This is a genomic window from Thioclava sp. DLFJ5-1 (genome assembly GCF_002020115.1).
Classification (GTDB): Bacteria; Pseudomonadota; Alphaproteobacteria; order Rhodobacterales; family Rhodobacteraceae; genus Thioclava; species Thioclava sediminum.
In genome coordinates, this window is the sequence record NZ_MPZU01000003.1 from 55,996 (window position 1) to 110,914 (window position 54,919).

A 54,919-nucleotide genomic window follows, 5' to 3' on the forward strand; every position below is an offset into this window, starting at 1 on the left:
GCCGCCGATGCCGGAAATGCCCGCATCGACGCGGAAGCGTTCGCCGCCGCCGAAGAGGTTGCGGTGCAGCCAGTAGCCGTTGAGGCCGAGCCCGTCGCTGGTGCTGAGTTCCGCGCCGAGGCCGATCTTGCGTTTCTTCTGCTCGACCACGGCAAGGTTCACATCGAGGCTGTCATCGGGGTTGAGTGTCTTCGCCTCGGTGATCGCGACCGAGGAGAAAATCCCGGTGCGCTGCAGCCGCGACTGAACCTGATCCAGCTTCTTCGGGTCGTAGACCTCGCCCGTCGGGAAGCCCGCGATCTCGCGCAGGCGCTTCGTGCGCAAGCGCTTGTTGCCGGAGGTCTCGAGCCGCCCGAAGGTCACCAGCGGCCCCGGTGCCAGGCGCACGTCGGAGGCCAGCTGATTGGCGCGGTGATCCGCGACGATGTTCTGATAGGAGACTTCGGCCTTGGCGTGTCCCGCATCGCGCCAGCCGGTCGTCGCCGCGCTCGCCGCATCGACGATCACGCCCGATTTCGCGACCGCCCCGACCTTGTAGCCCTCGGGCAGATCGGTTTTCGGCGCGACCGGCGCGATATCGGCGCGCGAGAAGGTAAATTCGGGGCCCGGCGTCACGGTCACGGTGACGTTGTTCACCGTGGAAGGCGCATCGAGCGGCGGGATCGTGGCGGCCTCGCGCCCGTCGAGCTTGATCGACACGGTGCCGGAATACCGCCCCTCGGCGAACAGCGCCGAAACGATCCGGTTATAGTCGGCGCGCGCCTCGGAGAGCACGTCCTGCGCGTCCTTGCTGTCGTCTTCTGCAGATTGCACCAGAAGCGATGCGCCCTTGATCGTATTGCGCAGATCGTCCGACGCGCCGGGGGTATTGAACTTCAACGAATATGCGAGTGCCGGGGTCGCGAGGATCGCAAGCGCCGCCACGCTCAAATGAAAAACTCGGATGGTCTTCAGTCCCATTACTCATGCCCCCGCCCAATCGAGAGCAGAGTTACAGGTAAGCGGTACGAAAGCTAGGGCAAGCGCGGAATTCCGCGTAGCAATTTAAGGCAATCGGCAGAAATCCCCGCCGCTCAGCAGATCAGGGCGGGCAGGATGCGGGAGATATGCTCCTGCATGTAAAACCGCAGCCAGCGCGAGAACCGATCGGGATAGCGCCGCACCTCGGCCCCGAGGTCGTAAAGTCCGATCCAGCGGGTCTCCGAGACCAGCTCGGGATCGGGATTCACGGTGAGGCCGCGCTGCGCATAGGCGATGTAGATGTCGGTTACTTCGTGCTCGACGAGCCCGTCGCCGATATCCATCCGGTATTCGATACGGTCGGCATGGGCAGGATAGAGCCCCTCGATGCCCAGCTCCTCGCGCAGCCGCCGCCGCGCGCAGGTCTCGGGACGCTCCCCCCAATCGGGGTGACTGCAGCAGGTATTCGACCAGAGACCGGGAGATTGCAGGCAGTTTTCCGAGCGCTTCTGCAAAAGAAGCTTTTCGCCATCCATGACGAAAATAGAAACCGCCCGGTGGCGGATCCCTTCGCGATGCGCATCCATCACATCGACAGGGGCGAGCGTGCCCTCGATCCATGCCTGTATCTGGCCCATGATACCTCTTTTGAATCCGGTGATCCTGTCCGGGTCGCGGACGGGATCACCGTTACAAAATGGGTCCGTGACAGGCCAGAGTCACGGTGTCAGCTTGTCCCTGAGGCACGATGCCGCGCCTCAGGCCAGCTTGACGAATCAGACCGTCGTGGGCGCCTCGGTCTGCTGACGACGCGCCAGTTCGTTGCGATACAGCGCGACGAAATCGACGATCTCGAGGTTGAAGGGCGGGAAGCCACCGTCGCGGGTCACATCCGAGACGATGCGGCGCACGAAGGGGAACAGCTGACGCGGGCATTCGATCAGCAGGAACGGATGAAGCTGATCTTCCGGCACGCCCTCGACGTGGAAGATGCCGCCGTAATCGAGCTCGAGCAGGTAGAGCGTCGCGCCGTCCGACTTGTTGTTCGCGGTGATCTTGAACTTGGTGATCACCTCGTATTGATGCTCGGCGTTGCGCTTCTTGGCGTCGAGCGACACCTGCACCTGCATCTCGGGCTGGATGTCGCTGGTCTGCACGCCTTTCGTGGCGACGTTGTTCTCGAAGGACATGTCGCGCGTGAATTGCGCGAGGATGTTCATGCGCAGCCCTTGTTGCTCTTGCTGCGGATCCGCGGCGCCGTTGGTCCCGCCATTTGCTTCGTCAGTCATCGACCTCTCCCAAAATTATTTGTGCGAGGTTTAGCACCGGCAGAAAGAAGCCTCAATTCTCAATGACGCGTCCAGCCGGACGGCCCGTCGGAGGGCTTGCCGTTGGGATCGTCGCGATGGGTCATCTCCTCGACCTCTTCGGCATCGAGGATCTCCGGATCGCGCGGGCGGTGCGGAGGCTCGCGGCGCGGATCGTATTGGGTCGTCGTCCGGTATGCGCCGCCCATCTCGAATCGCTGCACCTTCACCCGGCTCGCTGCGGCTTTCATCACCCAGTCACGAATTCCGGGGATCAGCAGCAGGATCCCGACCGTATCGGTAAAGAAGCCCGGCGTCAGCAGCAGCACCCCGGCCACGAGGATCATCGCGCCATGCGCCAGCGGGCGCGACGGGTCGCTCAATTCATTGAGCGAGCTGCGCAGATCGTTGAGCGCACGCGCCCCTTCCCGGCGGACCAGCGACGTGCCGACGATCGCGGTCAGCAACACGATCCCCAGCGTCGGCCACAGGCCGATGAGCCCGCCCACTTGAATGAACAGACCGATCTCGATCAGCGGCACGGCCAGAAAGGCCAGAAAGATCCACATGGCATCCTCTTTTATCGCGTCTCCGGGCAAGCTGCGCCGGTGGACTTGAACTAGTTGACGCCTTACATAAGTAGCCATTGACCTAGAAACAAACATGAAGCCAAACACAGGGGTCTCGATGTCCGGTGCCGTCATTCAGCTTATCGTCCTCGCGGCGATTGCGATCTTCCTGATTTTCAAGCTGAAAAGCGTGCTCGGGACCCGTGAGGGCTATGAAAAGCCGATCGCGCCCGAAACGCCGGACACGCCGACGCCGAAGCGCGATTTCGACGTGATCGAAGGCGGTCCCGATCACGATATCATCGACAATGTGCCCGAAGGCTCGACCGCCGCCGTGGCGCTGGCCGCGATGAAACGGGTCGAGCCGAGCTTCTCGGTCTCGGAATTCCTGCAAGGCGCGCGCGGCGCTTACGAGATGATTCTGATGGCTTTCGAGACCGGCGATCTGGAAAAGGTCCGCCCCTTCCTGTCCGCCGAGGTCTACGAGGCCTTCGAGGGCGCCGTGGAAGCGCGCAAGGAGAAAGGTCTCGACGTTCAGGCGGAATTCCTCGGCCTGCGCGAGTTGGTGCTGAGCAATGCCGATTTCGACCACTCCACGAAAGAGGCCGAAGTGACCGTGCGCTTCGGGGCCGAGATCATCTCGGTTGCGCGCGATGCCGCCGGAGAGGTGGTCGAGGGCGATCCCAAATCGCCGCGCAAGCAGCGTGACATCTGGACCTTCGCCCGCACAATGGGTGCGAATGACCCGAACTGGCAGCTCGTCGCCACGGGCGGCTGAAGCCGGTGGCGCTGTCCTTCGCCGATATTCCCGGATGGACCCGGGACGATCACGCCGCCGCTTGGGCGGCGTTTTGCGTTACGGCCGATCTCTATGGGATGGACACCGCCGGGCTGGACGATGCCAGAACCGCCTTCGAGACCTATTTCGCCCCCTATGAAATCGCCCCCGAGGGGGCCGCGCATTTCACCGGATATTACGAACCCGAACTGCCCGGCGCGCGGGAGAAATCCGACCGCTTCGCCTGGCCGCTTTACGCGAAACCGGGTGAAATAGGGTCTAATTCGCCGTGGTATACCCGCGCCGAGATCGCGGCGGGCGATCTACTGGCGGGGCACGAACTGATTTGGCTGGAGAGCCCGATCGAGGCCTATCTCGCGCAGGTGCAAGGCTCGCTGCGGGTGCGGTTTGAAGATGGCGGCAGCCTGCGGCTGGGGTTCGACGGCAAGAACGGGCATCCCTACCGCTCGATCGGCAAGGAGCTGATCGCGCGCGGCGCAGCCCCGCCCGAGGAGATGACGCCCGAGTTCATCCGACGCTGGGCCGCCGAGAACCCCGATCAGCTGCAAGGACTGCTCGATCACAACCCCTCTTTCGTATTCTTCCGGGTGCTGGATATCCCGGGCGACACCGGCCCCCTGGGCGCGATGGGGCGTCCGGTGAGCGCAGGACGCAGTCTCGCCGTAGACCCCGAGGTCGTGCCGCTGGGCAGCCCGGTCTGGATCGACTGCCCCGGCTTTGGGCAGCGGTTGATGGTGGCGCAGGACGTGGGCTCTGCGATCAAGGGCGCGGGGCGCGGCGATATCTTCATTGGCACCGGCCTAGATGCCGGGCGCATCGCGGGCGCGATCAACGCCAAGGGCCGGATGATCGGCTTGCGGAGGCGCGCATGAGCCGCAAACGCAAACTCAGCCCCGAAGAACGCGCGCTGTGGGATCGCGTGGCGTCGACCACGGAGAATTACCGCCCGAAAAAGGCCGATCCCGCCGAATTAGAGTCTTTTCTGACGCCCAAACCCAAGCCGAAACCGAAGGCCGAGGGGCTGCGCAGTTTCGAGATGGGTCAGCACGCCAAGCCCTCGTCCAGCCGTCACGATCTGGCCCCGGAGCCGGGCGAGCATCTCGCACGTCAGCCCGTCACGATGGACCGCAAGGCGCATAAGGCGATGACGCGCGGCAAGCTGAAGCCCGAAGGCGTGCTCGATCTGCACGGGCTGACTCTGGCCGAGGCGCATCCCGAACTGATCCGCTTCATCCTGAATTCGCAAAGCCACGGCAAGCGGCTGGTGCTTGTGATCACAGGCAAGGGCAAGCGCGGCGACGATGACGGCCCGATCCCGCGGCGGGTGGGCGTGCTACGCCATCAGGTGCCGCAATGGCTGCGGATGATGCCGCTCGCGCCCGCCGTCATGCAGATCAACGAGGCGCATCTGAAACATGGCGGCGCGGGCGCCTATTACGTCTATCTGCGCCGGATCCGCTAACCGCCCGAGATCGGCGCGAGGATGATCTGCGTCGTATTCTCGACCGTCAGCACCACAGCATCGCCCAGCCCCGTGCGCCCGAACTGTTCGACCTCGAGCACCTCGGCCACTTTCTGCGCGCTGTCGAGCAACCGGATCAGCGCAGGCGAGGTGACGACGTTGAAATGCCCGTCGCCGGTGTTGAAGGCCGAGACATTGATCAGCGTCACCTTGTAGTGCGCGATGCTGGAGACGTCTTCCAGATTGCCCAGCCGGTCGCGCTTGCCCGACAGCCGCGCCGAGAGTTGCAGCGCGCGATCCTTCGCGGAGGTGAAGATGATGAACGGCTGCGGCAGCGCGCCGATCGCGTCGGCCTGCGTCTTGAACACATCCACCGCGATGTCCGGCGAGATCAGGACCACCCCGGAAATCGTCGAAAATCGACCCTGTTTCCGCGTAATCGCCTCCTGACGCAGCACCTCCATCACCAGTTCCGCGCCCAGCGAATGGCCCACGATCAGGATGCGTTTCGCCCCCGCCGCGTTCAGATCGTCGATCAATTTCTCCAGCCCGTCGCGCGCGAAGAGCACCGAATCCCGGTCGTAGGCATAGCCCAGCACATTCGCCCGCGACGGCCAGGAATAATGCACCAGCACGCCGGGCAGATCGAAATCCGCGCCCATCTGCGCCATCCGGTACAGCCCCTCGGCGAAGGAGTTGTTGAAGCCGTGGACGAACAGCACCGCCTGCCCGTCATGTTTGCGCAGCGCCGTGCGCAGCTCCGACTGGAACGCGGGGCGCTTCATGTCGATCTCGGATTGCGAGACGAGGAACTGCTTGTCCGGGTCGACCGGCGACGTGTCAGTCATCGGATAGGCGATCTCGGCCACCTCGCGATCCGGCGGCGTGGCGACATCGAAGCGCGCGAGCCGCAGTTGCTGGCTGCGCGCGGCGCCGAAGGGTTGCCCGGTCTGCGGATCGGGCGCCCGGGTCGAGCCCACGAAAATCGAGCGCGCATCGGCGACCGGGTGATCGAGATAGGCAAGCCGCCCACGCGGTGCGCAGGCGGCCAAGCTCAGCATCAAGATTACGATCAGAAACCGCACCATCGCCCGCGCCTCGCATCCCTCCCGCAGGAGGATAACAGAGCGCGCGCGAGGTGCCAGTGCCCTAGAGGACGTAGCGGCTCAAATCGGTGTCGCGGGTCAGATCGCCCAGCTCGTTCTCGACGAATTCCGCATCCACCGTCACCTGCTGACCCGAGCGGTCGGGCGCGGTGAAGGACAGCTCCTCGAACACCCGTTCCATGACGGTATAGAGCCGTCGTGCGCCGATATTCTCGACCGATTGATTGACCTCCGCCGCGATCCGGGCGAGCGCCGCGATGCCGTCTTCGGTGAAGGCGACCTCGACCTCTTCGGTCTTCATCAGCGCCTGATACTGGCGGGTCAGCGCGTTGTCGGTCTCCGACAGGATGCGGGTGAAGTCCTGCTCGGTCAGCGCCTGCAGCTCCACGCGGATCGGCAGACGGCCCTGCAGTTCGGGCAGCAGGTCCGAGGGTTTCGCGATGTGGAACGCGCCCGAGGCGATGAAGAGGATATGATCGGTCTTCACCGGGCCGAGCTTGGTCGAAACGGTCGTGCCCTCGATCAGCGGCAGCAGGTCGCGCTGCACGCCCTCGCGCGAGACATCGGCCCCGCGCGCATCCGAGCGCGCCGTGACCTTGTCGATCTCGTCGATGAAGACCATGCCGGAATGCTGCACGGCCTCGAGGGCTGCGGTTTTCACCGTCTCGTCGTCGAGAAGCTTGTCGGCCTCTTCCGAGATCAGCGTCTCGTAGCTCTCCGAGACGGTCATCTTGCGCCGCGTGGTGCGGTTGCCGCCGAAGGCTTTGAACAGGTCCTGAAGCCCCTGCATCTGCTGTTCCATGCCCGGCTGACCGCCCATCATCCCGAGCGGCATGCCGCCGGACTGATCTGCCACATCGAGCTCGATGATCTTGTCGTCGAGCTCGCCATCGCGGAGCTTCTTGCGGAACATCTCGCGGGTGCTTTCGCGCGCATCGGTGCCGGCGAGCGCGGCGATCACACGATCCTCGGCGGCCTGATGCGCCTTCGCCTTCACCTCTTCGCGCATGTAGTCGCGGGTCTGCACCATCGCGACATCGGCCAGATCGCGGATGATCTGCTCCACGTCACGACCGACATAGCCGACCTCGGTGAACTTCGTGGCCTCGACCTTCAGGAAAGGCGCGCGGGCCAGTTTCGCCAGACGGCGCGAGATCTCGGTCTTGCCGACGCCAGTCGGGCCGATCATCAGGATGTTCTTCGGATAAACCTCTTCGCGCAGATCGTCGGGCAGTTGCTGACGGCGCCAACGGTTGCGCAGCGCAACGGCGACGGCGCGCTTGGCGTCCTTCTGGCCGATGATGAAACGGTCGAGTTCCGAGACGATTTCGCGGGGGGTCAGATCGGTCATGGATTACTCCGTGGCATAGGGCGGCAGGCGGTGCTTGCCGGGAAAATTGGGAAGCGCGCGCATCAGGCGCGTGCGCAGCTCGGTCCAGAACGAGCCGAGCGCGGTGAGAAAGAGGCCGATCAGGATCAGCGTGATCCACCAGCTGCGCGGATCGGCGGCGTCGCCGAAAGCGTAGAAGCTGAGAAAGATCATGTAGCCGATCCCGGCCGTGAAGAAGGAGCGCCGATCGATGATCAGCGCCAGCGCGGCAAAGACGGCCAACGTGGCGAGCAGCAGCACATAGCCCGTGCCCGGCCCCATCTTGTAGAAGGTCAGCGCGAGCGTGTTGACCAGCGCGGGGGCTGCCAGAACGTGCAGCCAGAAGCCCGAGGCCGATTGCCGACCCAGCCGATGCGGGTCGCGCATGTCGAACCAGATGCCGCCCGCTAGCGCCAAGAGCCCGAAGACCAGCATCGCCAGCGACAGCGCCGAGCCGTTGGACAGATCAAACAGGTCGACCGTCTGCGAAATCGGCGCTTCGGGGTCGAAGCCTTTTGCGAAGGACAGAAGCAGGCCCAGCCCGCAAAGCCCCACGAGGAACATCGAGAACGGCACCCGGTAGCGCAGGAACCACGCAATCAGCGCGACGGCCGTCGCGACCAGCGCGAGATCGAAGTTCGGGGCTTCGGCGATGAAGCGCATCCCGAGGATCGGAATGCCGAGGAAGCTCGCCAGCACCGCCCCGCCCAGCGTGAGCGTCAGCAGGATCGAGGGCAGCACCATGCGGCGCTTGCGGGTGAAATATTCGCCCAGCAGCGCGATCAGCGGGATCAGCATCGCGTAACCCAGCTTGCCGCCCGCAAAGAGGAGGAAGCCGAACGACCCGGTGATCAGGATGCCGAGGCCGACGGTCACGAAGATCTCGGCGAAACCTTTGAACAGCTCGAACGGTTCGTCCTCGGCCGGAAGGGCCGCGCGACCGGCGAGGCGGTTACTGGCCAGCGCCATCACGGACGCGGCCTGCGCCTCGTTGATATGGCCAGCCGCGACCGCCGCGCGCAGATCGTCGCGCGTCAGCTCAGCCACCGATGCTCTCCACCGTCAGATTGCCGTTGGTGTAGACGCAGATGTCCGATGCGATCGCCATCGCCTTGCGCGCGACCGCCTCGGCGTCGAGATCGGTTTCCATCAGCCCGCGCGCCGCGGCGAGGGCGAAATTGCCGCCCGAGCCGATCGCGGCGATGCCGTGTTCCGGCTCCAGCACGTCGCCCGCGCCGGTCAGAACGTAGAGATCCTTGCCATCGGTCACGATCAGCATCGCTTCGAGATTGCGCAGGTATTTGTCCATGCGCCAATCCTTCGCCAGCTCCACGCAACCGCGCATCAGCTGACCGGGCGAAGCCTCGAGCTTCTTCTCCAGCCGCTCCAGCAGGGTGAACGCATCCGCGGTCGAGCCTGCAAAGCCCGCCACGATGTCGTGACCGCCGGGGCTCAGGCGGCGCACCTTGCGCGCCGAACCCTTGATGACGGTCTGGCCAAGGCTGACCTGCCCGTCGCCCGCGACCACCACTTTTCCACCCTTGCGGATGCCGATGATCGTCGTGCCGTGCCAGCCCGGGAATTTCTCTTCGGCCATGTTAGTCCTCCGTTTGCGCCAAAGATATGTAACCCGCAGGCCGGGGCTGCAACCCCGCTTGCCGGTGCGTGAGCCTGCCGCTAGCGTCACCGCATGAGCGCGCAGCACCTTTCGATCTATCTCGATGACTGGATTCTGGAGCAGGTCCGGGCCGGTGAACACAATTTCTTCAAGCGGCTGATCGGAGCGGTGGAGACGGCGGATTGGACCGTCAGCCTGCATCAGACTGGCCCCGAGGCGCGCGCAGCGGCCCCCGCGCGCGAGGGCTATGCGCTCTACCGGATGGAGCCGCCGACCCATGCGCGGGCGCTGACCTGCCGGCGGACCTATGTCGGGGCGTTCTGGCATGTCGAGGCGGAGGCGGAGCGATGGGATTGGCCGGTCGCTCAGGCGGCGTTCGATGCCGAGGAGGTGGACGGCGAGGCCGCGGCGCAGTTCTTCTTTTCGACACGAAATAGGCTCTATCCCGGCGTAAAACCGTCCGATGAGGAGGATCTGGCCTTCATTCCGCTGCAGGGGCGGCTGCTGGATCACCGCTCGTTCCAGTCGGTGAGCCCGGTGCAGATGATCGAAGAGGTGCTGGCCCGACATTCCGGCCCGGTCGTGGCCACGCTGCACCCCAATGAGGATTACACAGCATGCGAAATCGAGGCGCTGGAGGCGATCGCGGCCAGCAACCCGCGCTTTCGCTTCCAATCCGGTGGCTCGCCCGAGCTGCTGCGCCGCTGTCGCTTCGTCGCCACGCAAAACAGCGCGCTCGCCCTCGAAGGGTTCTTCTTGCGCAAACCGGCGATCCTGTTCGGCCTGTCGGATTTCCACCACATCGCGGGATCGGTGCCGCGCGAAGGGATCGAGGCCGCTTTCGCCAAACTGCACGAGACGCCGCCGGTCGCCCGTTACCTCTACTGGTTCCTGCAGCTGCAATCGCTCAACGCGGGCCGCCCGGAGTTCGAAGACCGGTTGCGCGCAAGGCTGCGCCATTTCGGCTGGCCGACATGAAAAAAGGCGCCCGAAGGCGCCCTTTTCCTCCGTCAAATCTGATCCGCAGATCAGATCGATTCGTTGATCCAGCTTTGCAGCGCCGCTTTCGGGGCTGCGCCGATCTTGTTCGAGACGACCTCGCCATCCTTGAACAGGAAAAGGGCGGGGATGCCGCGCACGCCCAGCGTCGCCGGGCTGTCTGGGTTCTCGTCGACGTTCACTTTCACGACCTTGATCTTGCCGGACATTTCCTCGGCAATCTCTTCGAGCGACGGGCCGATCATGCGGCAGGGGCCGCACCATTCAGCCCAGAAATCCACCACGACGGGAACGTCGGACTTGCGCACTTCTTCGTCGAAAGTGGCGTCGGTAACAGCAACGGTAGCCATGTCAGCCTCCTGAATATTGGGTCGGCAAGGAAGGTAAGTTCCGCCCCCGTCGGCGTCAAGATACAGTGGGCGTGCGCAAGCTCCCGTCTAGCTGTGCATCTGCGAGCGGCATGATCGTTCCGTCCTGTGTCCACAGGATCGCGCAGGTGATGCTGCGTCCGGGGTGAATCTGCCGCAATGCAGCGCGATAGGCGGCCATCTGTCGCACGATGCCTTCGGGCACCTGATCGGGCGACGAGGGGACGATGCGGTTGGATTTGTAATCGAGAATGTGAACGCCTTCGGCATCGATCCGCAGACGGTCGATGAAGCCGTGAATCCGCTGGCCGCCGAATTCCTCCAGCGCGGCGGTGATCTCGACTTCCGCCAGACAGTCCGGACCCAGCCAGGCCGCCATGCCCGGCGCTTCGAGAACGCGGGTAGCTTCGGCCAAAACAGGCTCTATTTCACCCGGAAGCAGCGCATCCTCGCCCTCGGACAGCAAGAGTTCGGCAAGGTCTTCCCACTGATCTCGCGGCCGTTCCGGCAGATGTTCGAGAAGCCGGTGCAGGTTGCGCCCGTGACGCAGCGCCTCGTCTTCGTCCATCATCTCGCCATCGCCGAACAGAGCCTTCGCCCCGCCCAGATCGGAGGGCGAAAGCGGACGCGGCGGCGGCTCGACGGCAGCTGCGGGCGTGAGGCTCCATGCGGGTAGATCCAGTCGCGTGACTTCCTCTGCGGCCGCTGGGGCGCGCGCGTTCACCGGCCATGCGCCGGTCGCGTGGCGTGGATATTCGCCAAGCTCCTGCAACGGCTTGGAAAGGCCCGTGACGTCCTCGGTTCCCGCGGCTTCGAGGCCCGATTTCATCCGGCTGTACCAGGTCTCGTCGCCCTCGCCGACCTCACCGGCTGCGGCCACGATCAGCCATTTCTCCGCCCGCGTCATCGCGACGTAGAGAAGCCGCTGTGCCTCTTCCGTGCGGGCAGTCGTCTCCTTCCCTGCGGCGGAAAGCTGGGCCTCCGGCGCGTCCGGCGCGGGCTGCCGCAGCCCCGCGACACCATTGTCCAAACGCAGGATTTTAGGCGGATTAGGCTCTTTTTTCTTCGCCGTATCGGGTAGGATGACGATCGGCGCTTCCAACCCTTTCGAGCCGTGAACCGTCATCACCCGGATCGCGCGCCCTGCCCCGTCCAACTGCCGCTTCACCTGCACATCATCCGCATCGAGCCAGCCGAGGAACCCGGTCAGGCTGGGCACTTCATTGCGCTCGAACGCCAGCGCCTGCGAGATCAACTCGTCGATCCCGTCCTCCGCCTCGGGGCCAAGCCGCGCCAGAAGCCGCTCGCGCCCGCCATGCCGGGTCAGCAGGCGTTCGATCAGCTCGAATGGCCGCAGGAAATCGGAATTGTCGCGCAGATCTTTCAGCATCTCCTGCGTATCGGACCGCATCTCGCCACGCCGGAGCGCCTCCCAGAGATAGCCCTTCCGGGGCTGCGCCAGCTGATAGAGCTCCTGCTCGGACCAGTTCAGAAGCGGCGAGCGCAACGCCTCCGCCAGCGACAGATCGTCCTCGGGCGTCGCGAGGAAGCTGAGAAGCGAGCGAATATCACGCACCGCAAGCTCCGCCCCGAGCTTCAGGCGATCCGCCCCCGCGACCGCCAGCCCGATCGATTTGCAGGCGCGGATGATCTCGGAAAACAGCTCCGAGCGACGCCGCACGAGGATCAGGAAATCGCCCTCATGCACCGGGCGCGCGCCGCCGGGCGCCTCGTGATCGGGGATCTGCACCCCCTGTGCGATCATCGCGGAAATCTCGGCGGCGATCATGCGCGATAGCTGAGAAATCGCAGATTCCGCGCTGGTCAGATCGACCGGGCTCTCCCAATCGTCCTCGTCATCCGTCTTCACCGACTCGATCGCGGGCCACAGATCGACGCGGCCCGGAAGCGCCTCGTGGAAGGCGATATGCGAGGGCGCGCCGCCCAGGCCCTGCTCGGCTCCGCGCGCAAAAGCGAGGTCCACGGAACGCAGCACGGCCGCGGACGACCGGAAGGAATGCTCCAGTTCCAGCGGAGAGAGCGCGCGACCGATATCCGCGAATTTTCGGGCGAAATGGGCGCGCATTTCCTCGAATTGCTGAAGATCGGCCCCTTGGAAGGAATAGATCGACTGCTTGCGGTCGCCGACTACAAACAGCGTGCGCTCGCCCTTATGCGCGCCTTCGCCGGAGGTGAATTCCTCGGCGATCCGCTCGATCACCCGCCATTGCCGGGGGCTCGTGTCCTGCGCCTCGTCGACGAGGATATGGTCGATCCCGCCATCGAGGCGGAACAGCACCCATTGCGCCACCGAAGGCTCATCCAGGAGCGCCGCCGCACGGTCGATCAGGTCGTCGAAATCGAGCCAGCCGCGCGCGGTCTTATAGGCGTCGAGCCGCGGCAGGAAGACCTGCGCGAACCGGTGCAACGCATGGGCGCGTTTCGCCGCGACAAAGGCGAGGCGGCGGGGACGGTTCTCGGAGACGCGCTCGGACAAATCGGACAGCGCGGCCATCGTGCCGTCGCCCAGCGCCTTGGCGAGCGCCTTGGTGGCGACCTTGTCGAGCTTGGGCTGATAGGGCGGGCCGTCCTTCGGTTTCTTGACGCAAAGCACGTCTTCCAGAGCCTGCACAGCGTCCAGATCGCGGGTCCGCGCCGCCGCCAACCCTGCGCCGACGCGCTGATCGTTCTTGGAGCTTGCAAGGAACGCAGGCGCGACGTCGCGGATCATCGTCAGATCGCCGTCGTCGAAGACCTCGGACAGCAGCGCCTCTTCGGTCATGTCCCGCGGCAGATCGTAGGCTTCCAGCAGATCGGGCAAGCCAAGATCGCCTGCAAAACCGACCCTATTCCGGCTTATATCGGCTGCGAGGGCCGTCAGGTCCTCACCGGAATAGACGCCGAGCAACGCATCGAGCCGCTCGCAATCCGGGCCCGTCGCGATCTCCTCGAGGATATCCTCACGCATCAATTCGCCGGCGCGGTCGTCCATCTCGGAAAACCCCGGCGAGACTTTCGCCTCGAGCGGGAAGCGGCGCAGCAATCCCGCGCAGAAGGCGTGAATGGTCTGGATCTTCAGCCCGCCCGGCGTCTCGATCGCCTTGGCGAACAGCCGCCGCGCTTTCGCCAGATCCTCGGCGGAAAGCGCCTCATCGGCACCCAGCGCCCGCAGCTTCTCGCGCAGCTTTGACTCGTCCATCATCGCCCAACCGCCCAGCAGACCGAGCAGACGGTTCTGCATCTCCGCCGCGGCGGCCTTCGTGTAGGTCAGGCACAGAATGCGTTGAGGCTCTGTTCCGGCCAAAAGCATGCGCGCGACGCGGTCGGTCAGCACCTTGGTCTTGCCCGACCCCGCATTCGCGGCGAGCCAGACCGAGCTGTCCGGTTGCGAGGCCTGATGCTGTCTGAGGCTGGCTGGATGGGTCATGACACGTCCTCCCCCTCGGCCTCATCGGTGACATCCCATTCCCCGAAGCGCGAGACCTGATCATAGTCCGTCCGCGCGCGCGCTTTTTGCGGAGCGCGCCGCGCGGTGAAGCCTTGCGACGGTTCGAAATAGCGCGCGATCAGTTTGCGGAATTTCTCCCAGCTCTCCTCGGGCGTCTCGCTGCGATCCCCGGATTTGCCCTTGATCTGCGTGGTGGCGCCGTCGCCGCCGAGCCGCACATAGGACATGCCCGCGACCTCGCGCGGCCCGATCGCCTCGAAGGCCCCACGCCCGACCATCGCGGCCTCCAGAAGCATCTGCTTGTTGAAGGCCATCACCTCGCGCTCCGACGGCGGCGTGCCGGTCTTGTAGTCGTAGATCCACGCGCGCCCGTCTTCGAGAATGTCGATCCGGTCGGGCTTTGCGGTGAGCGTAAAAATCGGGTTTTTCAGTGAAACAGAGCCTTTTTTCTCCACCACCATGGGCGCGCCCTGCGCGCGACGCTCGGCCTCGGCCCGGCAGAAAGTCTCGGCGATCCCCCGGACCCTTGCGAGCCAGATGCGCTGCGCACTGGGCCACGGAATTTCACGGAGCATCACCTCCTCGGCGATCTCCATCAGACGCGACTGCGCCGCTTCGATCGTGGCGGTCTCGTCATAGGTCTTCACGAAGGTTTCGACGATCTGGTGCAACACCTGACCACGCAGCAAGGCGTCGGGTTCGGGGCGCAGCGGATCGAGGGCGCGCAGCTTCAGGATGCGCTTCGCGTAGATGTCATAGGGGTCGCGGATCAGGGTCTCGATCGCGGTGACCGGCAATTCGCGCGGGCGCACATCGACCGGCGGGCGGGGCGACGGGCGTTTGGCGGGCTCAAGCGTGATCCGCGGCGTCTCGACCGCATCCGCCAGATCGAGCCAGCGTTTACCGCGGCCGCGCATCTCGGCCAGCGCCTCGGTGCCGCCTTGATCGGGCAGGCCGTCCACGAGGTTCAAGAGCCGGTTGAGCCAGCGCGACGGGATCGTCTGCGCCTCCGCATCCCGCGCACAGCGCGACAGGATCACCTGCGGCCCGGCAACCGCCTGCTGGAAATCATGCGCCGAAAGGCCGACCTGCCGTTCGGGCAATAATAGACCCGATTCCAGCCGCATTTGACGGCTGAACCACGGGTCGGGCGCGGGCGCTTCGGGCCAGCTTCCCTCGTTCAACCCGCCACAAATCACCAGTTCGGCGCCCTGCGCGCGCGCTTCCAGCGTCCCCCAGATCGCGATCAGCGGATGCGCGGCGAGCGTCTGCCGCACGAGCCCGCTCTGAAGGTGTCGATTAACCAGATCGGCGTAATCGAGCGCGCCGAGATGCCCGCCGAAACCGGACTGACTGCGCAGGTCCTCCATCAAGCGACGCGCCTCGCGCCCCGCCGCCTCGCGCCACAGCTCACTGGTCTCGGTCGCGGCACTAGGTCCGGCGGCGACTCGTTCGGCGAGCCGGAAGTGCTGTTCCACGTGATCTGTCAGCGCGACCGCGGGAGGTGCCGTGAAATCCTCGAGAATATCGCAGAGCCACTGCGCCCAGGATTCCAGCGATTCAGGGTCTTTTTCAGCCCATTTCGTAAGACTCTCGCGGTCCGGGAACGCGGGCCCATAGCGGCGCAGGCGCAGCTCCAGTTCCCGCGTATTGCGCAGATGCGGCCCACGCTCTTCCTCGCCGGTCGCGGTCAGCGGATGTTTCAGCAGCGCAATCAGATCGGCGATCCCGACCGGACGCGCCCGCATCGCCGCGATCTGCCGCAGGAACCGGCCCGGCGCAGTCTGCTGCAGCGGCTGTCCCGCACTGTCGTCCGGCACGATCCCCCACCGGTCGAGCGCCGCCGACACGCGGCGCGCCAGAAGACGATCAGGCGTGATCAGAGCCGAACTGACGCCCCGCTCGACCGCGTCGCGCAGCGCGAGCGCAATCGACAGCGCCTCATGGCGCGGATCGCGCGCTTCGATCAGCGACAGCCCCTGACAGGCCGGAACGAGCGGCCCCAGCCCAGCGCCTTCGCGCCGCCATTGGTCGGTAACTGGCGCCGGTCGCAGCGCGAGCGACACGAGACGGTTGCGGCCCGGATCCGGCGCGGAGATCTGGTCCCAATCGACGACGTCTTCCGCCGAAAGCCCGAGCTTGTCGAGCAAGCTGCGATAGCGGAACTGCGGGTGGTCTTCGAGCGGAAACGGGCCGGAATAGAGACTATCCCACGCCGCCTGCGTCATGTCGCGGTCGAAGCCGGGAAGAACGATCGACCCGTTTTCCAACCGCGCGACCGCCTGCATGAAGAGCGAGGTCGCCCCGTGCGAACCGGTCGAGCCTGCGACGATCACCGGATCCGCGGGCGGGCTTTCGCGCCAACGCTCGATCACCGCCTCCACGACCATCCGCTGGCGGCTCTCGCGGTCCAGCTCGGCGTCGTTGTCGAAATAACGCGCGATAATGCGGATGAAACGCAGGCTCTCCTGCCAGTGGCGGGCGTGGGTCTCGGTCAGTTCCAACTGGTCGAGATCGTCGATATGGACACCCTCGCTCTGCATCTCGGCGAGGAGGGAATACAGGCTCTCGGCCAGCGCGAATTGGCTCGCGCCCGCCTCGAATTCGGGCATGGCGCGGGTGAGTTGCTCGACGAACTGGGCCAGTTCGAGCTTACGGCGCAGCGGGGGCACGGGCAGCGGCAGACCCGCGAGCGGATCGGCACCGAGATCGCTGACCAGCAGGAGCCGCGGCAGATAGAGCGCGCCGCTTTCGAGGAAGACCTCCCGCACGCGGCGGCGCATCCGCCCGGAGTTGAGATAGAGCGTGACCCGGGCCAGCGCCTCGGGCGGCTGATCGGCAAAGCGCGCACGCAGCCCAGCAACCAAGGCGCGGGGAAAATCGACGCCCGGCGGGAGGGCGTAGACGGAGGCGATGTCCTCACTCATCGAGCATCGCCTCGGCCAAAGGAATGGATTCGGGACGCCCGACATCGCACCACCCCCCGTCATGCACGAGGCCGAAGACACGCCCCGCCGCGATCATCTCGTCCCATAGGATGTTCAGCGAGAAGCTCCGCTCAGAAATAGACCCTATTCCAGCGGGATTTAGCATCTGCGCTCCCGTATAGACATAACCCGGCCCGCGCGTCAGGCGGCCGGTCTCGTCCATCGTGAAATCGCCCGCGCCCGCATGTCCGCGCGCATTTTCGGGCCTCACCAGCATCAGAAGCGCCGACATCTCGTCGGGCCGCCACGCCTCGCGCAGCCGGGCCACGGGGTTCTCGCCACTCCAGACCGCATCGGTGTTGAGCGTCATCACCGGGCCGTCGCCAAGCAGCGGCAGCGCCTTACGCAGCCCGCCGCCGGTTTCCAGAATCTCGTCGCGCTCGTCCGAGATCGCGACGTCCTGCCCGGCCAGATGCGCGACCACCTGATCGGCGAGGTAATGCACATTGGCCACGAGCCGCCGCGCCCCGCCCGCCCGGGCAAGATCGAGCGCGTGATCGATCAGCGGACGCCCGGCGACCTCGATCATCGGCTTGGGCCGGGTTTGCGTCAGCGCGCCCATGCGCGTGCCGAAACCGGCGGCGAAGAGCATCAAGGCGTCGGGCTGGTCGGGCATTTTCGTCTCAAATCAGCAATCAAATTCGGGTCGGGCGCAGGATAGGCGGCGTGGAACAGCTCCGCCAGATCGGCAAGCGCGGGATCGGCGAGGTTACGCGAAATATAGCCGTAAACGCGCGGCATATACTCAAGATATTGGGGCTTTCCGTCGCGAATGGTCAACCGCGCGAAGATCCCGAGGATCCGCAGCGCGCGTTGCAGGCCAAGCAGACCGTAGGCGAGGCGAAACGTGGTCGGATCGGTCTTGGTCAGCGCGCAATAATGGGAGATCTCGGCGTCCTCGACCTGCGGGCTCACATCGCGGCGCGCATCTTGCAACGCTGAGACCAGATCATAGGCGGGATGGGCCCGCAGCGCGTCCTGATAGTCGAGAAGCCCCAGGCGGCGCAGGCCCGGACGATCCAGCAGAATGATGTTCTCCGCGTGGAAATCGCGCAGGCATAGAACCGGCTTCCACGCCGGAAGAGTGTCGAATTTATCGGCGATCGCCTGTTGGAGCGCATCCGCGGCAGCCCGGTCCGTGCAGGGGTAGAACTCCGGCACCAAATCCAGCAGGTCGGCGAGCGCGGGACCATCCAGCAGCGGCAGATCTTCGGGCGGCGCATGGCGGGGCAGATCGGCGAGGAATTCGGTGATCAGAGCATAGAGCGCAGGCTCGTCGTCGGGCGTCGCGTCGAGGTGACGGGCCGCGAGGGCATCGCCAAAATCTTCGAGCAACAGCAGCGCCGCCGCATCGTCGCGCGCGAGCACGTTCGGCGTGGAAAAACCGGCCTCGGCGAGCCAATCGCCGATGCGCGTGAAACGGGCGATCTCGGTCCCGTCGGGCGCTTTCATCAACACGGCGCGATCCGCGCCGCGGGTCAGGCGTTCGTAACTGCGGGCCGAGGCATCTCCGGCGAGCGGGCGGCGGCTGGCGTCGTGCCACCCGGCGGCGGTGAGGAAGCTTTGAATCTCGGCTTCGTCAGCCATTCCACGCCTCCAGAACCTGCCGCGAAAGAGGCGTAGTCGTCTCGAAACAGACCCTTCGCGCCGCGCCTTCTTCGGTTTGCTCGAAACGCAGCCGCAGCGCCCCTTTCGGCGCGGCGGACCCGAGCCGGTCGGGCCATTCGATCAGGCAAATCGCAGAGTCGAAGGCCGCATCCAGTCCGAGCTCGAGAACCTCGTCGGGGTCGGTGAGCCGATAGAGGTCGGCATGCCAGATTTCGCAATCGGCCTCGTAGGTCTGGACCAACGTGAAGGTCGGTGAGGGCACATGTTCTGCCACGCCGAGCCGCGTCTGGATCAGGGCGCGCGCGAAATGGGTTTTCCCGGCGCCGATCTGACCGTCGAGCAGGAGCACATCGCCCGGCCCGGCGAATTCGGCAAAGAGCGCGCCAAGCCGCTCCGTCGCCTCGGGATCGGGGAGATCGAGGCAGGGCATTTCGCTGGAAACGGGGGCGTGCGTCGGCGCGGGCATGGCTCGGTTCTAGCGCGCCGATCGCCCCTTTGCCAAGCGGCTAGCCTTGCTGCGCGACGGTGGTGCCCGTCTGACGTGGCGGCGGCTTGCCGGAAGCTGCGTCGACACGGAAACGCAGGAGAAACGCCCCGCCCGAAAGCGTCTCGAGCTGGCAGGTCACATGCCGCCCGTCGAGCAGGGTGATCTCTTCGGTCAGGTTCTCGCGCGCGCCGATTTCCCGGGCGAGATTTTGCAGCCACGACCAGAAGGCGCTGGGTTCGGCGCGCGCCTGCCATTGCTTCACCGCGTCGAGCAGGGTCACCCGGCCCAGCGTCGCCTCCGGCTCGACCCCCCAGAGCGCGCCATAGGCGGCATTCGCCATCGCCAATTCGCCCGAGGGGCGGAACACCGCGATCGCGTCGCCGACCCGGTCGAACACCTCCTGAGACATCTCGATTTCACCACGAAACTGCCGGGTTAGAGACGTTTCCAACGAAATATCCTCGAACAGGAACGCCACTGCGCCATCGGGATGCGGGCGCCCGGTGACGCGATAGGTCTGCCCGCCGGGCAGGTTCCAGGTCTCGGCGTGGTACCCGGAGGCGGCGGCCTGCTCCAGCTCGGTCATTTCCTGCCGCCAGCTTCGGTAATCCTTCGGCTCGGGCATCATCTTGGTTTCGCGCAGCCTGTCGAGAAAGGCGTAGAGCGTCGGGCGCGTGGCGAGGAATTCCGGCCCGAGCTGCAGAAGGTCGCTCAGCGCGGGATTGAACAGCCGCAGCTGCCGGTCCCGGTCGAAAATCGCGAGCCCGATCGGCAGGTCGGCGAAGGTCTTGGTCAGGGTCTGGACAAAATCGCGCAACGCCTTCTCGGCCCGCACGGCGGCGTCGGCGGGGAGGGCGAAATGCAGCGTGCCGCGTTCGAGAACGACGGAGTGACAGTCGAACCATGTCGCGGCATCGGTGTCGCTCCGCGCGGCGGGGCCAATCTCCAGACGATGCGGCCCGCCCCCGTCGAATGCGTCGGGCGGCAGCGTGAACAGGCTCGGCAGCGGCCATCCAAACCCTTCTTCGCCTGCATCGAAGGCCCCTGCGCGCACAAGATAGGCTCTGTTTGCCCAGCTCAACTCACCCCCCTTCTCGGTCCGCCAGATCAGAACCGGCGAGCGGTCGAGTGTCGTGCGCATCATCTCCAATTCGTCTTCCATCGCCCGGAAAGAGAGACTGTCGATGCGCTGGCCCTGCCCCTCCCCTTCGGGATCGACGAGGGTGATCCGCGCCAGACCGTTGAAATTCTCGACGGTGAGGCGGAGCCGGGGCTTGTCGGTGGCACTCGCGACCTCGGTCATCTCAAGCCGCCCGAGATCGGCGAGCTGGCCGATGCGGGACTGAAATTCGGGAAAGCGCGGCGCGGCGAACGCGGTGAAGCGCGTCCAATCGCTCGCCCCGATGGGCATCGATTCCAGCAGGCGCCGCGCCGGGGGCGTTGCATCCACAAGCGCCTCGTCGTCGAACAGAAAGGCCACCTCCTCGATGTCCTCTCGCGCAGCGGGGGTCAGCCTGCGCCCCGGCGCGCGGCCCACGGCGAGCCATGTCAGCAACAACGCGACCAAGGCCGCGCCCACCGAGGTAAGCGCGATCATCGCCGCCTCGAGCCATGCAGTCGTCATGTCTTTCGGCCTCTCAAACCTGTCCCCAGGTCGAGGGTGCGAAAGAATCGTTAACTCAGCGTTAACTTCGCTCGGGGAGCGGTAAGAGAAGGGAAGGCGATCAGACCGCGATCGGCTGGTTCAAACCAAGCCCCGCGTCGTCCCGCGCCAGAAGGCGCGACGCAGGCCATACGACTTCCACAACCGCACCGGAGCGCGCGGGCACCGCGGCACCGGGCGCGAAGGGCGCGTCGCCATTCGAGAAGGTGAGCCGCCCGCCCGTGCGCTCGATCAGGGTCTTCGCAATGAAGACGCCCAGCCCCATCCCCTCATAGCCTTTGCGCTCCGCCGCATTCGCACGCGGCTGCAGGAAGGGATCGCCGATCCGGTTGAGCACGCTAGTAGGATAGCCCTTGCCGTCGTCGCTGATCCGCACGGTGATCTCTTCATCGTCCCATTCCGCCTCGACCCAGACCGTGGAGTGCGCGAAATCGACGGCGTTCTGGATGAAATTGCGCAGGGCGTGGATCAGTTCGGGATAGCGGTAGATCGTCGGCTGGCGTTCGAGGCCCTCGACGATGGGATGGGCATCGAAGTGAATTTCGATCCCGCGCTCCATATGCGGGTCCGCCGCTTCGCGCAGAACGGCGACGATGGGCGCGGTCCGCATATGCAGGTCGTCTTTCCCGACCCGGCCCATCGAATGGAGGATGTCGCGGCACCGATTGGCCTGCTCGCGGATCAAGAGCGCATCGTCGCGCAGATCGGGGCTGTCTTCGAGCTCGTCGGCCAGCTCCGAACTCACCAGCTTGATCGTCGCAAGCGGCGTGCCCAGCTCATGCGCCGCCGCCGCGACGACCCCGCCCAGATCGGTCAGCTTCTGCTCGCGCGTCAGGGCGAGCTGCGTCGCGCGCAACGCATCGCCCATCGAGCGCACTTCGCTCGCCACCTTATGCGCATAGGCGCCAAGGAAGGCCACGCCGATGATGATCGACAGCCAATAGCCGAATTCGAAGACGTCGGGCACCGCGATCACCTCGCCGGTCTTGCTAACCAGCGGCAGATAGACCACCGCGACGATCGAGATCATCACCATCGTCGCAAGACCCAGCAGGATCGTCGCAGATCGCTCCAGCGCGGTGGCCGCTATGGTCACCGGCACGAGAATGAGCAGCGCGAAGGGGTTGTTCATCCCACCCGTGATCGACAGCAACAGCGCAAGCTGCGCCATGTCGAACATCAGCGTCGCCGCCGCCTCGGGCTGGGTCAGGCGCTTGGTGTCGGGAAAGAGGAAAATCGCCACGAGATTGGCCGCGATTGCCGCCGCGACCGTGGCGAGGCACAGCGCCAGATCCAGCGCGATATCATAGACGAAATAGGCGACGAAGATCGCGCCGAGCTGACCGACAATCGCGGTCCAGCGCAGGAAGATCAGCGTCCGGAGGCGCACCCAGTCGTGGTGAATCTCGGCCGGGCCGGGTTGGGCCTCGAGGCGTTGAGCCATGTCGTCTCCCGCGTCCAAAGCGCACATCGCCGGAATTGGCGGCATGAAAGCATTGATAATCGGCGCCCGCCGCGCGATCAATGCAGCCGTGAGAGGAGTGACAATATGAACCGTATTGCGAAAATTTCCGCTGCCGCCGCGACCGCGATCGTGGTCATCGGCTTGGGCGTCACCTGGTTCGCCGCGACCCGCAGCAATGACGACGATATTTTCGCGCAGTGCCGGCAAAGCGTCGTCGCAGGCGGCGCAGGCGAAATCGGCGGTCCTTTCACCCTCACCGACGAGAACGGCAAGGAAGTGACGAATACGGATGTCATCACCGAGCCGAGCATTCTCTATTTCGGCTATACCTATTGCCCGGACGTCTGTCCGCTCGACAGTGCGCGCAATGCCGAAGCCGTAAGCCTTCTCGAAAAGCGCGGCTATTCGGTGACGCCGGTCTTCATTTCGGTTGATTCCGCACGCGACACCCCCGAGCTGCTGAAGGAATTCACCGATCTCATGCATCCGAAAATGATCGGGCTGACCGGCACGCCGGAGCAGATCAAGAAGGTCTCGCAGGAATACCGCACCTATTTCAAAGTGCAGGACCCGGGCGACCCCTACACCCTGATCGATCACTCGACCCAAAGCTATCTGGTCTTCCCGGACACAGGCTTCGCGGAATACTACAACCGCGACACCACGCCCGAGCAGATGGCCGACAGCGTCTCCTGTTTCGTCGATGCGTGGAAAAAGGCCAATCCCGACGGCGCAGCCGGAAATTGACCGAACAAGCGCAACAGCTTAAAACAAATCCAAGCGTCAAACTCGGCGAGAGGGAGTTACGATAATGGCTGAAGACATCAGCGCCGATATCGGGTCGGACAAATCGCTTCTGATCGTCGATGATGATCTGCCGTTTCTCACGCGGCTCGCCCGCGCGATGGAGAAACGCGGCTTCGAGACCCAGACCGCCGAAACCGTCGCCGCAGGCCGCGCGATCGTGCAATCGAACCCGCCCGCTTATGCGGTGATCGATCTGCGGCTCGAGGATGGCAACGGGCTCGACGTGGTCGAGGCGCTGCGCGAAAAGCGTGCGGACGCGCGGATCGTCGTGCTGACCGGATATGGGGCCATCGCGACCGCCGTGGCCGCCGTAAAAATGGGCGCGACCGATTATATCGCGAAACCCGCCGATGCCACCGACGTCACAAATGCGCTATTGGCGAAAGGCGAGGTTGCCCCGCCGCCGCCGGAAAACCCGATGAGCGCGGATCGCGTGCGCTGGGAACATATTCAACGGGTGTACGAACTTTGCGACCGGAATGTTTCGGAAACGGCGCGCCGCCTGAATATGCACCGCCGGACCCTTCAGCGGATTTTGGCTAAGAGAAGCCCTCGCTGACGTTTTGGTTAGGTTGTTAAATATTTAAGGTTTCTATTTAATGCTCCGGATATCCAATTCGGAGCTTTAAAATGAATCTAGATGATATGTCCCTCGACGAGCTGAAAGCTCTTCGTAAGCAAGTCGACAAGGCGATCTCCGGCTACGAGGATCGCAAGAAGAAAGAAGCGATCGATCAGCTTGAGCGCGCGGCCCGTGATATGGGTTATTCGCTGGCGGAACTGACCGGATCGGGTTCGGCCAAGCCGCGCCGCACCGTGCCGCCGAAATATGCCAATCCGGACGATGCCAGCGAAACCTGGACCGGTCGTGGCCGCAAACCGCGTTGGGTGCAAGCCGCTCTCGACAATGGTAAATCGCTCGACGATCTGAAGATCTGAGAAACAAATAAGTATTTTTGAATACGAGTGCCTGCCGGAATTGCAGACACTCGTATTACAGCTCTGACAAAAGCGCTTCGTGGCGTGCGGTATAATCCGTGCGCACCTCCGACGGCGGTCGCAGATGGATTTTAAAGGTTTCGGCATATTCGGGCGCGAGCTTTCCGAAAACCTTGTCGGCCTCAACTTTGGAAAACCCGGCAATCTGTTCCGCTTCGAGGCGGGCCGAGACGATATCCGCCTTTTTGATCGCACGCTTGATTCGCACCGGAAGCGCAGCGGGTAGACCAAAGCGTATATGCACCGCCGCGATCAGCCGATCATCGAGCGTGCCATAGCCTTCGCCAATCGCCGCCTTCACCGGGCTGATCATATCGCCCAGCACATATTCCGGCGCATCGTGCAAAAGCGCCGCCAATTTCCATTTCGCGGCGATTTTCGGATTCTGATGGCAGAAGATCTGCTCAACTAGAAGCGAATGCTCAGCCACGGAATAGGGCCAGTCGCCGAAAGTCTGACCGTTCCAGCGCGCCACGAAAGCCAGACCATGCGCGATATCCTCGATCTCGATATCGACGGGCGTCGGGTCCAGCAGGTCGAGCCTGCGCCCCGAAAGCATCCTTTGCCAAGCGCGTTTCATGTGATCACCGTATAGTCGTCGGGAAAGCGCGCGAGATAGCGCGCCATTTTGTTTCTGTTGATGAGTTGCCGGACGAGCATTTTCGTCATCAGCTTACTGCCCGGCCCGGGGCCGTCGGGAATATCGAAGCGCCGTTCCGGGAAATGCGCGGCGCAGAAATGGCGCAAACCCCGCCCAAAGCGCGGCGGCAGGGTTTCCGGCCGCGCTTTCCACGGTTTCGACGGGCCGATGAAATGCACGATATGGGCGCTGACCATCGCCTCATGCAGCCGCGAGGCCGGGGTATATTGCCAGTTCCACATCGGGCTGAGCTCCGCCCAGTTGCGATACAGAACGCAATTGAGAAGCGTCTGATCGTTGCGGCGCAGGCGGGCGCCGTTCTTTTCTCCAAAGCTCAGCGCCGCGTCGAGAATGCCTTGAGCGTTCCAGTTCGCCACGTCGATCAGCAGCACGCCGGAATTGAAATAGGCGGCATTGGCGAGATCGAAATCCTTGAAATCCTCCGGCATCCGCGACGGCGTCCGCCATTGCGGATTATCTCGCACTGCTCCGACCGGTTTCCCTCCGAGTTCAACCGTCAGCAGCCGCGAGAGATCGCCGCTATCCACGTGAATATCGGCATCGAGATAGAGAATGCGATCATAATCATCCGCGAAAATCTTCGGCAGCATGAGGCGCATATACATGGCCGAACTGCGTCCCCGATCGGTCGAGAAACCCGAAAATATCAGCTCGGGATCGAAACTGCACAGCCGCAGATTCAATCCTTCGAGCGACGCCGGAAGCGTCACCGGTTCGGCGCTGACGATGCAGATATCGAAATCCCGATCCGGGTGGAGCTGCGCGATCTGTCCCGCCGCATGTGCGGCATAAGGCAGGTAAGCGTCATCGCAGCAAAACGCGATCGCCTTGCGGTGCTGCGCAGGTTTCGAACAGGCCAGATTGATCTCCATTCGCCCCTCTCATGCAGCGCGTATCTGTGACTAGCCAAAGCCATTGCAGCTGTAAACGCCACAGATTGAGGAACATTTTCGCGCGGAGTGTGTTCTTGGCTTGACACGGAGAGAAAAAGGGGACGCCAAAATGCAGACCTCGAAAACTACGTTCTTTGCCGCCGGGATCGCGATTATCTCGATCCCCGCTACCATTGCCCTCGCCGCCGTACGCAGCGACGAGGCTGTGACGCCCGCCCCGCAAGCTGAATCGGCGCGGCAGGTCATGCTGGATGGCTATGAGGGCGACGGTCGCCCGATGGAAGATATTCCGTCCGAAATTCCTTATGGCGATCTGTCGGCCTTCGACAACGTCACGGCGATCGGCGAGGCACAAAGCCCCGATCAGCCCTATTGCGACAACCGCGCGAAGCTCGTGGATTCGCTCAATCACGACTTCGCGGAGAAGCCCGCGATGACGAAACAGCTTGGCGATCACCGGAAGGTCGAGTTGTACGCCTCGAGCATCATGGGCACCTGGACTGCGGTCTATACCCGTGCCGACAACGTCTCCTGCATCGTGTCCTCGGGCACCGATTGGAAGCGTGGCAACAACCCGGTGGCGCTCCTGCATCGTGAGGGGATTCTTCCCGCAACCTGAACGTGATCGGCCTTCATTGCCGCTTTACGGTCCCAGTGCTACATAGCTTCCAAATTCAGATTGGGAGCCACGCATGGCCGATTACGTCATCAAGGATATCGCTCTGGCCGACTACGGCCGGAAGGAGCTCGACATCGCCGAAACCGAAATGCCGGGCCTGATGGCCTGCCGCGCGGAATTCGGCGAGAGCAAACCGCTGAAAGGGGCACGCATCGCGGGGTCGCTGCACATGACCGTGCAGACCGCGGTGCTGATCGAAACGCTCAAGGCGCTTGGCGCCGATGTGCGTTGGGCCTCGTGCAACATCTTCTCGACGCAGGATCACGCGGCTGCGGCGATCGCGGCGGGCGGCACGCCCGTTTTCGCGATCAAGGGCGAGACGCTCGCAGAATACTGGTCCTATACCGACCAAATCTTCCAGTTCGAGGAAGGCACCTGCAACATGATCCTCGACGATGGCGGGGATGCGACGCTCTACATCCTGCTCGGCGCGCGCGTCGAAAATGGCGAGCCTGACCTGATCGAAGTGCCCACCTCGGAAGAGGAAGAGGCGCTGTTCGCCCAGATCAAGAAACGCATGAAGGAAAGCCCCGGCTGGTTCACCAAGCAGCGCGACGCGATCAAGGGCGTCTCGGAAGAGACCACGACCGGCGTGCATCGCCTTTACGATCTGCACAAGAAGGGCCTGCTGCCCTTCCCGGCGATCAACGTGAACGACTCCGTCACCAAGTCAAAATTCGACAACAAATACGGCTGTAAAGAGAGCCTCGTGGACGGCATCCGCCGCGCCACCGACACGATGATGGCCGGCAAGGTCGCCGTAGTCTGCGGTTATGGCGATGTGGGCAAAGGCTCCGCCGCGTCGCTGCGTGGTGCAGGCGCTCGAGTGAAGGTCACCGAAGTCGATCCGATCTGCGCGCTGCAAGCCGCGATGGACGGGTTCGAGGTTGTCGTTCTGGAAGACGTCGTCGACAGCGCCGACATCTTCATCACCACCACCGGCAACAAGGACGTCATCCGGATCGAGCATATGCGCGAGATGAAGGATATGGCGATCGTCGGGAACATCGGCCATTTCGACAATGAAATTCAGGTCGCGAACCTGAAGAACCACAAATGGACCAACATCAAGGATCAGGTGGACATGATCGAGATGCCTTCGGGCTCGCGCATCATCCTGCTGTCGGAAGGCCGCCTGCTGAACCTCGGCAACGCCACCGGCCACCCGAGCTTCGTGATGTCGGCCTCCTTCACCAACCAGGTGCTGGCGCAGATCGAACTGTGGACCAAGGGCGAAGACTATGCGCCGGGCGTCTACATCCTGCCCAAGCATCTCGACGAGAAGGTCGCCCGCCTGCATCTGGAGCGGATCGGCGTGAAGCTGACCCAGCTCAAGCCCGATCAGGCCGACTATATCGGCGTCACGGTCGAAGGGCCCTTCAAGCCCGAGCATTACCGCTACTGACCCGATCGCATCGCGATTTCAAAGGCCGCGCCGCAGGGTGCGGCCTTTTTACGTGCAACGCAGACCATGATCGGTTTTCCTCGGGACAGGAGGAGAGCGATGACACCCGAAGACCTTGCCGCGCGGTTCAAGCCGCAATTGGAGGCGGAGCTGGCCGAGCTGCGCAGCGCGTCGCAGGATACCGCGCAGACCCGCAAACCTGTCGAGCTGGACCAGCAAAGCGTCGGGCGGCTGTCGCGCATGGATGCGCTGCAGAACCAGGCGATGGCGAATGCGGTGGATGGACGCCGTCAGCACCGGATCACCGCGATCGAGGCCGCACTCCAGCGCATCGCGGAAGACGAATTCGGCTATTGCGACAGCTGCGGCGAGCCGATCCCCGAGAAGCGTCTCGAACTCGACCCGACCTTCACGCAATGCGTCTCCTGTCGCGGCGGTGGCTGAGGCGCGAGAGGTCCCGGGATTTACGCTTTGTAATTTCACTATCTCGGCTTACCCTGCGGCTGCCTTCATTTCTGGGCAGAGCAACCTGATAGGTGGGACACATGGGTAAAAGAGACGAGCTGATTGAGAAATACGCCGAGGATCTGACATCCAAATGCGGCATGACCCCGGACATGGATCTTCTGACCAAGGTAACGATCGGCTGCGGGCCCTCGATCTACAATGCGGATTCTTCGACCGTGGCGGCGACCGACAAGGAAGAGCTTGAGACCGTGAAGGACAACTTCCTCGTCAAGAAGCTTGGCCTCTCGGACAGCCCGGCGCTGATGGATGCGATCGACAGCGTGATCGAGACCTATGGCCGGTCCGAGCGCAACAAGTATCGCGCCGTGATTTATTACATGCTCACCAAGCATTTCGGCAAAGAGAGCGTCTACGCCTGATCGCGAGCACCTCGCGCAGCGTATGACGACCCACGGCCCGGCCTGTCCGGGCCGTTCGCTTTAGCGGATCAGCGCCTTGATCCCGGCGACATGCGAAGCCCGCGCGCCCAGCGCATCGGCGGTCAGCGTCTCGACCGTCTCGTCCAGCGCCTCGCGCGGCACGATCCGGTCGATCAGGCCCCAGTTCAGCGCCTCTTCGGCCTCGATCTTCTGCCCCGCCATCAGGATCATCTTCGCCCGCGCAGGTCCCACCAGCGCGACCATGCGCGCCGGGTCCGAGGGCTGTGGCAGGAAACCGAGCTTCATGACTGGATAGAAGAACTTCGCGCCTGGCACGGCGATCCGCAGATCGCAGGCCAACGCCATTCCCATCGCGCCTCCGGCCAGCGTGCCATTGAGCGCCGCGATGGTCAGGCAGGGCAGCGATGCGATTGCGCCCGAAAGCCGCTCCCAGACCGGATCGGTCGCGAGCGTCCCGGATTTCGCCTCGTCCAGATCGGCGCCGGCGGAGAAGACCTTGCCATTCCCGCTGAGCACGAAAGCCCGCGCCTCTTCGCGCCCTGCACGTTCGGCCAGATCGGCGATCTCGCCCAGCATCGCGCCGGTCAGCGAATTGGCTTTTTCAGGCCGGTCTATGGTCACGCGCCACAGCCCGTTCTCGATCTCGTGGCGGATCATTCCCAGCCTCCTCACAACTCCCGTGAAACCCGTCTAGCAGCCCCGGGAAGGCTTGACCATCGGCCTGACCCAAAGGAGGATGGCGCGACTTGGTTCTCAGTGGAAAGGTACCCCTCTCATGGCATGGCTCAAAACCGTCGGTTCCGGCGCCGTTGTGGTTTCGCTGCTGTCCACCACAGCCTCTTTCGCGGATGTCACCGCGGAGCAGGTCTGGCAGGCGTGGCAATCCGAATACCAGACCTACGGCTATGAAGTGATGGCCGGGAGCCAGAACCGCGAGGGCGACACGCTCACCGTCTCCGACGTGAAGATGGTCCGCAATGTCGACAACATGAGCCTCACGCTCGACGTGCCCGAACTGAAGCTGCGCGATCTTGGCGACGGCACGGTGGAGACCGTCTTCCCCGAAACGATGACCGGCGACATGACCGGCAAGCCGGGCACCGACACCTCGGACATCGCCATGAAGATGACGATGACCCAGACCGACAGCAAAGTCATCGTATCCGGCTCGCCGGGCGACCTGACCTACGATATCGACGCGCCGAAGATGACGATGGATCTCGACCAGACCGTCACCGCCGAGGGGCAGGACGTGCCGGTCAAAATGTACTTCTCGCTGGAGAACACCAAGGGCAATTACCACGTGGTCGATGGCGATATGCATTCGGTCGACTCCAAGATGTCCATCGGAACGCTCGACCTGACCGCATCGGGTGCCGATCCCGAGGGCAGCGGCACGTTCAACATGAACGGCCAGATGAACGACCTCGCCTATGAAGGAACGTTCGCGATGCCCAAGGGCATCGACTCCGAGAAGCTCGACGAGGCGCTCAATGCCGGGGCTGACCTCAATCTTGCGATGACCTATGCCGGCTCGAACTGGACGGTGAGTGCCGACGGTCCCGACGGCAAGGTCGATCAGAAGTCCACCGATCAGGGCGGCAAGCTCGATATCGCGATGTCGAAGGACGGCCTGTCCTTCGGTGGCCAGAGCAATTCCAGCCATATCGAGATGACGACGCCCGAGCTGCCCTTCCCGATCACCGCGGATATCCAGTCGGCGGACATGAATTTCGCGATGCCGGTCGCGAAAGCCGACGAGGCGCAGGACTACAAGGCAAAGCTTGGCTTCAACGGCGTCACGGTCTCCGACAATATCTGGGCCATGTTTGATCCGAACGGCGATCTTCCGCATGACCCGGCAACGCTGCAGGTCGATCTCTCGGGCAAGATGAAGCTCTCCGAGGACCTGTTCAGCCCGGCCGCCGCTGCGATGGACTCGCCGCCGATGCAGGTCGACACGGTCGACATCAACAACATCAAGCTGTCGATGGTCGGCGCCGATCTGAACGGCAAAGGCGCGCTCGAGCTGAAGAATGGCGGGCCGATGCCGATGCCCACGGGCAAGATCGACCTGACGCTGACCGGAGCTAACGCGCTTATGGACAAGCTGGTTGCGATGGGGCTCGTGCCGCAGGATCAGATCATGTTCGGGCGGATGATGCTCGGCCTCTACGCCAAGCCCACGGGCGACGATGCCTACGAGTCGCAGGTCGAGTTCCAGGATGGCGGGGAAATCCTCGTCAACGGCCAACGCGTCCAGTAAAGACTGAAACCCACGGCGAGAAGCCGTCCGGGTCTCCGGGCGGCTTTCGTTTTTCTCACGAGGTGTAAATTGACCAAGCCCTCTCTCTCCGATCTGACCCAGTCGCTGCTCGAGGCTGCGAAGCGCGCAGGTGCGCCTGCCGCCGATGCCATTGCGGTCGATGGGCGCTCGGTTGCGATCGATGTCCGCGAAGGCCGTCTCGAACAGGCCGAGCGGTCGGAGGGCGTCGAGATCGGGCTGCGTGTCCTTCTCGGCGGCAAACAGGCCTGCGTGTCCGCCTCCGATATTTCCACCCGCACCTTCGAGGAAATGGCGCAGCGCGCGATCGCGATGGCCCGCGAAGCGCCGGAAGATCCGTTCATCGGGCTCGCCGATCCGTCGCAACTGACCGACCGCCGCGATGCGGACGGCATGGAACTGGCCGATCCGAGCGCCGAACCATCCGCCGAGGCGCTGCAAAGTGACGCGCTCGAGGCCGAGGCCGCGGCGCTTGGCGTCGAAGGCGTCACCCAGGTGCAATCCGCTTCCGCCGCCTATTCCTATCGGCGCGTCCATGTCGCGGCCTCCAACGGTTTCGCAGGCGGTTACGATCGCAGCTCGCGCGTCGTCTCGGCCGTCGCGATTTCCGGCGAGGGGCTGGGGATGGAGCGCGATTGGGCCGCCGAGAGCCGTATCTTCCAAGCCGATTTGCCCAGCGCGCAAGAAATCGGGCGTCTGGCGGGCGAACGCGCCGCCGCCCGCGCCAATCCGCGCCGCCCGAAAACCGGTGCCTATCCGGTGCTGATCGACGAGCGCGTCTCGGGCAGCCTGATCGGGCATCTGCTGTCGGCGGTGAACGGGCAGGCGATCTGCCGCGGCGCCTCGTGGCTGCGCGACGCGTTGGACGAGCAAGTTCTGCCCGAAGGGCTCTCGCTGATCGAGGAGCCGCATCGCAAGCGCGTTTCCGGCTCGCGCCCCTTCGACGCCGAGGGTCTGGCCACCGCGCGCCGCGCCATCGTCGAGAACGGTGTGCTGAAAAGCTGGACGCTCGACCTCGCCTGCGCGCGCAAGCTGGGGCTGCAATCGACCGCGAATGCCAGCCGCGGCACCTCTTCGCCGCCCTCGCCCGGCATCGGCAACGTGACGCTGACCCAAGGCGACAAGACGCGCGAGGAACTGATGGCCGAGATGGGCACCGGGCTTCTGGTGACCTCCTTCATCGGAGCCACGATCAATCCCAATACGGGCGATTATTCGCGCGGGGCTTCGGGTTATTGGGTGGAAAACGGCGAGCCGGTCTATCCGGTCAACGAATGCACAATCGCGGGCAACCTGCGCGATATGCTCCGCAGCATCCGGCCCGCGAATGACGCGCGGATGCATCTGAGCCATATCGTGCCCTCGCTTCTCCTCGAAGGAATGACGCTTGCCGGAGACTGATCTTCCCCTTCTGATCGAGACCGCGAAAGAGGCCGGTGCGCTTGCCCTGAAATACTGGAAAAAGGCGCCCGAAGCCTGGGACAAAGGCGACGGGGCCGGTCCGGTCTCGGAGGCCGATCTGGCGGTGAACGCGCTGCTGGAAGAGCGCCTGCGCGGCGCCCGGCCCGATTACGGCTGGCTGTCGGAGGAAAGCACGGACGATCCGGCGCGTCTCGAGGCACACTCGACCTTCATCGTCGATCCGATCGACGGCACGCGCGCCTTCCTTGCCCATGACGGCGGTTTCGCCCATGCGCTCGCTGTGGTGCGCGATGGCGCGGTCATTGCGGGCGTGGTCCATCTACCGGTTCACGATCTGACCTATTCCGCGACGATCGACGGTCCGGCCTGCCTGAACGGGGAGCCGCTGCGGCCCGGAACCCAAGAAGCGCTCACGGGCGCGACGGTTCTGACATCGAAACTCTCCGACAATCCGAGCTTCTGGCGGCACGCCCAGCCGGATTACCACCGCCATTTCCGCTCGTCGCTGGCGTGGCGGCTGTGTCTCGTGGCGGAAGGCCGGTTCGACGCGACGATCTCGCTGCGTCCGGCATGGGAATGGGACATCGCCGCGGCGAGCCTGATCGCGCAGCGCGCGGGGCTTCTGGCAACGGATCGCAACGGTCGCGCACTGCGGTTCAACCGGTCGCCGCCGCAATCGAGCGGGCTGGTCGTCGCCAACCCGACCCTGCATGAGAAATTCATCGAAAATCTGGCGTTCTGGCCGGATTAGGGTCTACCAACGCAGCACGCGCGTCCCGAGCAAAGCACCCACAAGCATCACTACGACGATCCCGGCCCCGTACCAGGTGACGTAGAAAAGCGGGCTGTCCTCGGTGCAGTGCAGGGCGTAAATCGCGGTGCCCATGCCTCCGGCAGCAAGCCCCGCCAGCGCACCGGCCTGTGCCGGACGCGTCACCGCCCCTTTGCGCAGGCTGACAAGGAGCGCGCCCAGCGCCGGGAGGGACAGCATCGGCACGGAGATCAGGCAGGGCAGGATCGTTTCGCCCTCGAAATCCGCCATGCGCTGGCCCTCGGGCGTGGTCAGGTAGGCATAGGCCAAAAGCGCCGCCCCGATCGCCGGGAAGATCCAGAGCCATCCCGTCGATACCTTCGCCGTGGGCCGCCCCAGGCGCACCGCCATCGGGGTCACAAGCACAGCCAGGACCAGCGGCAGGTAGAATTTCGGGGCGATTTCCGGCGTCATAAGGGTCTGTTTCAGCGGAAACCGCAGGCCATAGACCGAAATCACGAACAGCGCCGACAGCAGAAGCGCCGGCACAAGCCAGCGGCCAAGCACCTGCTTCGGGCGCGGATCGGGCAACGTGTCTTGTTGCAATACGGATATCAGGTCTTCGGTTTTCATATCTCGATCAGCCTCTCGCGAAGCGCGGCCAGTTTTTTCAACGAGCGATGCAGCATCACGCGCACCGCTCCCTCACTCATATCTAACGCATCGCCGGTTTCCGCGATGCTCTTCCCTTCGAGCCCGATAGCGCGCACCAACTGCGCGGCGCGGGGCTCGAGATGGGTCAAAAACGTCTCTATATCGGCCTTTTCCGTGGGATCGGCCTCTGGAGCGGCGGGCAGCATCTCGGCGAAGTCCTCCACCGGAAGATGGATACGCCGCCCGCGCTTACGAAACGCGTCGACCACCTTGTGCCGGGCGATCGCGTAGCACCACGGCGCCGCCGGTTCATCCTCGCGCCACGTGTGACGCTTCAGATGGATGGCGAGCAACACCTCCTGCACGACATCCTCGCAATCGGCTTCGGACAGCCCGGCTCCGCGTGCCCGCACAACCGACCGCAACACCGGGGTCACGGCCTGCAGGAACAGACCGTAGGCGCGCTTGTCGCCCGCATTCGCAGCCCGCAGGAGCTGCGACCAATCTGCCCGTCGATCATGCATCATCGCCATCCCTTCGTTCGCGATCATGCCTTCGTTACAGCCCGATAGAAAAACTTTTTTCGTTCACGCTGGCGTGATCTGCGTAACGCCAGCGTGACCTCTCGCGAAAGGTGATCAGGACCGCAACGGTCCCAACCAATCAGGGAGACTACCATGAAGACCGAAACCACCCTTGGCTTTGCAACTGCTCTGACCTGCGCGATGGGGCTGGCCAGCGCCGCCCATGCCGAAGATCAGGCGATGGAAAAATGCTACGGCGTCGCGATGGCCGGGCAGAACGATTGCGCCGCCGGGCCCGGCACCACCTGCGCCGGCACCGCGACGATGGATTATCAGGGCAACGCCTGGAAACTCGTCCCGGCGGGCACCTGCACCGAGATTGAGACGCCGCACGGCATGGGCTCGCTCGAACCCAAGGAGATGTGATCCCAAGCGGGGCGTGCGAGAGGCGCGCGCCCCGTTTTCTCACCGATGGAGGCTGCCATGACACTGCCACGCAAAGCGGGCCTCGGCTTCAAGCCAGAGCACTTTCCCGCCATAACAGAGACGAAACCGGATCTCGGTTTCTTCGAAATCCACGCGGAAAACTATATGGGCGCAGGCGGGATGCCGCATGCGATGCTGGAACGGTTGCGCGCGGATTATGCGCTTTCGGTGCATGGCGTGGGCCTCTCGATCGGCGGCCCCGATCCGCTGGATCGCGACCACCTCGCGCGGCTCAAGAAGCTCTGCGACCGATACGCCCCCGAGAGCTTCTCGGAGCACCTCGCCTGGGCAAGCCATGGCGGCGTCTGGATGCACGATCTGCTGCCCCTGCCCTACACGGCGGAAACACTGTCGCTGATCTGTGATCACGTCGATGAGGTGCAGGAGCATCTCGGCCGCCGGATGCTGCTGGAGAATCCGGCGACCTATGTGCTCTTCGACGATTCCGACATCCCCGAGACAGAGTTTCTGACCGAGATCAGCGCGCGGACCGGCTGCGGATTGCTGCTCGATGTGAACAATGTCTTCGTGTCCTGCGTGAACCACCGACAGGATCCGCGCGCCTATCTCGAGGCGTTCCCGCTGAACCGTGTCGGCGAGATCCATCTGGCTGGCCATGAAGAGGAAGAGCTGCCCTCCGGGCCCCTGCTGATCGACAGCCACGGGCGCGAAGTCGCGGAGCCGGTTTGGGCGCTTTACGCCGAAACAGTTTCTAAAACCGGGCCGCTTCCGAGCCTTATCGAATGGGACAATGACGTGCCGGACTTCGTCACCTTGATGGCCGAGGCCGAGCGCGCGTCGATGATCCTGTCGGGTGACCACCATGCCCTCGCATCGTGACTTCGCCCGCGGTTTCCGCGAGGGCCTGTCCGGCGGGCCCGCGCCGCAAAACGCGACCGCCCAAGATCCGGCCGAAATCGAGCGCCGCTTCGACGTTTATCGCAACAACGTGGCCCACGGGCTGACACAGGCCCTCGCGCGGCATTTCCCGGCGATCGAACGGCTTCTTGGCGCGGATTGCTTCAGGGGGCTCGCCCGGGCCTATATCGCCGAGCACCCGCCGCGCACGCCCGTCCTGACCGAATGGGGCGGCGCGTTTCCGGCCTATCTCGCCGATGAACCTTCGCTGCAATCGCTGAGCTATCTGCCCGACGTCGCCCGCATCGAATGGGCGCGCAGCCGGGCTTATCACGCCGCAGATTCAGAGCCTATTGCGCCGGAACGCCTGCAAGAGACAGCCACACGCGCGGGCACTGACCTGTGCCTCGATCTGCATCCGTCGGTGCAGGTTCTTCAGCTGCTGACGCCCGCCGGTTTGATCTGGACCTCGCAACAACCGGGCGGTCCCGCTCCACCGCGGGCGAAGGAATGGAGACCGGAGACGCTGCTGATTGCGCGGCGCGGGATTTCTCATGTGATCACCTCCGTCGTGCGTAGCTCGACCGGCCGCTTCGTCTCAGCCCTCTCCGCAGGCGAAACCGTCGCCCGCGCACAAGACCGCGCCGGAGCGGATTTTGATCTCAACGCAGCGCTTCTGCTGCTGGTGGAAAATGCGCTGATCGTCGGCGCGGGCATCGAAACAGGAGACGAGTCATGACCGATACGATCGAGGTGAAAACGCCAAAACAGGGTCTATTCCGGCTGTATCATAGGTTTTCCGATGTAGCCCAGCGCTTCCCGGAGGAGATTGTTCTGATCGGAGCGCGGCTCTTTCCGGCGATGGTGTTCTGGATGTCCGGCCGGACCAAGGTGGAGGGGTTCATGATCAAGGATTCCACCTTCACCCTCTTTCAATACGAATACGACCTGCCCGTCATTCCGCATGAATGGGCGGCGGTGCTTGCGACCTTCGCGGAGCATTTCTTCCCATTGCTGCTGATCTTCGGCCTTTGCAGCCGCCTCGCGGCACTGGCGCTTCTGGCGATGACGCTGGTGATCCAGATCTTCGTCTATCCCGGCGCGTGGGTCACGCATGGGCTTTGGGCCATCGCGCTTCTGACGGTTCTGATGAAGGGCCCCGGGCGGCTTTCTCTCGATAAGCTCATCGGATTGGAACGGTGAGCCTTGCTCTCCCCGCCTGCACGATTATGTGTGAGCGCAAAGGAGAGCCGATGCGCGAAAGCGATGATATCGAAGCCGCAATGGGCCGCGCCGAGAGCGACGGCCACGGCCACCTGCCCGACCCGGCGAATACGCGGCTTTTGCGCGATGCGCTCGCGCAATTCGCGACCGGCGTGACCGTGGTGACCGCTTGCGCGCATGAAGACGCGGCAGAGCCCGTCGGGATGACGGTGAACAGCTTCGCCTCGGTATCGCTCGATCCGGCGCTGATCCTATGGTCGGCGGCGCGTTCTTCGTTCCGACATGCGCATTTTACCGCGACACCCACTTTTGCCGTGCATGTGCTGCGCTACGATCAGGAGGCGCTGGCCAAGCGGTTCACCAAGCGCGGCGAAGGGTTCGACGGTCTGTCCTACCGGCTGAACGCGGCGGGCGTTCCGCTGATCGACGACACGCTCGCCCGGTTCGAATGCGTGACCGAGGCGCGCCACGACGGCGGCGATCACACGATCATCATCGGTCGCGTCACCCGCTTCGTGAAAGGCGCCGGGACGGACCCCCTGCTCTTCGCGGGTGGCCAGTTCGGGCGCTTCCTTCCCGATCAGCGCAACTGATTAAAGCTTCAACCGATCAGCGCAGCTGAGCGATCTGCCGCGCCAGCACCGTCACCGCCGCGCTGTTCGCTTTTGCGATGGCCTGCGGTTCCTGAGAACCGATCGGCACCGTGAAGTCGAACCGCCGCACCGTGTCTCCGCTGCGCTCATAGCCATTCGCCGAGACGAAATAGACGCCCGCAACATGCAGCAGCCCGTCGGCGCCCGGCAGCATCTGCTCGATCCGGACCTCGATCCTGCGGGAGGGCGGATCGGCGAGCGGCCACGGCTCGGAAATCACGGTGGCCCCAGAGAGGGACGAGATTTGCCGCGCCAACGCCAGCGTCACCGACCGCGCCGGATCATCCGCCCAGAGGTTGTCCGGGTTCGACCGCAGCGCCCCGTCCGCAGTTTGGAAGGCGATCTCCTGTCCGCCCGCATAATCCGGCAGCGATACCTCCCGCAGCTCGGCCCGGCCCAGCCGGTTCGGCAGCGCCTTCTCGGCGGTGGGCGGGTCGATTGGATAGCGCGCGATCTTCTCGGGATCGGAACAGGCCGCGAGGCCCAGGAGGCATAGCGGGATCAGGCTTAGAGCTTTCATCGTCATCTCCTGTCAGCGGCCCAGAATGAAGGACTGCGGATTGCGTTCGATCATACGCGCGAGCGAGCCGATATTCGAGATCGCCCGACGCAACTCGCGCAAGGTGCTAAGGGTTTCGTTCGAGAAGTTGGAGCCACGGCCATAGGTCGCGACCAGAGCCCCCGCCTGATCGACGAGCGATTGCAGCTTCTGCGTCAGTTCCGGCAGCTGATCCGAGGCTTTCGACACCGAATCCGCTGCGTTCTGCGCCGCATCGAGCGTCTGGTTCAGCTTGTCGGCCGCATTCGCTTCCTTCAGCTGGGTCAGGATCGCGGCGGTTTGCTCGAGCGTGTCGTTGAGCGATTGCGGCAGGTCCTGCGTGCCGGGCTTATTCAGAAGCTGGTCGATACTGGCGAGGATCGTGTCGAGTTTATCGCCCACATCTTTGAGCGGCATATCTGCGATGGCCGTCGCGGCGCGATCTGCGGAAGAGAGCGTCTCGTCGAGACCCGAGATTTCCTCGAGCACGGAGGACGCGGCCTCCGTCACACGGTCGAGTGCAGCCACGGTCTTATCCGCGGCATCCTTCTTGTTCAGCTCGGTCGTGAAGGTCTTGAGCTGCTCCAGCAGGCCGGACAACTCGCCCGGAACTTTCCGGGTTTCTTCACTCTCGGCCACGGCCGAAATCGAATCCAATGTGCGGATCGCGGAGCTCATCACCTCCTCGATCGGCAGCCCTTCGATCCGCTTGAAGACGCCCTGCGCCGATTTCGAGAGATCATTCTCGGCCGCAGGCGCGGTCGGGAGCGTCGGATAGGGTTTGGCGTCGAGATTCATCTCGGCGTCTGGCAGATCGGGCACATCGGTCAGTTCAATGACCGTCGTTCCGCCGAGAAGCCCGATATTCGCGATCCGCGCTCGCAGGCCGCTTTGAATCTCGCCCTGCAGGAACTGGGTCACGGCCTCTTCCCCGGCGTCGCGGGACAGACCGAGCCGGTCCGGCGACAGCGCGATCGTCAGCTGTTGCTGCGCATAGCTCTGGCCGGTGCTGTCCTTGCGGATCTTGATCGCAAGCCCGGTAACTTCGCCCGCCTCGACGCCCCGGAACTGCACTTTCGAGCCGACTTCGAGCCCTTGCACGGGGTCGTCGAAGAGCAGCGTGTATTTCGGCGGGTCGACCACGTCCGACTGGAAGACCGAGTTTTCCGCCGTGTCCTTGCCGTCGTAGAGACGGAAGGCGTGTTCATTCTCGACAATCCCGCCACCGCTGGTGAACGTGTCGAATTCCACCCCGCCCTGCACAAGCGTCGCGAGCGAGCGCACGTCGAGGCTGAGACCGGAGGTGTCGAATTTCACGGAGAAGCCCGAGGTGTCCCAGAACCGGGTCTGGGTCGTCAGCTGTTTATTATACGGGGCTTCGATGAACGCATCCACGATCACGCCGGACCCGTCATCGTCGAGCCGCAGGTTCTGCAGATGGCCCACCGTCAGCCCATGATAGAGCACCGGCGCCCCATCGACGATCCCGCCCGCATCCTTCGCGCGCAACTCAATGATGGTGCCCTTGGTCGGATCGGGGGAGATCGGCGGCTTATCGAGACCCTGGAACATGCTCTGCTGGCCGTTGGGCTTATTGTTCCAGAAGCCCTCGATATAGGTGCCCGACAGCACCGTCCCGAGGTTCTGGATGCCCCGCGCCGACACTTCGGGGCGCACCAGCCAGAATTTAGCCTCGGTATCGACGAAAGGCGCCACCTCGTTATAGATGCGCACGCCGAGCTGCACCTGCTCCAGATCGGGGGTGAAAGAGACGCTCTCGACCTTGCCGACATCGACATCGCGGAACTTGAGCGGCGTGCCGATCTCGACCCCGGTCGCATCCTTGAAGTTGATATGGATGAGCATTCCGCGATCCGAGACCGTCTTCCATGCGACGCCGAGCGTGATCAGCAAGGCGATCAACGGCACGATCCAGACGACGGAAAGCCGCGTCCAGATCGGGCGCGGAGCGTTGGAGGTTTCCAGCTCGGCCGGGCCGGTCTCGGGGGTGTCGTTCATGAACTCACTCTGTCAGGGCCGCGCCAGATGAGGCGCGGGTCGAAGCTTTGGGCGGATAGCATGGTGAATGCAACCGAGAGGGCAAAAGACGCGGCGGCAGGGCCGGGATGAATCGAGGCCACGAACCCAAGCTGCACCAGTGCGGAGAGGATCGCCACGACGAAGACGTCGATCATCGACCAGCGGCCGATGAATTCCACCACCTCGTAGAGATGCAGATGCGGAGGGCCGCCTTTGCGGCGCTCGTTTCCGACCGCGAGGGCGAGATAGGCGATGGCGATGAATTTCCCGATCGGGATCATCACCGAGGCGCCGAAGATGATCAGCGCCACGCCGTAATTGTGATGCCGCCACAACTCCATTGCGCCGCCGACGATGGTGTTTTTCTGCTCATGGCCCAGCGTCGCCGTGACCAGCATCGGGTAGAGATTGGCGGGAATGTAAAAGATCAGCCCCGCGATCCACCACGCCCAGACGCGCTGCAACCCGCTCTTGTCGACCTTGTGCAACGTCGCGCCGCAGCGTTCGCAATGCGCATGATCCGGGGTCCAGACCCGACCGCAGCGGGTGCAGCCGATCAATCCGGCATCGGTGGCGGTCAGCACATTCATTTTCGTTCGATCGCGTCCCATATCGTCCATTTGCTGACAAAGGAGTTCTTGAGCGCGATCACGATGATGAGAACGCAGAAAGCCCAGAAGGCGGGGCCGAGCGACACCTTGGCGAGACCCCCAAGTTTCACCAGCGCCACCGCCGTGCCGATGATGAAGATCTCCGCCATCGCCCAGGGCTGGCTTTCCTCGGCAAGGCGAAACATCGTCGCGGCATGTTTCCAGGCGGGTTTGCCATTGGCGAGCGGCCAGAGCGTGTAGATCAGCGCAGCAAACCGGAAGATCGGCAGCGCCACGATCATCGACAGCACGAAGAAGGCCAGAGGCGCGATCCATCCGTCGGAAAATGCCATCGCAACGCCGAAGATAGAGCTCTCATGGCTCAGCCCGCGAGTCGAAATCTCAAGGAAGGGGAAGAAGATCGCCCCGATCATCAGGATCATCCCGGTGAAGGAAAAGGCGATGACATGCAGAAAGGACCTCTCGCGCGGCGAGATCAGCACCGTTCCACAGCGAACACAGGTCGCCCGCTTGCCATCGGGCAGATGCGTCGCGCGATAGAGCGCGTCGCATTGCGGACAGGCAATCAGGTCGGCCGGGTCAACTGTCATTGTGTTCGGGTGCCCATTCATCTGCCAAATCTAGCGATTGGCCGCGCCACGACAAGGGAAGAGGCCGATGGCTCGCATTTTATCCGTCAATCGCCTGTTAACACGCACCTACTATACCGGACGCGGGTGAAAAGAGGTGGTGGAATGAGCAACCGCGAAAACGCGGCGCCAATCATCATCAAGCGTAAGAAGGTTGTCGCGGGCGACGGGCACCACGGTGGGGCGTGGAAAGTCGCCTATGCCGATTTCGTCACTGCGATGATGGCCTTCTTCATGCTGATGTGGTTGCTGAACGCGACAACCGAGAAACAACGCAAGGGTATCGCGGATTACTTCAATCCGACGATCCCGATCAACCGCATCTCCGGTGGCGGCGAAGGCGCTTTCGGCGGGGATTCCGTCTTCTCCGAAGATCAAATCGCACAGACCGGGACCGGTGCCGTCTCGCAACGCCCGACCGAAGAGCGTCAGGCCCGCGGCGAAAACTCCGCCGACGACACGCAGGACAGCGACACGGCCAGTTTGAAAGAGATGGCGCGCGCGATCGAGCAAGCTCTGATGGGCGTCGGCGGCGAGTCGATGGTCAGCGAGCAGCTCGCGCGTCATATCGTGACCCGCGTGACCGACGAGGGTCTGATCATCGAGATCTCCGACCTGCCCGACGCGCCGCTTTTCATCGGCGACACGGCCAAGCCGCAACCGGTTCTCCCCGATCTTGCGAAAATCCTGACGCGGGTCTTCTCGCTTGTCTCGAATAATGTCGCGATCAACGGCTACACGAGATCCTACCCGAAAATGCTGGCCCGTGACCCGGTCTGGGAGCTTTCCGCCGCACGCGCGCAAGCGATGCGGACATTGCTGGACGAGGCCGGCTTCCCCCCCGATCGGATGCAGCGCGTGAGCGGCTTCGCCGATCGCAAACCGAAGGTCGAGCGTGCGATGGACCTGCGCAACAACCGTCTGGAAGTGATCGTGCTGCGCAATGGCCGGTGAGGCGCGACTTAGCGAAGCGGTAACCACGGATCGAAAAAGGCAGACCTGTTAGGGCGATCTTAAACACCCGGGCGCAAAGGTAGGAAGAACTTCGGACGCAGCAGCAGAAAGGCGCATCCATGTCCATTTCTTCCTCGCTCAATGCGGGCGTGGCCGGCTTGGCCGCGAATGCCACACGTCTTGCCACGATCTCGGACAATATCGCGAATTCGAGTACATACGGCTACAAGCGCGCCGTCACCGAATTCGAAAGCATGGTGATCAATCAGGCCGCGAAGACTGGCTCCTATTCGGCTGGCGGTGTCCGTGCCTCCACGAGTCGCCTCATCGAAGAGAGAGGCTCGCTTGTCTCCACCTCGAACGCGCTCGACATCGCGGTTTCCGGACGCGGCATGCTGCCCGTCATGACGGCTGTGGCGCTTGATAATTCGACGGGCGACGAACCTTTGAAGATGACCACGACCGGCGCGTTTCGCACCGATGTAGATGGAACCTTGATGACCGAATCCGGGCTTGTTCTGCTCGGCTGGCCAGCCAGTGCCGATGGAACCATCCCGACCTTCGCGCGCGACACCATGTCCGGGATGGAACCGGTGGTGATCAACGCGAACCAAACGGCAGGCGACCCCACAACGACGCTTAATCTCGGGGTCAACCTACCCGCGACAGATACCGAAGCCGGGTCAGCCGGTGACACGCTGCCGCTTTCTGTCGAATATTTCGGAAATCTCGGAACATCCGAAACCCTGGACATCACGTTCCATCCCACGGTCCCGGCCAGCGGCGCATCGAACGAATGGGCAATGGTCATCCGCGACAGCGCTACGGTCGATGACCCGGGCACCCCCGCGACCGATGAAAGCGTCATCGGGCGCTATGTCCTAACTTTCGACGACAGCCGTAGCAGCGGCGGCACACTCGCCTCGGTCAATGTTATCGCAGGTGGTACCTACGATGCCTCGACCGGGACGCTCGATCTCTCCGTAGCTGGCGGTCCGCTGAGCGTCACCATCGGCAAGATCGGCGACACCAACGGATTGACGCAGCTTTCCGACAGTTTCTCCCCGACATCGATCACGAAGGATGGCTCGCCCGTCGGCAATCTCACGGCTGTCGAAATCGATGAGGATGGCTACATCAAAGCCACCTACGACACCGGCTTCATCCGCACGGTCTATCAGATCCCTCTCGTCGATGTCCCCAATCAGAACGGTCTGATCGCGCTCGACAATCAGATCTTCGAAGTTTCCTCGAACTCCGGCTCTTTCTTCCTGTGGAATGCCGGTGACGGTCCGACCGGGTCGATCGAAGGCTACGCTCGCGAAGGCTCGACGGTCGATGTTGCAGAGGAACTGACCAATCTCATCCAGACGCAGCGCGCCTACTCGTCCAACGCCAAGGTAATCCAGACGGTCGACGAGATGCTGCAGGAAACCACCAATATCAAACGCTGATCCTGATCGGATCGGCGACGGGAGGTCGCAATGGGAATCTCGCAAACGCTATCCAATGCCTTGTCGGGCCTCACCGCGGCCTCTCGCATGGCCGAGGTCGTCGCATCCAATACCGCGAACGCGCTCACCGACGGCTACGCCCGGCGCGAGATTTCACTCGGCGCGCAGGTCGTCGGCCAGCAAGGTGCGGGTGTTCGCGTGCTCAGCGTCGACCGCATCGTCAACGAAACCCTCCGCAGCGATCTCCGCCTCTCCGATGCTGCGGCCCAAAACGCATCGCTGCGCGGCGACTTTCTTTCAACCTTCGAAGCTCGCATCGGCACGCCGGAGGACGCGAGCTCCTTATCCTCCAAATTCGCAGAGTTCGAAGCCTCGCTCGTCGAAGCTGGTAGCCGCCCAGAAAGCGAAGCCCGCCTGTCCACAGTGCTGAGCGCCGCCCGCGAGGTCACCGGGCACCTGAATACGCTCTCCGCAGAATTGCAGGACAGCCGGATGGACGCAGACCGAAAAATCGCGACGCAGGTCGACGCCCTAAACAGCGCACTCGCGCAGGTCGATGAACTCAACGCAACGATCCTAGCCGGAAAGGCCACAGGCCATGACACCAATGCGCTCAAGGACCAACGTCAAACGCTGGTCGACCGGATTTCCAGCATCGTCCCAACCCGCCAAGTCGCGCGCGAAAACGATCAAATTGCACTCTTCACCACAGGCGGTGCCGTCCTTCTCGAAGGCAACCCAGTGGAAATCGGGTTCACGGCGCGCGGAATCATAACGCCGGACATGACCCACGACGGAGGGGTTCTCTCATGCCTGACGCTCAACGGAAACGCTGTCTCAAGTGACGATGACGGGTTCTTCGGCGGCGGAACGCTTGGCGCCCTCTTCGCCATCCGTGATACACTTGCTCCAAACCTGCAGGTTCAGATTGACGCACTCTCCCGCAACCTGATCGAGAGGGTTAGCGACCCGGCGGTCGACCCAACACTCGGTGGCGGCGCAGCCGGTCTCTTTACAGATGGCGGGGGCCCGCTCGATCCGCTCAACGAAACAGGCCTCGCCGGTCGGATCGTCATCAACCCGCTCGCGGACCCTGCACAAGGAGGCTCGCTCTCGCTGCTTCGTGACGGGTTCGGCGCATCTACCCCTGGCCCCGTGAGCAACGCAGAAAATCTTTTCTCACTCGCCTCAGCGTTAACAACCGCGTCCGCACCCGCGTCCGGAAATTTTGGCCCGTCGCTTCATTCAAGCGCAGAGCTTTTCGCAAGCTTCTTGTCCCAGGTCACGAGCGATCGTCAAAGCAACGAGGCGACTCAAACCTATGCGACGACCCGCTACGACACATTGAAAGAGCAAGCGCTCGCCGAGGGCGTCGATACTGATCATGAAATGCAGAAACTTCTGCAAATTGAAGAACTTTACAGCGCCAATGCACGCATCATCCAAACCGTCGATGCACTGATCAAACAGCTTCTGGAGATCTAAGATGAACTATCTCTATGTTGGGGACATGGCGCTGAATTTCCAGATGCGACGCCACAATGCAGCGCTGGATACGAAATTGGCGACCCTTACCCAAGAAGTGACGTCTGGCATAAAATCCGATCTCGGCGCCGCCCTATCCGGCGACTTCGGCGCGCTCTCCGCAATCGATCGGAGCCTGAGATTGTTCGACGCATTCGACCTCGCCACTACCGAGGCGAGCCAATATGCAGACGCGATGCAACGCAGCCTCGCGCGGATCGGCAACCTGGACGACGGCATCAGTACGGCCCTCATGTCCGCGGCGACCACCTCCAGCAAGATCATGATCGACGCGACCGTCGCGTCGACAGCCGAAAAGTTCGACGCGCTGATCGCAACGCTCAACACGAATTCTGTCGGACGCTACATATTTGCGGGCGATCAAGGAGACACGACCCCGCTACCCGATGCCGAAACGATTATCACGTCCCTGTCTGCGGAGATTTCAGGGGCGACGAATGCGACGGATGTACTCGCGACCCTCGATACGTGGTTCGCCGACCCAAGCGGTTTCAGCGCAACCTCCTATCAAGGTGGCGAAGCTAGGGGCAAATTCTACATCGCAGAGGGCGAAACCGCCGCGATCAATGTCACCGCAAATGACCCACGCGTCAAAGATGCGATCAAGGGCTACGCCATAGGCACGCTTTTGGACCGAGGTTTGTTCGACGGTGACCTGGCCCAGCGAAGTGCGCTTGCGAAGGAAGCGGGCGAGAGAATTCACTCGGGATCTCTCGCAACTGTCGAACTCGCCGCGGAAGTCGGTTCGTTCGAAGGCAAAGTCGCCTCAGCAGCCACGCGAAACGATACTGAACGCGCCAGCCTTGAAATTGCACGGACGAAACTCATCGGCGCCGACCCGTACGCCTCGGCAACCGCGCTCGAAGCGGTACGCTCCCAGATCGAGACGCTCTATCTTCTGACAAGTCGGCTCTCTAACCTCTCGATGACGGATTACATGTGATGTGGCGCTGGTTGCTAGTTGCCCTCGTTTTCCTTCCGCAGATCGCTCTTTGCGCCCCGATCCGCATTAAGGATCTGGTCGAATTCGACGGAGTGCGCGGGAATGATCTCGTCGGCTATGGTCTGGTCGTTGGATTGAACGGCACGGGTGACGGGTTGCGCAACGCTCCCTTTACCGAAGAGATCATGTCGAACATGCTCGAACGGCTCGGCGTTAACGTTACCGGGGAACAGTTTCGACCGAAGAACGTCGCCGCCGTGATGATCACGGCGAGCCTGCCACCCTTCGCGCGCGCGGGAAGCCAAATCGACATCACAGTCTCCGCGATTGGTGACGCCAAGAGCCTTCTTGGCGGCACCCTCGTGATGACCCCTTTGAAAGCGGCAGATGGCGAAATCTATGCGGTCGCGCAGGGAGCGATCATTGCCGGCGGCGCTGTGGCACAAGGTAACGCCGCTTCGGTGACTCAAGGCGTACCAACCTCAGGAAACATTCCATCCGGCGCGCGCGTCGAGCGCGAAATCGCCTTCGAGATTAACGACCTCAATACGGTGCGCCTCGCGCTGCGCACGCCCGACTTCACCACTGCAAGCCGAATTGAAACCGCCATTAACCGCGAATACGGCCGGCGCGTCGCAGAAATGCTCGACGGCGGCACTGTCGCTTTGAACATTCGCGAGACCCGCGCGCGCTCGGTCGCGCATGCGATCGGCCGGGTAGAGAATCTCAGTGTCGAACCGGAACAGCGCGCCCGGGTCGTGGTCGACCAGCGTTCGGGTACGATCGTCATGGGGGAAAACGTGCGGATTTCGCGCGTTGCCATCAGCCAGGGGAACCTGACCCTCAAAGTGGAGGAAAGCCCCCTCGTGGTGCAACCCAACCCGTTTTCGCAAGGAGATACGGTTGTCGTCCCCAGATCGCAGGCGACTCTCACAGAAGAGCCAGGCATTCGCATGGCCGAAGTCCCACAGGGCAGCTCGCTATCGGAATTGGTCGCGGGGCTCAACGCGCTCGGCGTTAGCCCGCGCGACATGATCGACATCCTCAAGAGCATCAATGCCGCGGGCGCGTTGCATGCAGAATTTGTCGTGAATTGACCTGAAGCCTCGAGAACGACTGCCCTGAAACAAGCGAAGCGGAACCTTGCGGTTCCGCCTCTGCGCCTGAACTTTCAGGAAGTGGTGCCGGTGATAGGACTCGAACCTACGACCCCATCATTACGAATGACGTGCTCTACCAGCTGAGCTACACCGGCACTGTGGCGGGCGATTACCATGCTCTTTCGGGGATGTGTAGCCCCAAAATGATCAAGCTGTCGCAGTTCCGCTTTGCGTCTCCTTCGATGCACTTGCAGCCTCGCCTTCCTCCTTCGGCGGATCGACGATTTCCGCGTCCTGAATGGGGGCGTCTTCGGCTTCATCTTCTTTCTTGGGCGAGGGTTCGGCACTCGGCTTGCCCACGATCAAGGGCAGCATCTCCGCCCCATGCGGCAGCGGCGACTGCGCCTGTTGCGGCTCGCGCCAGCTGAGCGTGTCGAAGCCACCGCAATTGTCACAGATCGGCGTCCATTCGGACTGAATGTTCTGACATTTGTCGCAGCACCATTGCGGACCGCGCGGTGCAGTCAGGGCCCGGGCCAACCACCCGCGCACGACGACATCCTCCGCCCCTTCACCGCGCTCGACCGCCGCCATGATCGTCAGCGATCGGGCCGTCGGATGTGTCTCGACGAGATCGCCCAGCGCCCGGCGCGCCGCAGGGAAATCTTCGGCCGCGATGTTCAGTTCCGCTTTCAGAAGGCGGGTTTCCTCATGATCGGGACGGCTCGAAAGCAGCTTCGAGAATCGCTTCAGCCGTGCTTCCGGCGTTTCATCCGGGGTAATCTCCGCGAAAGCGGTCGCAAGATCCGGATGCGGCCGCACTTCCCAAGCCTTGCGCAGGATGCGCTCCGCCGCGCCTTTCTTGCCCTTGTCGATATAGGCGCGCGCCGCCATGACGACGGCAGGCACCAGATCGGGCGACGCTTTGGCGGCCGAAATCGCAGCTTCACGCGCCTCGACGCTCGCGCCTTCCTGCCAGACGCCCTTGGCCTCTTGCAGCGCGAGGACAGCATCGCGGCGCTTATGGACGTCACGCGGCAATTCGCCCTGACGCATCTTCGCCTGCAAAATCTCCCGCGCGCCTTTCCAGTCGCCCGTCTCAGTCTGCAGCCCCAGAAGCGTATCCTGAACTTCACGGTGGCGCGGTTTGATCGCGTAAGCTTTCTGCGCGAGCTTCAGCGCCGTTTCGGTATCGCCCTCTTCGAGCTTCTGGCGCAGCAGCCCGCGAATCCCCACGAACCGCGTGCGGTCATCGGCGAGGAGCCGTTTGTAAACTTCGGTCGCTTTCTTCGAGTCGCCCGAGGCTTCCGCCGCCTGCGCAGTGAGAAGGTTGGTCAGCTCCGGCCGTTGTAGATAGCGCTCGGCCTTCGCCGCTTTCGACATGGCGAGCTTGCCCTCGCCGGATGCGGCCGCGAGCAGCCCTTCGGACAAAGCCTGATAGCCTTTGCGCTCGCGATGCCGGTCGAAATAGCGGGTGATCGCGGTTTCGTCGCCCGCAAGGAAGCGCAGGAAGGCGACCACCAGACCGACGACCCGGATCACAATCCAGATCGCGATGAAAAGGATGATCGCCGCGATCACCGCCTGCAGCGGGCCCAAGGTGAATTCCATGCCGAGCGTCGTGATCCGCAGACCGCCCGTCATCTCGGCGAGATGCGCGAGGCCTAGGGTCGCCGCGGCGACGACAATCAGAAACAGCGCGATTTTGATGAATGACCAGATCATGTCTGTCTCCTTATTGCGTCGCGCCAAGCTGGTTGGCCGCGTCGATCGCAGCCACCCGTGCTTTCGCCTGGTTCACCCAGTCGGACATCGCCTCCTGCGCGGGGTCGGACAGTTTCGCGATCTCGTCGAGCGCCTCGGACAAAGCCCCCCGGTCGACATCGGCCTGCGCACGCGACAGGACCGCATCTGCGCTATCGCCCTCTTTCGGCGCGACCGAGCGCGCCCCGGTCTGAGCTAGAAGGAAGGCGCCGACGCGATCGCCGATCGAGCCGCCCGTCTCGGTGCGGCGCGCTGCCTGAAGCGCTGCCCGCGCGGCATCCGGGAAACTCGATTGCAGCGACTGCAGGCTCGGAATGTCACCACTGAGCGCCGCAGGGATTTCGACACCCGCGTCGCGCAGATCGGCCAGCGGTGCATCGAGCGAGGTGCCCGCATCCAGCGCCGCTTTCACGCGCGCCGCCGCAGCCTGCGTCATCGCCGCCTTGGCGGCCGCCTCGCTTTGCGATTTCAGGCTCTGCGCCTGCGCTTCGGCTTCTTTGATCCGGGCTTCGGCGGCTTTCGCGGCCGCTTCGATCTCGGCTTGCGCCGCGCTGCCGCCAGTGTCGGTCTGCAGCGACGCGATCTGCGTTTTCAGATCTTCCAGCGCAGATTTATTCGCCCGGATCTCCGCATTGACCTGATCGAGCGCGCTTTGCACACCAGACAGGTCCGGCGCAGGCGGCTGCGACGATTTCAGGGTCGCAATCTCTTCGGAGAGTTGGCCGATTTGCTTCGATTGGTCATCGAGCTTGGCTTGAATGGCCGCCTCGTCCACCGGGGCCGGCGCGGTCGGCAGCAATCCCGCAAGCTGCGGCGGCAGATTGGGGATCGCCCAGATCGCGACGCCTGCGCCGATCACAGCCGCGATCACACCGCCCAGGAAAGCGGACCCGAACCCGCCGCGCTTTTCGATCACCGGCTGGGACGAGGTGCTCGCCTTTGCCGTATCGCTTTTCGGCGGGGTCTTGTCGGTGGTCGTGGCGCTGCTGGTCGTCGCGGCGCTCGCAGGTTTCGCAGCCTGCGCTTTATCTTCCGATGCGCCGCGTGCGGTCGTTTGCTTCGGCTCGGCCTCCGGTTTTGCACTGGTCGTGGCCGGGGTCGAGGTCGTCTCGGCCTTCGCAGTCGCAGAACCAGACTTCGGTGCCGGATCGGATTTTGCAGGGGTCTCCGCCTTGGTTGCCGGTGTGGAGGTCGGCTTGGCGGTCCCGCTCGCGCTCTTGGAGGTATCCGCTTTCGTCGCTGGCGTAGACGTGGGGGACGACTTCGCAGGCGTGCTCGATTTCGATGCCGCAGCGGGCTTGCTGGTCGCAGCCGCACTCGACTTATCCGTCGCCTCGGGAGTCGTGGCGGCCTTGCTATCCTTCGGGGTTTGCGAAGAGGTTGCGTCGGATTTGGTCTCGGACTCGGTCGTCGATTTCGCGTCTTCCGGCTTGCTCGTATCGGAAGATTTCCCGGTTGTCCGTTTCGCCATCGTCTAAGCCCTCCACTGCCGCACCAAATTGCGCGTTCACATCAACTTAGAAGTCAGTCCGCGACTGCTCAACCCGCCTTTTGCCTTTGCAGCAAGACGGCAAGCGCATCGAGCATCCCTTGCGCATCGGGATGCGAGGCAACTTCCAGATGGCACAAGCTAGCGCTTTTGAGGCGAGACGCCACTGCCTCGCTCATGGCTGCGACAAAGAGCGGCGGCTTAGGCGCATCGGGCATAGAATTTAGGAAGCGATCCGCCGCGTTTGGCGAGAAAATCGGCACTAAAACAGGGCGCGATGCGCGCAGAACCGCCTGCGCCTCATCGCTCAACGGGCGTGAGGCCTGGCGGTAAATGATCGCGGATTCAGTCTCTATTCCGGCGGAAGTCAGCCGGTTTTCGAGATCGAAGGCGACCTGCTCTCCCCTCACGAACAGCAGTTTTCCGCCGAGCTCACGTTGCGCGATTATTTCGCTCAACGCCTCCGCATCGCCTGGCCCGGCTATGGCGTCGAACCCGGCCTCGCGCGCCGCCTGCGCCGTGCGCTGCCCCACGCAATAGGCGCGACGGCCCTGTCCCTGAGCCAATCGTCGGAACGCAGCCACGGCATTTTGCGAGGTGAAGATTGCGGTCTGAAACTCGGGGATCGGCGTGTCCAGAGACTCGATCTCAGTGAGCGGAGAGACGATGACGGGCCAATCATGCCCAAACCTGTTGCGAAATGCCTCGACGAATCCTTCTGTCGCGACGGCGGGTCGCGTGACGAGGAGAATCGGTCTCTCAGGCTGGCTGTCCATCCACCGCCCCGGGATTGTGCGAACGCTTCCCCGGTGTTACCTGCGTTGGATAACCCACGCAACAGGCGCCCCGATGACCGATACGCTGACCTTTCTCGGGCTGGAATCGAGCTGCGACGATACGGCAGCGGCGATCGTGCGCCTGACGGATGGCCAGCCGGAGATCCTCTCGAGCGTCGTCGCCGGGCAGACCGATCTTCATGCGGCCTTCGGTGGCGTGGTCCCCGAAATCGCCGCGCGCGCCCATGCCGAGAAGCTCGATCTCTGCGTCGAAGAGGCGCTGGAGCAAGCCGGGCTTGGGCTCGACGCGCTGGATGGCATTGCGGTGACGGCGGGTCCGGGGCTGATCGGCGGGGTGATGTCGGGCGTGATGTGCGCCAAGGGCCTCGCCGCCGGGGCGGGTCTGCCGCTGGTCGGCGTGAACCACTTGGCTGGCCATGCGCTCACCCCGCGCCTGACCGATGGGCTCGCTTTTCCCTATCTGATGCTGCTTGTTTCCGGCGGGCATTGCCAGTTTCTGATCGCGAAAGGGCCGGAGGATTTCTCGCGGCTCGGCGGCACGATCGACGACGCGCCGGGCGAGGCCTTCGACAAGGCGGCGAAGCTGATGGCTCTGCCCCAACCCGGCGGACCGTTGGTCGAGGCCGAGGCGCGCAAGGGCGATCCCAAGGCTTTTGCTTTCCCGCGCCCCCTTCTGGATCGGCCGGGCTGCGATATGTCCTTCTCTGGGCTGAAGACCGCACTGCTGCGCGCCCGCGATCGAGTGGTGGCAGAGCATGGCGGGCTTCCGCGCCAGATCCGCGCCGATCTTTGCGCCGGGTTTCAGCAGGCGATTGCGGATGTTCTTGTCGAAAAATCGCGCCGCGCCTTGGTAGAATACCTGAAACTCGCGCCCGCCAACCCCGGCTTCGCGGTCGCAGGCGGTGTCGCGGCAAATCAGGCCATTCGGGCTGGATTAGAGACTGTTTCACGTGAAATGGGCGCCGAATTCGTAGCCCCTCCTTTGAAGCTTTGCACCGACAACGCGGCGATGATCGCATGGGCCGGGATCGAACGGTTCCGCAGTGGCGCGCAAGACGGGATGGACCTGACCGCCCGCCCCCGCTGGCCGCTGGATCGTAGCGCCGCACCGCTTCTTGGATCGGGAAAGAAGGGGGCCAAGGCATGAGTATTTCGGTCTTGGGCGCGGGCGCTTTCGGCACGGCGATGGCGGTGACGCTCTCGCAAAACGGGCCGGTGACCCTTTGGGGGCGCGATGCCGAGCATGTGCAGGCCATGCGTGAGAACGGTGAGAACGCGCGCCGCCTTCCGGGTGTCAAACTGCCCGAAAACGTCACTGTTTCGGCGGAAATCGCAGATGCGCTGCAGGCTGAGACGCTGCTTCTCGCGATGCCGATGCAGAAAATGGCCGGGTTTCTCGACGCCCATTCCGACACGCTTGCGGGCAAGACCCTCGTCTCCTGCTCGAAAGGCATCGACCTCTCCACCGGCCAGGGGCCGACAGCCCTGATCCGCGCGAAAGTGCCGGGCGCGCGGGCTGCCGTGTTGACCGGGCCGAGCTTTGCCGGCGATATCGCGCGCGGCCTGCCGACTGCGCTTACGCTGGCCTGCGCCGATCATTCCGAGGAACTGCAGGCCGAGCTGTCGACGCCGACGCTGCGGCTGTATCGCACGACCGACACGACCGGGGCGGAACTCGGCGGCGCATTGAAGAATGTCTACGCGATCGCCGCGGGCACTGTGATCGGCGCGGGGCTTGGGGATTCCGCGCGCGCTGCGCTGATGACCCGCGGTTTCGCCGAAATGTTGCGGATCGCGACGGAGCTGGGAGCCCGGCCCGAGACGCTGTCGGGCCTGTCCGGCTTCGGCGATCTGGTGCTGACCTGCACCTCGGCGCAATCGCGCAATTTCCGGCTGGGCCACGCGATCGGCGCGGGCGAAGCCTTCGATCCCTCTATCACCGTCGAGGGCGCCGCGACCGCGCAGGCCCTGAACAAGCTGGCCCATGCGCGCGGTCTGGAAATTCCGGTGGCCGCGATGGTTATGGCGCTTACCGAACAGTCAATCAGCGTGGATGAAGCGATGCAGGCTCTGCTCGCCCGCCCCTTGAAGGAGGAATGAGATGTATTTTGCCGTGATCTGCCGCGACAAGCCCGGCGCTCTGCAAACCCGGATGGACAACCGCGAGAAGCACCTCGCCTATATCGAAGAAACCGGCGTGGTCTTCATGGCGGGCCCGTTTATCGAGAATGACCAGATGGTCGGCTCGCTCGTGATCGTGGAGGTCGACAACCTCGAAGCCGCGCAGGACTGGGCCGCGAACGATCCCTATGCCAAGGCGGGACTGTTCGAGGATGTGCAGGTCAAGGCGTGGAAGAAGGTAATCGGCTGATGCGGTACTGGCTGTTCAAATCGGAACCCAACAAGTTTTCCTGGGACGATCTGGTCGCCAAGGGCGATGCGGGCGAGGAATGGGACGGCATCCGCAACTATCTCGCGCGCAACAACATGCGCGAGATGAAGATCGGCGATCGCGGCCTGTTCTACCATTCGAATATCGGCAAGGAAGTCGTCGGCATCTGCGAGGTCGTGGCCGAGAGCCATCCAGATTCCACGACCGACGATCCGCGCTGGGATTGCGTGGACCTCAAGGCGGTGCGGCCCTTCACCAAGCCGGTCACGCTGGCCGATGTGAAAGGCGAGCCGCGCCTGTCGGAGATGTCGCTTGTGACCTCGATGCGGCTGTCGGTTCAGCCGGTTACCGAAGAGGAATGGAAGATCGTCTGCGAGATGGGCGAGACCGATCCGACCTGAACCGGATAAAACAGGAGGGTTCCGGCACCCCAGCCAGAACCCTCCTTCACCCACGTGCACCCCTACGCACCACACGTGAAACTAAATCTCGGGTCTGGCCATCCTGGCCTCTGCCTTATGCGTATATGCAAAGATGCGGTCGCGCAAATGGCATCTACGGACAATATTCCTAAAATTCAGGGCGTTAACCGAAAACTCACGTCGAAAACGCGTGATTGCCATAGCGCGCCGCCGCGCTAATCTAGGGGCATGCAGCCGGTCATTCTCGTCGCCCATGGATCCCCGTCCGAGCCTGAAATTCAGGAGAAGGCTCTGTTTTCCTTGGCCAATAAGGTCTCGGAGGAGATGCCGGGCCGCAAGATAGACGCCGCGACCCTTGCAAAACCGGGATCGTTGGAGGCCGCCTTGGCGCGGCACGAAGATCCGTTGATCTATCCCTATTTCATGGCGCAGGGCTGGTTCACCAAGACCGAACTTCCGCGGCGGCTGGAGGCGGCGCGCTCGCAAGCGCGCCAGTTGGAGCCGTTTGGCGTCGACCCTGCGCTGCCCGATCTGCTGACCAGAGTGATCCTTGAGGCCCGCGCTTCGAAGGGAATCCCAGCCGACTCGCCGCTGATTCTCGTAGCACACGGGTCGAAAATATCGCGAAAATCGCGCAATTCGGTCTATGACATGGCCGAGACCTTGGGCCGCAATTCCGCGATGCCGGAGATTCATGTGGCCCTGATCGAAGAGCCCCCGTTCCTCGAAGATGTGGCCCGCGCGCACCCGGATGGCGTGTGTCTGCCTTTCTTCGCGCTGCGGGCAGGACATGTGACAGGCGATATTCCTGAGGCCTT

The 54,919-nt window shown here is 63.5% G+C and carries 58 protein-coding genes and 1 tRNA gene (2 of these 59 running past the window's edge); 30 read left to right on the forward strand and 29 right to left on the reverse strand.

The genetic code is table 11. The features are described from left to right. The 4 genes from BMI86_RS10885 to BMI86_RS10900 all read right to left on the reverse strand — a co-directional run. Positions 1-960, reverse strand: partial view of an autotransporter assembly complex family protein gene (locus BMI86_RS10885; RefSeq protein WP_078541436.1) — the 5' portion only. It extends 834 nt beyond the left edge of the window; only the first 960 of its 1,794 coding nucleotides appear in the window; its start codon is at positions 958-960; its stop codon lies off the left edge, out of view. 113 nt (positions 961-1,073) lie between these two features. Further along, positions 1,074-1,601: an NUDIX domain-containing protein gene (locus BMI86_RS10890; protein ID WP_143594772.1), complete on the reverse strand. Its 528-nt coding sequence runs from the start codon at positions 1,599-1,601 to the stop codon at positions 1,074-1,076. Positions 1,602-1,736: 135 nt separating this feature from the next. Beyond that, on the reverse strand, positions 1,737-2,249 hold the full coding sequence (secB, locus tag BMI86_RS10895; protein WP_078541438.1) for a protein-export chaperone SecB: 513 nt from the start codon (positions 2,247-2,249) through the stop codon (positions 1,737-1,739). Positions 2,250-2,308: 59 nt separating this feature from the next. After that, positions 2,309-2,836, reverse strand: a complete 528-nt coding sequence (locus BMI86_RS10900; protein ID WP_078541439.1) for an FxsA family protein — start codon at positions 2,834-2,836, stop codon at positions 2,309-2,311. Positions 2,837-2,954: 118 nt separating this feature from the next. On the opposite strand from BMI86_RS10900, the gene BMI86_RS10905 reads away from it, so the two are divergent. Genes BMI86_RS10905 through BMI86_RS10915 form a run of 3 tightly spaced genes read left to right on the forward strand, consistent with a single transcriptional unit; the run spans position 2,955 to position 5,097 of the window. Then, positions 2,955-3,614, forward strand: a complete 660-nt coding sequence (locus tag BMI86_RS10905; RefSeq protein WP_078522789.1) for a Tim44/TimA family putative adaptor protein — start codon at positions 2,955-2,957, stop codon at positions 3,612-3,614. Between the two features lie 5 nt (positions 3,615-3,619). Beyond that, positions 3,620-4,507, forward strand: coding sequence for an MltA domain-containing protein (locus BMI86_RS10910; protein WP_246831694.1), 888 nt, complete (start codon positions 3,620-3,622; stop codon positions 4,505-4,507). Next, positions 4,504-5,097, forward strand: a complete 594-nt coding sequence (locus tag BMI86_RS10915) for a Smr/MutS family protein (RefSeq protein ID WP_078541440.1) — start codon at positions 4,504-4,506, stop codon at positions 5,095-5,097. The genes BMI86_RS10910 and BMI86_RS10915 overlap by 4 nt, the downstream gene beginning before the upstream one ends. Here the strand turns inward: BMI86_RS10915 and BMI86_RS10920 are convergent. From BMI86_RS10920 to hslV, 4 genes are all read right to left on the reverse strand, one after another. After that, positions 5,094-6,185 (reverse strand): alpha/beta fold hydrolase, encoded by a 1,092-nt coding sequence (locus tag BMI86_RS10920; RefSeq protein ID WP_078541441.1) that lies wholly within the window; start codon positions 6,183-6,185, stop codon positions 5,094-5,096. The genes BMI86_RS10915 and BMI86_RS10920 overlap by 4 nt on opposite strands. 61 nt (positions 6,186-6,246) lie before the next feature. Next, positions 6,247-7,554, reverse strand: coding sequence for an ATP-dependent protease ATPase subunit HslU (hslU, locus tag BMI86_RS10925; RefSeq protein WP_078541442.1), 1,308 nt, complete (start codon positions 7,552-7,554; stop codon positions 6,247-6,249). Positions 7,555-7,557: 3 nt separating this feature from the next. Then, positions 7,558-8,619: a hypothetical protein gene (locus BMI86_RS10930; protein WP_078541443.1), complete on the reverse strand. Its 1,062-nt coding sequence runs from the start codon at positions 8,617-8,619 to the stop codon at positions 7,558-7,560. Continuing rightward, positions 8,612-9,169 carry an ATP-dependent protease subunit HslV gene (gene hslV, locus BMI86_RS10935; RefSeq protein ID WP_078522728.1) on the reverse strand — a complete coding sequence of 186 codons (558 nt, stop codon included), beginning with the start codon at positions 9,167-9,169 and terminating at the stop codon, positions 8,612-8,614. The genes BMI86_RS10930 and hslV overlap by 8 nt, the downstream gene beginning before the upstream one ends. Positions 9,170-9,262: 93 nt before the next feature. On the opposite strand from hslV, the gene BMI86_RS10940 reads away from it, so the two are divergent. Beyond that, positions 9,263-10,168: a hypothetical protein gene (locus BMI86_RS10940; protein WP_078541444.1), complete on the forward strand. Its 906-nt coding sequence runs from the start codon at positions 9,263-9,265 to the stop codon at positions 10,166-10,168. A 50-nt stretch (positions 10,169-10,218) separates the two neighbouring features. Here the strand turns inward: BMI86_RS10940 and trxA are convergent, their stop codons facing one another. The 8 genes from trxA to BMI86_RS10980 all read right to left on the reverse strand — a co-directional run bounded on the left by trxA (position 10,219) and on the right by BMI86_RS10980 (position 22,194). After that, on the reverse strand, positions 10,219-10,539 hold the full coding sequence (trxA, locus tag BMI86_RS10945) for a thioredoxin (RefSeq protein WP_078541445.1): 321 nt from the start codon (positions 10,537-10,539) through the stop codon (positions 10,219-10,221). A 55-nt stretch (positions 10,540-10,594) separates the two neighbouring features. Continuing rightward, entirely contained in the window at positions 10,595-13,984 is a 3,390-nt protein-coding gene (addA, locus tag BMI86_RS10950; RefSeq protein WP_078541446.1) for a double-strand break repair helicase AddA, read from the reverse strand. Continuing rightward, complete coding sequence (gene addB / locus BMI86_RS10955; RefSeq protein WP_078541447.1) at positions 13,981-16,932, reverse strand: double-strand break repair protein AddB; 2,952 nt, start codon at positions 16,930-16,932, stop codon at positions 13,981-13,983. The genes addA and addB overlap by 4 nt, the downstream gene beginning before the upstream one ends. Continuing rightward, a complete protein-coding gene (locus tag BMI86_RS10960; RefSeq protein ID WP_078541448.1) occupies positions 16,925-17,608 on the reverse strand; it encodes a nucleotidyltransferase family protein in 684 nt (227 codons plus the stop codon). The genes addB and BMI86_RS10960 overlap by 8 nt, the downstream gene beginning before the upstream one ends. Beyond that, positions 17,584-18,579 carry a phosphotransferase gene (locus BMI86_RS10965; protein WP_078541449.1) on the reverse strand — a complete coding sequence of 332 codons (996 nt, stop codon included), beginning with the start codon at positions 18,577-18,579 and terminating at the stop codon, positions 17,584-17,586. The genes BMI86_RS10960 and BMI86_RS10965 overlap by 25 nt, the downstream gene beginning before the upstream one ends. After that, entirely contained in the window at positions 18,572-19,066 is a 495-nt protein-coding gene (gene tsaE, locus BMI86_RS10970) for a tRNA (adenosine(37)-N6)-threonylcarbamoyltransferase complex ATPase subunit type 1 TsaE (RefSeq protein ID WP_078541450.1), read from the reverse strand. Before tsaE ends, BMI86_RS10965 begins: the two co-directional genes overlap by 8 nt. A 40-nt stretch (positions 19,067-19,106) precedes the next feature. Next, positions 19,107-20,711, reverse strand: coding sequence for a PAS-domain containing protein (locus BMI86_RS10975; protein ID WP_078541451.1), 1,605 nt, complete (start codon positions 20,709-20,711; stop codon positions 19,107-19,109). A 100-nt stretch (positions 20,712-20,811) separates the two neighbouring features. Continuing rightward, on the reverse strand, positions 20,812-22,194 hold the full coding sequence (locus tag BMI86_RS10980) for a sensor histidine kinase RegB (protein ID WP_078541452.1): 1,383 nt from the start codon (positions 22,192-22,194) through the stop codon (positions 20,812-20,814). A 105-nt stretch (positions 22,195-22,299) separates the two neighbouring features. Here BMI86_RS10980 and BMI86_RS10985 point away from each other — a divergent pair, with 105 nt between their 5' ends. The 3 genes from BMI86_RS10985 to BMI86_RS10995 all read left to right on the forward strand — a co-directional run bounded on the left by BMI86_RS10985 (position 22,300) and on the right by BMI86_RS10995 (position 23,961). Next, the gene (locus BMI86_RS10985) at positions 22,300-22,962 is read left to right on the forward strand and encodes an SCO family protein (protein WP_078522718.1); all 663 of its coding nucleotides are present in this window, start codon (positions 22,300-22,302) and stop codon (positions 22,960-22,962) included. 64 nt (positions 22,963-23,026) lie between these two features. After that, a complete protein-coding gene (locus BMI86_RS10990) occupies positions 23,027-23,581 on the forward strand; it encodes an ActR/PrrA/RegA family redox response regulator transcription factor (protein WP_078522717.1) in 555 nt (184 codons plus the stop codon). A gap of 71 nt (positions 23,582-23,652) precedes the next feature. Then, positions 23,653-23,961 (forward strand): H-NS histone family protein, encoded by a 309-nt coding sequence (locus tag BMI86_RS10995; protein ID WP_078541453.1) that lies wholly within the window; start codon positions 23,653-23,655, stop codon positions 23,959-23,961. Positions 23,962-24,016: 55 nt separating this feature from the next. Here the strand turns inward: BMI86_RS10995 and BMI86_RS11000 are convergent, their stop codons facing one another. Continuing rightward, positions 24,017-24,601 (reverse strand): hypothetical protein, encoded by a 585-nt coding sequence (locus BMI86_RS11000; protein WP_078541454.1) that lies wholly within the window; start codon positions 24,599-24,601, stop codon positions 24,017-24,019. After that, on the reverse strand, positions 24,598-25,554 hold the full coding sequence (locus BMI86_RS11005; RefSeq protein ID WP_078541455.1) for a glycosyltransferase family 8 protein: 957 nt from the start codon (positions 25,552-25,554) through the stop codon (positions 24,598-24,600). Before BMI86_RS11005 ends, BMI86_RS11000 begins: the two co-directional genes overlap by 4 nt. Positions 25,555-25,684: 130 nt before the next feature. Between BMI86_RS11005 and BMI86_RS11010 the strand changes: the two genes are divergently transcribed. The 4 genes from BMI86_RS11010 to BMI86_RS11025 all read left to right on the forward strand — a co-directional run bounded on the left by BMI86_RS11010 (position 25,685) and on the right by BMI86_RS11025 (position 28,546). Continuing rightward, positions 25,685-26,194: a hypothetical protein gene (locus tag BMI86_RS11010; protein ID WP_078541456.1), complete on the forward strand. Its 510-nt coding sequence runs from the start codon at positions 25,685-25,687 to the stop codon at positions 26,192-26,194. A 73-nt stretch (positions 26,195-26,267) separates the two neighbouring features. Next, positions 26,268-27,659, forward strand: a complete 1,392-nt coding sequence (gene ahcY / locus BMI86_RS11015; protein ID WP_078541457.1) for an adenosylhomocysteinase — start codon at positions 26,268-26,270, stop codon at positions 27,657-27,659. Between the two features lie 99 nt (positions 27,660-27,758). Beyond that, positions 27,759-28,103: a TraR/DksA family transcriptional regulator gene (locus tag BMI86_RS11020; RefSeq protein ID WP_078541458.1), complete on the forward strand. Its 345-nt coding sequence runs from the start codon at positions 27,759-27,761 to the stop codon at positions 28,101-28,103. Between the two features lie 101 nt (positions 28,104-28,204). Further along, entirely contained in the window at positions 28,205-28,546 is a 342-nt protein-coding gene (locus tag BMI86_RS11025) for a DUF2853 family protein (protein ID WP_078541459.1), read from the forward strand. 60 nt (positions 28,547-28,606) lie between these two features. Here the strand turns inward: BMI86_RS11025 and BMI86_RS11030 are convergent, their stop codons facing one another. Next, positions 28,607-29,224, reverse strand: a complete 618-nt coding sequence (locus BMI86_RS11030; protein ID WP_078541460.1) for an enoyl-CoA hydratase/isomerase family protein — start codon at positions 29,222-29,224, stop codon at positions 28,607-28,609. 118 nt (positions 29,225-29,342) lie between these two features. Between BMI86_RS11030 and BMI86_RS11035 the strand changes: the two genes are divergently transcribed. From BMI86_RS11035 to BMI86_RS11045, 3 genes are all read left to right on the forward strand, one after another. After that, positions 29,343-30,833 (forward strand): DUF2125 domain-containing protein, encoded by a 1,491-nt coding sequence (locus tag BMI86_RS11035; RefSeq protein ID WP_168173846.1) that lies wholly within the window; start codon positions 29,343-29,345, stop codon positions 30,831-30,833. 69 nt (positions 30,834-30,902) lie between these two features. Beyond that, complete coding sequence (locus BMI86_RS11040) at positions 30,903-32,252, forward strand: metallopeptidase TldD-related protein (protein WP_078541462.1); 1,350 nt, start codon at positions 30,903-30,905, stop codon at positions 32,250-32,252. Beyond that, a complete protein-coding gene (locus tag BMI86_RS11045) occupies positions 32,239-33,024 on the forward strand; it encodes a 3'(2'),5'-bisphosphate nucleotidase CysQ (RefSeq protein ID WP_078541463.1) in 786 nt (261 codons plus the stop codon). The genes BMI86_RS11040 and BMI86_RS11045 overlap by 14 nt, the downstream gene beginning before the upstream one ends. A gap of 3 nt (positions 33,025-33,027) precedes the next feature. On the opposite strand, the gene BMI86_RS11050 is transcribed toward BMI86_RS11045, so the two are convergent. Both BMI86_RS11050 and BMI86_RS11055 read right to left on the reverse strand, forming a co-directional pair. After that, the gene (locus BMI86_RS11050) at positions 33,028-33,657 is read right to left on the reverse strand and encodes a DUF1109 domain-containing protein (RefSeq protein WP_078541464.1); all 630 of its coding nucleotides are present in this window, start codon (positions 33,655-33,657) and stop codon (positions 33,028-33,030) included. Then, positions 33,654-34,229 (reverse strand): sigma-70 family RNA polymerase sigma factor, encoded by a 576-nt coding sequence (locus BMI86_RS11055; protein ID WP_232621676.1) that lies wholly within the window; start codon positions 34,227-34,229, stop codon positions 33,654-33,656. The genes BMI86_RS11050 and BMI86_RS11055 overlap by 4 nt, the downstream gene beginning before the upstream one ends. A 126-nt stretch (positions 34,230-34,355) precedes the next feature. Between BMI86_RS11055 and BMI86_RS11060 the strand changes: the two genes are divergently transcribed. From BMI86_RS11060 to BMI86_RS11080, 5 genes are all read left to right on the forward strand, one after another. Next, positions 34,356-34,628 carry a DUF2282 domain-containing protein gene (locus BMI86_RS11060; protein ID WP_078522705.1) on the forward strand — a complete coding sequence of 91 codons (273 nt, stop codon included), beginning with the start codon at positions 34,356-34,358 and terminating at the stop codon, positions 34,626-34,628. A 57-nt stretch (positions 34,629-34,685) separates the two neighbouring features. After that, complete coding sequence (locus BMI86_RS11065) at positions 34,686-35,528, forward strand: DUF692 domain-containing protein (RefSeq protein WP_143594773.1); 843 nt, start codon at positions 34,686-34,688, stop codon at positions 35,526-35,528. After that, entirely contained in the window at positions 35,512-36,285 is a 774-nt protein-coding gene (locus BMI86_RS11070) for a DNA-binding domain-containing protein (RefSeq protein WP_078541466.1), read from the forward strand. The genes BMI86_RS11065 and BMI86_RS11070 overlap by 17 nt, the downstream gene beginning before the upstream one ends. Continuing rightward, the gene (locus BMI86_RS11075; protein ID WP_078541467.1) at positions 36,282-36,749 is read left to right on the forward strand and encodes a DoxX family protein; all 468 of its coding nucleotides are present in this window, start codon (positions 36,282-36,284) and stop codon (positions 36,747-36,749) included. Before BMI86_RS11070 ends, BMI86_RS11075 begins: the two co-directional genes overlap by 4 nt. 80 nt (positions 36,750-36,829) lie before the next feature. Then, positions 36,830-37,363 (forward strand): flavin reductase family protein, encoded by a 534-nt coding sequence (locus BMI86_RS11080; RefSeq protein WP_078541747.1) that lies wholly within the window; start codon positions 36,830-36,832, stop codon positions 37,361-37,363. A gap of 16 nt (positions 37,364-37,379) precedes the next feature. Here the strand turns inward: BMI86_RS11080 and BMI86_RS11085 are convergent, their stop codons facing one another. From BMI86_RS11085 to BMI86_RS11100, 4 genes are read right to left on the reverse strand one after another with little or no spacing between them, the layout of a single operon-like run. Then, complete coding sequence (locus BMI86_RS11085) at positions 37,380-37,943, reverse strand: PqiC family protein (protein ID WP_168173847.1); 564 nt, start codon at positions 37,941-37,943, stop codon at positions 37,380-37,382. A gap of 12 nt (positions 37,944-37,955) precedes the next feature. Beyond that, positions 37,956-39,980: an MlaD family protein gene (locus tag BMI86_RS11090; protein ID WP_078541469.1), complete on the reverse strand. Its 2,025-nt coding sequence runs from the start codon at positions 39,978-39,980 to the stop codon at positions 37,956-37,958. Then, positions 39,977-40,591 carry a paraquat-inducible protein A gene (locus tag BMI86_RS11095; protein WP_244176661.1) on the reverse strand — a complete coding sequence of 205 codons (615 nt, stop codon included), beginning with the start codon at positions 40,589-40,591 and terminating at the stop codon, positions 39,977-39,979. The genes BMI86_RS11090 and BMI86_RS11095 overlap by 4 nt, the downstream gene beginning before the upstream one ends. Beyond that, positions 40,588-41,202, reverse strand: coding sequence for a paraquat-inducible protein A (locus tag BMI86_RS11100; protein ID WP_244176662.1), 615 nt, complete (start codon positions 41,200-41,202; stop codon positions 40,588-40,590). Before BMI86_RS11100 ends, BMI86_RS11095 begins: the two co-directional genes overlap by 4 nt. Before the next feature lie 144 nt (positions 41,203-41,346). Between BMI86_RS11100 and BMI86_RS11105 the strand changes: the two genes are divergently transcribed. The 5 genes from BMI86_RS11105 (at position 41,347) to BMI86_RS11125 (ending at position 47,234) form a co-directional block, all read left to right on the forward strand. Beyond that, positions 41,347-42,195 (forward strand): flagellar motor protein MotB, encoded by an 849-nt coding sequence (locus BMI86_RS11105; protein WP_078541471.1) that lies wholly within the window; start codon positions 41,347-41,349, stop codon positions 42,193-42,195. Positions 42,196-42,314: 119 nt separating this feature from the next. Continuing rightward, the gene (locus tag BMI86_RS11110; protein ID WP_078541472.1) at positions 42,315-43,649 is read left to right on the forward strand and encodes a flagellar hook-basal body complex protein; all 1,335 of its coding nucleotides are present in this window, start codon (positions 42,315-42,317) and stop codon (positions 43,647-43,649) included. 30 nt (positions 43,650-43,679) lie between these two features. Beyond that, positions 43,680-45,134: a flagellar hook-associated protein FlgK gene (gene flgK, locus BMI86_RS11115; protein ID WP_078541473.1), complete on the forward strand. Its 1,455-nt coding sequence runs from the start codon at positions 43,680-43,682 to the stop codon at positions 45,132-45,134. A 1-nt stretch (position 45,135) separates the two neighbouring features. Then, entirely contained in the window at positions 45,136-46,137 is a 1,002-nt protein-coding gene (locus tag BMI86_RS11120; RefSeq protein ID WP_078541474.1) for a flagellin, read from the forward strand. Next, positions 46,137-47,234: a flagellar basal body P-ring protein FlgI gene (locus tag BMI86_RS11125; RefSeq protein WP_078541475.1), complete on the forward strand. Its 1,098-nt coding sequence runs from the start codon at positions 46,137-46,139 to the stop codon at positions 47,232-47,234. The genes BMI86_RS11120 and BMI86_RS11125 overlap by 1 nt, the downstream gene beginning before the upstream one ends. Before the next feature lie 82 nt (positions 47,235-47,316). On the opposite strand, the gene BMI86_RS11130 is transcribed toward BMI86_RS11125, so the two are convergent. The 3 genes from BMI86_RS11130 to BMI86_RS11140 form a co-directional block, all read right to left on the reverse strand. Continuing rightward, positions 47,317-47,392: transfer RNA gene (locus tag BMI86_RS11130), tRNA-Thr, on the reverse strand. Positions 47,393-47,444: 52 nt separating this feature from the next. Continuing rightward, positions 47,445-48,962 (reverse strand): heme biosynthesis HemY N-terminal domain-containing protein, encoded by a 1,518-nt coding sequence (locus BMI86_RS11135; RefSeq protein ID WP_078541476.1) that lies wholly within the window; start codon positions 48,960-48,962, stop codon positions 47,445-47,447. A gap of 10 nt (positions 48,963-48,972) precedes the next feature. Next, positions 48,973-49,860: a hypothetical protein gene (locus tag BMI86_RS11140; RefSeq protein WP_143594775.1), complete on the reverse strand. Its 888-nt coding sequence runs from the start codon at positions 49,858-49,860 to the stop codon at positions 48,973-48,975. Here BMI86_RS11140 and BMI86_RS11145 point away from each other — a divergent pair. Next, positions 49,823-50,479, forward strand: coding sequence for a hypothetical protein (locus BMI86_RS11145; RefSeq protein ID WP_143594776.1), 657 nt, complete (start codon positions 49,823-49,825; stop codon positions 50,477-50,479). The two genes, BMI86_RS11140 and BMI86_RS11145, sit on opposite strands and share 38 nt — an antisense overlap. A 61-nt stretch (positions 50,480-50,540) precedes the next feature. Here the strand turns inward: BMI86_RS11145 and BMI86_RS11150 are convergent, their stop codons facing one another. Then, positions 50,541-51,266 (reverse strand): uroporphyrinogen-III synthase, encoded by a 726-nt coding sequence (locus BMI86_RS11150; RefSeq protein WP_078541479.1) that lies wholly within the window; start codon positions 51,264-51,266, stop codon positions 50,541-50,543. Positions 51,267-51,339: 73 nt separating this feature from the next. Here BMI86_RS11150 and tsaD point away from each other — a divergent pair, with 73 nt between their 5' ends. From tsaD to BMI86_RS11175, 5 genes are all read left to right on the forward strand, one after another. Further along, the gene (gene tsaD / locus BMI86_RS11155; RefSeq protein ID WP_078541480.1) at positions 51,340-52,434 is read left to right on the forward strand and encodes a tRNA (adenosine(37)-N6)-threonylcarbamoyltransferase complex transferase subunit TsaD; all 1,095 of its coding nucleotides are present in this window, start codon (positions 51,340-51,342) and stop codon (positions 52,432-52,434) included. Then, entirely contained in the window at positions 52,431-53,387 is a 957-nt protein-coding gene (locus tag BMI86_RS11160; RefSeq protein ID WP_078541481.1) for an NAD(P)H-dependent glycerol-3-phosphate dehydrogenase, read from the forward strand. The genes tsaD and BMI86_RS11160 overlap by 4 nt, the downstream gene beginning before the upstream one ends. A gap of 1 nt (position 53,388) precedes the next feature. Beyond that, the gene (locus BMI86_RS11165; RefSeq protein WP_078541482.1) at positions 53,389-53,658 is read left to right on the forward strand and encodes a YciI family protein; all 270 of its coding nucleotides are present in this window, start codon (positions 53,389-53,391) and stop codon (positions 53,656-53,658) included. Then, entirely contained in the window at positions 53,658-54,080 is a 423-nt protein-coding gene (locus BMI86_RS11170) for an EVE domain-containing protein (protein WP_078522684.1), read from the forward strand. Before BMI86_RS11165 ends, BMI86_RS11170 begins: the two co-directional genes overlap by 1 nt. Before the next feature lie 249 nt (positions 54,081-54,329). Continuing rightward, positions 54,330-54,919: the 5' portion of a CbiX/SirB N-terminal domain-containing protein gene (locus tag BMI86_RS11175; protein WP_078541483.1), read on the forward strand. Its footprint extends 94 nt past the window's final position; the window shows 590 of its 684 coding nt (coding positions 1-590); the start codon lies at positions 54,330-54,332; its stop codon lies beyond the right edge, outside the window.

Bases quoted from the DNA above. Each gene is read 5' to 3' on its own strand.
- BMI86_RS11070 (WP_078541466.1), top strand. From the start codon at position 35,512: ATGCCCTCGCATCGTGACTTCGCCCGCGGTTTCCGCGAGGGCCTGTCC.
- BMI86_RS11065 (WP_143594773.1), top strand. From the start codon at position 34,686: ATGACACTGCCACGCAAAGCGGGCCTCGGCTTCAAGCCAGAGCACTTT.
- BMI86_RS11135 (WP_078541476.1), bottom strand. From the start codon at position 48,962: ATGATCTGGTCATTCATCAAAATCGCGCTGTTTCTGATTGTCGTCGCC.
- BMI86_RS11055 (WP_232621676.1), bottom strand. From the start codon at position 34,229: ATGATCGCGAACGAAGGGATGGCGATGATGCATGATCGACGGGCAGAT.
- BMI86_RS11050 (WP_078541464.1), bottom strand. From the start codon at position 33,657: ATGAAAACCGAAGACCTGATATCCGTATTGCAACAAGACACGTTGCCC.
- BMI86_RS10905 (WP_078522789.1), top strand. From the start codon at position 2,955: ATGTCCGGTGCCGTCATTCAGCTTATCGTCCTCGCGGCGATTGCGATC.
- BMI86_RS11160 (WP_078541481.1), top strand. From the start codon at position 52,431: ATGAGTATTTCGGTCTTGGGCGCGGGCGCTTTCGGCACGGCGATGGCG.
- BMI86_RS10915 (WP_078541440.1), top strand. From the start codon at position 4,504: ATGAGCCGCAAACGCAAACTCAGCCCCGAAGAACGCGCGCTGTGGGAT.
- BMI86_RS11125 (WP_078541475.1), top strand. From the start codon at position 46,137: ATGTGGCGCTGGTTGCTAGTTGCCCTCGTTTTCCTTCCGCAGATCGCT.
- BMI86_RS10900 (WP_078541439.1), bottom strand. From the start codon at position 2,836: ATGTGGATCTTTCTGGCCTTTCTGGCCGTGCCGCTGATCGAGATCGGT.
- BMI86_RS10940 (WP_078541444.1), top strand. From the start codon at position 9,263: ATGAGCGCGCAGCACCTTTCGATCTATCTCGATGACTGGATTCTGGAG.
- BMI86_RS11090 (WP_078541469.1), bottom strand. From the start codon at position 39,980: ATGAACGACACCCCCGAGACCGGCCCGGCCGAGCTGGAAACCTCCAAC.
- flgK (WP_078541473.1), top strand. From the start codon at position 43,680: ATGGGAATCTCGCAAACGCTATCCAATGCCTTGTCGGGCCTCACCGCG.
- BMI86_RS11170 (WP_078522684.1), top strand. From the start codon at position 53,658: ATGCGGTACTGGCTGTTCAAATCGGAACCCAACAAGTTTTCCTGGGAC.
- BMI86_RS11020 (WP_078541458.1), top strand. From the start codon at position 27,759: ATGACACCCGAAGACCTTGCCGCGCGGTTCAAGCCGCAATTGGAGGCG.
- BMI86_RS11060 (WP_078522705.1), top strand. From the start codon at position 34,356: ATGAAGACCGAAACCACCCTTGGCTTTGCAACTGCTCTGACCTGCGCG.
- BMI86_RS11150 (WP_078541479.1), bottom strand. From the start codon at position 51,266: ATGGACAGCCAGCCTGAGAGACCGATTCTCCTCGTCACGCGACCCGCC.
- BMI86_RS10980 (WP_078541452.1), bottom strand. From the start codon at position 22,194: ATGGCTCAACGCCTCGAGGCCCAACCCGGCCCGGCCGAGATTCACCAC.
- BMI86_RS10960 (WP_078541448.1), bottom strand. From the start codon at position 17,608: ATGCCCGACCAGCCCGACGCCTTGATGCTCTTCGCCGCCGGTTTCGGC.
- BMI86_RS11035 (WP_168173846.1), top strand. From the start codon at position 29,343: ATGGCATGGCTCAAAACCGTCGGTTCCGGCGCCGTTGTGGTTTCGCTG.
- trxA (WP_078541445.1), bottom strand. From the start codon at position 10,539: ATGGCTACCGTTGCTGTTACCGACGCCACTTTCGACGAAGAAGTGCGC.
- BMI86_RS10920 (WP_078541441.1), bottom strand. From the start codon at position 6,185: ATGGTGCGGTTTCTGATCGTAATCTTGATGCTGAGCTTGGCCGCCTGC.
- secB (WP_078541438.1), bottom strand. From the start codon at position 2,249: ATGACTGACGAAGCAAATGGCGGGACCAACGGCGCCGCGGATCCGCAG.
- BMI86_RS11075 (WP_078541467.1), top strand. From the start codon at position 36,282: ATGACCGATACGATCGAGGTGAAAACGCCAAAACAGGGTCTATTCCGG.
- BMI86_RS11030 (WP_078541460.1), bottom strand. From the start codon at position 29,224: ATGATCCGCCACGAGATCGAGAACGGGCTGTGGCGCGTGACCATAGAC.
- BMI86_RS11080 (WP_078541747.1), top strand. From the start codon at position 36,830: ATGGGCCGCGCCGAGAGCGACGGCCACGGCCACCTGCCCGACCCGGCG.
- BMI86_RS11000 (WP_078541454.1), bottom strand. From the start codon at position 24,601: ATGAAACGCGCTTGGCAAAGGATGCTTTCGGGGCGCAGGCTCGACCTG.
- BMI86_RS11110 (WP_078541472.1), top strand. From the start codon at position 42,315: ATGTCCATTTCTTCCTCGCTCAATGCGGGCGTGGCCGGCTTGGCCGCG.
- tsaD (WP_078541480.1), top strand. From the start codon at position 51,340: ATGACCGATACGCTGACCTTTCTCGGGCTGGAATCGAGCTGCGACGAT.
- BMI86_RS10985 (WP_078522718.1), top strand. From the start codon at position 22,300: ATGAACCGTATTGCGAAAATTTCCGCTGCCGCCGCGACCGCGATCGTG.
- BMI86_RS11085 (WP_168173847.1), bottom strand. From the start codon at position 37,943: ATGAAAGCTCTAAGCCTGATCCCGCTATGCCTCCTGGGCCTCGCGGCC.
- BMI86_RS10995 (WP_078541453.1), top strand. From the start codon at position 23,653: ATGAATCTAGATGATATGTCCCTCGACGAGCTGAAAGCTCTTCGTAAG.
- BMI86_RS11120 (WP_078541474.1), top strand. From the start codon at position 45,136: ATGAACTATCTCTATGTTGGGGACATGGCGCTGAATTTCCAGATGCGA.
- BMI86_RS11010 (WP_078541456.1), top strand. From the start codon at position 25,685: ATGCAGACCTCGAAAACTACGTTCTTTGCCGCCGGGATCGCGATTATC.
- BMI86_RS11100 (WP_244176662.1), bottom strand. From the start codon at position 41,202: ATGACAGTTGACCCGGCCGACCTGATTGCCTGTCCGCAATGCGACGCG.
- BMI86_RS11165 (WP_078541482.1), top strand. From the start codon at position 53,389: ATGTATTTTGCCGTGATCTGCCGCGACAAGCCCGGCGCTCTGCAAACC.
- hslU (WP_078541442.1), bottom strand. From the start codon at position 7,554: ATGACCGATCTGACCCCCCGCGAAATCGTCTCGGAACTCGACCGTTTC.
- BMI86_RS11105 (WP_078541471.1), top strand. From the start codon at position 41,347: ATGAGCAACCGCGAAAACGCGGCGCCAATCATCATCAAGCGTAAGAAG.
- addB (WP_078541447.1), bottom strand. From the start codon at position 16,932: ATGAGTGAGGACATCGCCTCCGTCTACGCCCTCCCGCCGGGCGTCGAT.
- BMI86_RS11025 (WP_078541459.1), top strand. From the start codon at position 28,205: ATGGGTAAAAGAGACGAGCTGATTGAGAAATACGCCGAGGATCTGACA.
- hslV (WP_078522728.1), bottom strand. From the start codon at position 9,169: ATGGCCGAAGAGAAATTCCCGGGCTGGCACGGCACGACGATCATCGGC.
- BMI86_RS11095 (WP_244176661.1), bottom strand. From the start codon at position 40,591: ATGAATGTGCTGACCGCCACCGATGCCGGATTGATCGGCTGCACCCGC.
- BMI86_RS10975 (WP_078541451.1), bottom strand. From the start codon at position 20,711: ATGACGACTGCATGGCTCGAGGCGGCGATGATCGCGCTTACCTCGGTG.
- BMI86_RS11005 (WP_078541455.1), bottom strand. From the start codon at position 25,554: ATGGAGATCAATCTGGCCTGTTCGAAACCTGCGCAGCACCGCAAGGCG.
- ahcY (WP_078541457.1), top strand. From the start codon at position 26,268: ATGGCCGATTACGTCATCAAGGATATCGCTCTGGCCGACTACGGCCGG.
- addA (WP_078541446.1), bottom strand. From the start codon at position 13,984: ATGACCCATCCAGCCAGCCTCAGACAGCATCAGGCCTCGCAACCGGAC.
- tsaE (WP_078541450.1), bottom strand. From the start codon at position 19,066: ATGCCCGCGCCGACGCACGCCCCCGTTTCCAGCGAAATGCCCTGCCTC.
- BMI86_RS10965 (WP_078541449.1), bottom strand. From the start codon at position 18,579: ATGGCTGACGAAGCCGAGATTCAAAGCTTCCTCACCGCCGCCGGGTGG.
- BMI86_RS10990 (WP_078522717.1), top strand. From the start codon at position 23,027: ATGGCTGAAGACATCAGCGCCGATATCGGGTCGGACAAATCGCTTCTG.